At 60.7% G+C, this 55,917-nt stretch carries 53 protein-coding genes and 2 tRNA genes (1 of these 55 only partly in view); 28 read left to right on the top strand and 27 right to left on the bottom strand.

Annotated elements, in window-relative coordinates:
• A protein-coding gene (locus RGCCGE502_RS00875; protein WP_016552272.1) for a sigma-70 family RNA polymerase sigma factor crosses the window boundary here: on the top strand, positions 1-472 show its 3' portion. 95 nt of this gene lie to the left of the window's left edge; only the last 472 of its 567 coding nucleotides appear in the window; the start codon falls outside the window, past its left edge; it ends in the stop codon at positions 470-472.
• A complete protein-coding gene (locus RGCCGE502_RS00870; RefSeq protein WP_016552271.1) occupies positions 459-1,094 on the top strand; it encodes an NrsF family protein in 636 nt (211 codons plus the stop codon). Before RGCCGE502_RS00875 ends, RGCCGE502_RS00870 begins: the two co-directional genes overlap by 14 nt.
• A 64-nt stretch (positions 1,095-1,158) precedes the next feature.
• Here the strand turns inward: RGCCGE502_RS00870 and RGCCGE502_RS00865 are convergent.
• A tRNA-Leu gene (locus RGCCGE502_RS00865) sits at positions 1,159-1,245 on the bottom strand.
• Between the two features lie 175 nt (positions 1,246-1,420).
• Between RGCCGE502_RS00865 and RGCCGE502_RS00860 the strand changes: the two genes are divergently transcribed.
• Complete coding sequence (locus RGCCGE502_RS00860) at positions 1,421-1,852, top strand: BA14K family protein (RefSeq protein WP_040673859.1); 432 nt, start codon at positions 1,421-1,423, stop codon at positions 1,850-1,852.
• A 26-nt stretch (positions 1,853-1,878) separates the two neighbouring features.
• On the opposite strand, the gene RGCCGE502_RS00855 is transcribed toward RGCCGE502_RS00860, so the two are convergent.
• Entirely contained in the window at positions 1,879-2,175 is a 297-nt protein-coding gene (locus tag RGCCGE502_RS00855; protein WP_007529041.1) for an Rdx family protein, read from the bottom strand.
• A 119-nt stretch (positions 2,176-2,294) separates the two neighbouring features.
• Between RGCCGE502_RS00855 and RGCCGE502_RS00850 the strand changes: the two genes are divergently transcribed.
• Positions 2,295-3,035 (top strand): type 1 glutamine amidotransferase, encoded by a 741-nt coding sequence (locus RGCCGE502_RS00850; RefSeq protein ID WP_016552269.1) that lies wholly within the window; start codon positions 2,295-2,297, stop codon positions 3,033-3,035.
• 28 nt (positions 3,036-3,063) lie between these two features.
• On the opposite strand, the gene RGCCGE502_RS00845 is transcribed toward RGCCGE502_RS00850, so the two are convergent.
• The 6 genes from RGCCGE502_RS00845 to RGCCGE502_RS00820 all read right to left on the bottom strand — a co-directional run bounded on the left by RGCCGE502_RS00845 (position 3,064) and on the right by RGCCGE502_RS00820 (position 10,634).
• Positions 3,064-4,977, bottom strand: a complete 1,914-nt coding sequence (locus tag RGCCGE502_RS00845) for a glycoside hydrolase family 127 protein (RefSeq protein WP_016552268.1) — start codon at positions 4,975-4,977, stop codon at positions 3,064-3,066.
• 25 nt (positions 4,978-5,002) lie between these two features.
• Positions 5,003-5,866: a carbohydrate ABC transporter permease gene (locus tag RGCCGE502_RS00840; RefSeq protein ID WP_016552267.1), complete on the bottom strand. Its 864-nt coding sequence runs from the start codon at positions 5,864-5,866 to the stop codon at positions 5,003-5,005.
• Positions 5,866-6,780, bottom strand: coding sequence for a carbohydrate ABC transporter permease (locus tag RGCCGE502_RS00835; RefSeq protein WP_016552266.1), 915 nt, complete (start codon positions 6,778-6,780; stop codon positions 5,866-5,868). The genes RGCCGE502_RS00840 and RGCCGE502_RS00835 overlap by 1 nt, the downstream gene beginning before the upstream one ends.
• Positions 6,781-6,855: 75 nt before the next feature.
• Positions 6,856-8,094 (bottom strand): ABC transporter substrate-binding protein, encoded by a 1,239-nt coding sequence (locus RGCCGE502_RS00830; protein ID WP_016552265.1) that lies wholly within the window; start codon positions 8,092-8,094, stop codon positions 6,856-6,858.
• Positions 8,095-8,137: 43 nt separating this feature from the next.
• Positions 8,138-9,160 (bottom strand): LacI family DNA-binding transcriptional regulator, encoded by a 1,023-nt coding sequence (locus RGCCGE502_RS00825; RefSeq protein WP_016552264.1) that lies wholly within the window; start codon positions 9,158-9,160, stop codon positions 8,138-8,140.
• A gap of 184 nt (positions 9,161-9,344) precedes the next feature.
• Complete coding sequence (locus RGCCGE502_RS00820) at positions 9,345-10,634, bottom strand: ABC transporter substrate-binding protein (RefSeq protein WP_016552263.1); 1,290 nt, start codon at positions 10,632-10,634, stop codon at positions 9,345-9,347.
• Positions 10,635-10,774: 140 nt separating this feature from the next.
• On the opposite strand from RGCCGE502_RS00820, the gene RGCCGE502_RS00815 reads away from it, so the two are divergent.
• Genes RGCCGE502_RS00815 through RGCCGE502_RS00805 form a run of 3 tightly spaced genes read left to right on the top strand, consistent with a single transcriptional unit; the run spans position 10,775 to position 14,672 of the window.
• Positions 10,775-11,794: a LacI family DNA-binding transcriptional regulator gene (locus RGCCGE502_RS00815; protein ID WP_016552262.1), complete on the top strand. Its 1,020-nt coding sequence runs from the start codon at positions 10,775-10,777 to the stop codon at positions 11,792-11,794.
• A 14-nt stretch (positions 11,795-11,808) separates the two neighbouring features.
• Positions 11,809-13,665, top strand: coding sequence for a DUF2264 domain-containing protein (locus RGCCGE502_RS00810; RefSeq protein ID WP_016552261.1), 1,857 nt, complete (start codon positions 11,809-11,811; stop codon positions 13,663-13,665).
• A complete protein-coding gene (locus tag RGCCGE502_RS00805) occupies positions 13,662-14,672 on the top strand; it encodes a hydroxyacid dehydrogenase (RefSeq protein ID WP_016552260.1) in 1,011 nt (336 codons plus the stop codon). Before RGCCGE502_RS00810 ends, RGCCGE502_RS00805 begins: the two co-directional genes overlap by 4 nt.
• Here RGCCGE502_RS00805 and RGCCGE502_RS00800 read toward each other — a convergent pair.
• Positions 14,669-15,940 (bottom strand): Gfo/Idh/MocA family protein, encoded by a 1,272-nt coding sequence (locus RGCCGE502_RS00800; protein WP_016552259.1) that lies wholly within the window; start codon positions 15,938-15,940, stop codon positions 14,669-14,671. The two genes, RGCCGE502_RS00805 and RGCCGE502_RS00800, sit on opposite strands and share 4 nt — an antisense overlap.
• 158 nt (positions 15,941-16,098) lie before the next feature.
• Positions 16,099-16,776, bottom strand: coding sequence for a TetR/AcrR family transcriptional regulator (locus RGCCGE502_RS00795; RefSeq protein ID WP_016552258.1), 678 nt, complete (start codon positions 16,774-16,776; stop codon positions 16,099-16,101).
• 201 nt (positions 16,777-16,977) lie between these two features.
• Between RGCCGE502_RS00795 and RGCCGE502_RS00790 the strand changes: the two genes are divergently transcribed.
• The 7 genes from RGCCGE502_RS00790 to RGCCGE502_RS00760 all read left to right on the top strand — a co-directional run bounded on the left by RGCCGE502_RS00790 (position 16,978) and on the right by RGCCGE502_RS00760 (position 25,702).
• Positions 16,978-18,264 carry an ABC transporter substrate-binding protein gene (locus RGCCGE502_RS00790; RefSeq protein ID WP_016552257.1) on the top strand — a complete coding sequence of 429 codons (1,287 nt, stop codon included), beginning with the start codon at positions 16,978-16,980 and terminating at the stop codon, positions 18,262-18,264.
• 5 nt (positions 18,265-18,269) lie between these two features.
• Complete coding sequence (locus RGCCGE502_RS00785) at positions 18,270-19,232, top strand: carbohydrate ABC transporter permease (RefSeq protein WP_016552256.1); 963 nt, start codon at positions 18,270-18,272, stop codon at positions 19,230-19,232.
• Positions 19,225-20,109, top strand: a complete 885-nt coding sequence (locus RGCCGE502_RS00780) for a carbohydrate ABC transporter permease (RefSeq protein ID WP_016552255.1) — start codon at positions 19,225-19,227, stop codon at positions 20,107-20,109. Before RGCCGE502_RS00785 ends, RGCCGE502_RS00780 begins: the two co-directional genes overlap by 8 nt.
• A gap of 21 nt (positions 20,110-20,130) precedes the next feature.
• Positions 20,131-21,204, top strand: coding sequence for a Gfo/Idh/MocA family protein (locus RGCCGE502_RS00775; protein ID WP_016552254.1), 1,074 nt, complete (start codon positions 20,131-20,133; stop codon positions 21,202-21,204).
• Positions 21,205-21,228: 24 nt separating this feature from the next.
• Positions 21,229-22,308, top strand: a complete 1,080-nt coding sequence (locus RGCCGE502_RS00770; RefSeq protein WP_016552253.1) for an ABC transporter ATP-binding protein — start codon at positions 21,229-21,231, stop codon at positions 22,306-22,308.
• Positions 22,309-22,374: 66 nt separating this feature from the next.
• A complete protein-coding gene (locus RGCCGE502_RS00765) occupies positions 22,375-23,250 on the top strand; it encodes a choline/ethanolamine kinase family protein (protein ID WP_016552252.1) in 876 nt (291 codons plus the stop codon).
• 1 nt (position 23,251) lies between these two features.
• Positions 23,252-25,702, top strand: a complete 2,451-nt coding sequence (locus RGCCGE502_RS00760) for a GcvT family protein (protein ID WP_016552251.1) — start codon at positions 23,252-23,254, stop codon at positions 25,700-25,702.
• Between the two features lie 158 nt (positions 25,703-25,860).
• Here RGCCGE502_RS00760 and RGCCGE502_RS00755 read toward each other — a convergent pair whose 3' ends face one another.
• Both RGCCGE502_RS00755 and uxaC read right to left on the bottom strand, forming a co-directional pair.
• The gene (locus tag RGCCGE502_RS00755) at positions 25,861-27,318 is read right to left on the bottom strand and encodes a mannitol dehydrogenase family protein (protein ID WP_016552250.1); all 1,458 of its coding nucleotides are present in this window, start codon (positions 27,316-27,318) and stop codon (positions 25,861-25,863) included.
• Positions 27,315-28,730: a glucuronate isomerase gene (gene uxaC, locus RGCCGE502_RS00750; RefSeq protein ID WP_016552249.1), complete on the bottom strand. Its 1,416-nt coding sequence runs from the start codon at positions 28,728-28,730 to the stop codon at positions 27,315-27,317. The genes RGCCGE502_RS00755 and uxaC overlap by 4 nt, the downstream gene beginning before the upstream one ends.
• A 181-nt stretch (positions 28,731-28,911) precedes the next feature.
• Between uxaC and RGCCGE502_RS00745 the strand changes: the two genes are divergently transcribed.
• Positions 28,912-29,121: a SlyX family protein gene (locus RGCCGE502_RS00745; protein WP_016552248.1), complete on the top strand. Its 210-nt coding sequence runs from the start codon at positions 28,912-28,914 to the stop codon at positions 29,119-29,121.
• Between the two features lie 116 nt (positions 29,122-29,237).
• Positions 29,238-29,675, top strand: a complete 438-nt coding sequence (locus tag RGCCGE502_RS00740) for a PACE efflux transporter (RefSeq protein ID WP_016552247.1) — start codon at positions 29,238-29,240, stop codon at positions 29,673-29,675.
• A gap of 81 nt (positions 29,676-29,756) precedes the next feature.
• On the opposite strand, the gene RGCCGE502_RS00735 is transcribed toward RGCCGE502_RS00740, so the two are convergent.
• Together RGCCGE502_RS00735 and RGCCGE502_RS00730 are read right to left on the bottom strand one after the other, a co-directional pair.
• Positions 29,757-31,238: an NAD-dependent succinate-semialdehyde dehydrogenase gene (locus tag RGCCGE502_RS00735; RefSeq protein ID WP_016552246.1), complete on the bottom strand. Its 1,482-nt coding sequence runs from the start codon at positions 31,236-31,238 to the stop codon at positions 29,757-29,759.
• A gap of 32 nt (positions 31,239-31,270) precedes the next feature.
• Complete coding sequence (locus RGCCGE502_RS00730) at positions 31,271-32,548, bottom strand: 4-aminobutyrate--2-oxoglutarate transaminase (protein ID WP_016552245.1); 1,278 nt, start codon at positions 32,546-32,548, stop codon at positions 31,271-31,273.
• Between the two features lie 202 nt (positions 32,549-32,750).
• Here RGCCGE502_RS00730 and RGCCGE502_RS00725 point away from each other — a divergent pair, with 202 nt between their 5' ends.
• The 3 genes from RGCCGE502_RS00725 to RGCCGE502_RS00715 all read left to right on the top strand — a co-directional run bounded on the left by RGCCGE502_RS00725 (position 32,751) and on the right by RGCCGE502_RS00715 (position 36,040).
• A complete protein-coding gene (locus RGCCGE502_RS00725) occupies positions 32,751-33,557 on the top strand; it encodes a MerR family transcriptional regulator (RefSeq protein ID WP_016552244.1) in 807 nt (268 codons plus the stop codon).
• Positions 33,558-33,631: 74 nt separating this feature from the next.
• Positions 33,632-34,258 (top strand): ribonuclease D, encoded by a 627-nt coding sequence (locus tag RGCCGE502_RS00720; protein ID WP_016552243.1) that lies wholly within the window; start codon positions 33,632-33,634, stop codon positions 34,256-34,258.
• Between the two features lie 294 nt (positions 34,259-34,552).
• A complete protein-coding gene (locus tag RGCCGE502_RS00715) occupies positions 34,553-36,040 on the top strand; it encodes a hypothetical protein (protein WP_244441664.1) in 1,488 nt (495 codons plus the stop codon).
• 89 nt (positions 36,041-36,129) lie between these two features.
• Here RGCCGE502_RS00715 and rpsA read toward each other — a convergent pair whose 3' ends face one another.
• The 3 genes from rpsA to RGCCGE502_RS00700 form a co-directional block, all read right to left on the bottom strand.
• Entirely contained in the window at positions 36,130-37,833 is a 1,704-nt protein-coding gene (gene rpsA / locus RGCCGE502_RS00710; protein WP_016552241.1) for a 30S ribosomal protein S1, read from the bottom strand.
• 168 nt (positions 37,834-38,001) lie between these two features.
• Positions 38,002-38,649 carry a (d)CMP kinase gene (gene cmk / locus RGCCGE502_RS00705; RefSeq protein ID WP_040673857.1) on the bottom strand — a complete coding sequence of 216 codons (648 nt, stop codon included), beginning with the start codon at positions 38,647-38,649 and terminating at the stop codon, positions 38,002-38,004.
• Positions 38,650-38,657: 8 nt separating this feature from the next.
• Positions 38,658-39,299, bottom strand: a complete 642-nt coding sequence (locus RGCCGE502_RS00700) for an FMN-binding negative transcriptional regulator (protein ID WP_016552239.1) — start codon at positions 39,297-39,299, stop codon at positions 38,658-38,660.
• A 238-nt stretch (positions 39,300-39,537) separates the two neighbouring features.
• Between RGCCGE502_RS00700 and RGCCGE502_RS00695 the strand changes: the two genes are divergently transcribed.
• From RGCCGE502_RS00695 to RGCCGE502_RS00675, 5 genes are all read left to right on the top strand, one after another.
• On the top strand, positions 39,538-39,924 hold the full coding sequence (locus RGCCGE502_RS00695; RefSeq protein WP_007798949.1) for a TIGR02300 family protein: 387 nt from the start codon (positions 39,538-39,540) through the stop codon (positions 39,922-39,924).
• 149 nt (positions 39,925-40,073) lie between these two features.
• Positions 40,074-40,149: transfer RNA gene (locus RGCCGE502_RS00690), tRNA-Ala, on the top strand.
• Positions 40,150-40,408: 259 nt separating this feature from the next.
• Entirely contained in the window at positions 40,409-40,702 is a 294-nt protein-coding gene (locus tag RGCCGE502_RS00685) for a hypothetical protein (protein WP_016552238.1), read from the top strand.
• A 103-nt stretch (positions 40,703-40,805) separates the two neighbouring features.
• Positions 40,806-41,528 carry a YoaK family protein gene (locus tag RGCCGE502_RS00680; RefSeq protein ID WP_016552237.1) on the top strand — a complete coding sequence of 241 codons (723 nt, stop codon included), beginning with the start codon at positions 40,806-40,808 and terminating at the stop codon, positions 41,526-41,528.
• Positions 41,529-41,580: 52 nt separating this feature from the next.
• A complete protein-coding gene (locus RGCCGE502_RS00675) occupies positions 41,581-42,366 on the top strand; it encodes a YdcF family protein (RefSeq protein ID WP_016552236.1) in 786 nt (261 codons plus the stop codon).
• 1 nt (position 42,367) lies between these two features.
• On the opposite strand, the gene RGCCGE502_RS00670 is transcribed toward RGCCGE502_RS00675, so the two are convergent.
• Positions 42,368-42,850, bottom strand: coding sequence for a hypothetical protein (locus RGCCGE502_RS00670; RefSeq protein WP_016552235.1), 483 nt, complete (start codon positions 42,848-42,850; stop codon positions 42,368-42,370).
• Between the two features lie 123 nt (positions 42,851-42,973).
• On the opposite strand from RGCCGE502_RS00670, the gene RGCCGE502_RS00665 reads away from it, so the two are divergent.
• Entirely contained in the window at positions 42,974-43,609 is a 636-nt protein-coding gene (locus RGCCGE502_RS00665) for a trimeric intracellular cation channel family protein (RefSeq protein WP_016552234.1), read from the top strand.
• 2 nt (positions 43,610-43,611) lie between these two features.
• On the opposite strand, the gene irrA is transcribed toward RGCCGE502_RS00665, so the two are convergent.
• Positions 43,612-44,031 (bottom strand): iron response transcriptional regulator IrrA, encoded by a 420-nt coding sequence (gene irrA, locus RGCCGE502_RS00660; RefSeq protein WP_016552233.1) that lies wholly within the window; start codon positions 44,029-44,031, stop codon positions 43,612-43,614.
• 302 nt (positions 44,032-44,333) lie between these two features.
• Between irrA and fabA the strand changes: the two genes are divergently transcribed.
• The 3 genes from fabA to fabI are packed head-to-tail and all read left to right on the top strand — an operon-like array spanning position 44,334 to position 46,942.
• A complete protein-coding gene (gene fabA, locus RGCCGE502_RS00655) occupies positions 44,334-44,849 on the top strand; it encodes a 3-hydroxyacyl-[acyl-carrier-protein] dehydratase FabA (protein ID WP_016552232.1) in 516 nt (171 codons plus the stop codon).
• Positions 44,850-44,907: 58 nt separating this feature from the next.
• The gene (gene fabB / locus RGCCGE502_RS00650) at positions 44,908-46,131 is read left to right on the top strand and encodes a beta-ketoacyl-ACP synthase I (protein ID WP_016552231.1); all 1,224 of its coding nucleotides are present in this window, start codon (positions 44,908-44,910) and stop codon (positions 46,129-46,131) included.
• Between the two features lie 4 nt (positions 46,132-46,135).
• Positions 46,136-46,942 carry an enoyl-ACP reductase FabI gene (fabI, locus tag RGCCGE502_RS00645; RefSeq protein WP_016552230.1) on the top strand — a complete coding sequence of 269 codons (807 nt, stop codon included), beginning with the start codon at positions 46,136-46,138 and terminating at the stop codon, positions 46,940-46,942.
• A gap of 47 nt (positions 46,943-46,989) precedes the next feature.
• Here fabI and RGCCGE502_RS00640 read toward each other — a convergent pair whose 3' ends face one another.
• The 8 genes from RGCCGE502_RS00640 to infB form a co-directional block, all read right to left on the bottom strand.
• The gene (locus tag RGCCGE502_RS00640) at positions 46,990-47,397 is read right to left on the bottom strand and encodes an ester cyclase (protein WP_016552229.1); all 408 of its coding nucleotides are present in this window, start codon (positions 47,395-47,397) and stop codon (positions 46,990-46,992) included.
• A gap of 73 nt (positions 47,398-47,470) precedes the next feature.
• Complete coding sequence (locus RGCCGE502_RS00635) at positions 47,471-48,487, bottom strand: class I SAM-dependent methyltransferase (RefSeq protein ID WP_016552228.1); 1,017 nt, start codon at positions 48,485-48,487, stop codon at positions 47,471-47,473.
• Between the two features lie 72 nt (positions 48,488-48,559).
• Positions 48,560-50,710, bottom strand: coding sequence for a polyribonucleotide nucleotidyltransferase (gene pnp / locus RGCCGE502_RS00630; RefSeq protein ID WP_016552227.1), 2,151 nt, complete (start codon positions 50,708-50,710; stop codon positions 48,560-48,562).
• 316 nt (positions 50,711-51,026) lie between these two features.
• Positions 51,027-51,296 carry a 30S ribosomal protein S15 gene (gene rpsO / locus RGCCGE502_RS00625; RefSeq protein ID WP_016552226.1) on the bottom strand — a complete coding sequence of 90 codons (270 nt, stop codon included), beginning with the start codon at positions 51,294-51,296 and terminating at the stop codon, positions 51,027-51,029.
• A gap of 157 nt (positions 51,297-51,453) precedes the next feature.
• A complete protein-coding gene (locus tag RGCCGE502_RS00620; RefSeq protein ID WP_016552225.1) occupies positions 51,454-52,305 on the bottom strand; it encodes an alpha/beta fold hydrolase in 852 nt (283 codons plus the stop codon).
• Between the two features lie 130 nt (positions 52,306-52,435).
• Positions 52,436-53,368, bottom strand: coding sequence for a tRNA pseudouridine(55) synthase TruB (truB, locus tag RGCCGE502_RS00615; RefSeq protein WP_016552224.1), 933 nt, complete (start codon positions 53,366-53,368; stop codon positions 52,436-52,438).
• Between the two features lie 12 nt (positions 53,369-53,380).
• Positions 53,381-53,791 carry a 30S ribosome-binding factor RbfA gene (gene rbfA / locus RGCCGE502_RS00610; RefSeq protein ID WP_019279587.1) on the bottom strand — a complete coding sequence of 137 codons (411 nt, stop codon included), beginning with the start codon at positions 53,789-53,791 and terminating at the stop codon, positions 53,381-53,383.
• A gap of 75 nt (positions 53,792-53,866) precedes the next feature.
• The coding region (gene infB / locus RGCCGE502_RS00605; RefSeq protein ID WP_016552222.1) for a translation initiation factor IF-2 at positions 53,867-55,917 on the bottom strand (2,051 nt) is incomplete at its 5' end.

Genomic DNA, 55,917 nt, shown 5'->3' with positions numbered 1-55,917 from the left:
CACGCCGCATCTACGCGCCATGGCCCGCAGGCGGTGTGATCAGCTGGGCGCCCCGGCGAGTGAGGCCGAAGACGTGGTCCAGGAGGTGCTGCTTGCGGTCCACCTGAAGCGCAGCTCCTGGGATCCGTCGCGCCCGATCGGCCCCTGGCTGTCGGCCATCGTGCGCAACAAGCTGATCGACAGCCTCCGCCGGCGCGGACGACATGTGAATGTGCCGGTGGAAGACGTGATAGAGACGCTGGAGGCCGAAGAGCAGGCGGATGCGATGGATCGACTTGACGCCAGCCATCTGCTGGAACGGCTGCGCGATCCCCAGCGCGACATCGTCCGTTCGATTTCGCTGGAAGGTGCCGGTGTGCGTGAAACAGCCGAAAGGCTTAAAATGAGTGAAGGGGCCGTGCGCGTCGCACTTCATCGCGCGTTGAAGTCTTTGGCGGCCCTCTATCGGAGTGAAACACGTGAAGACGAATGACCTGATCAACCTGTTGGCCGAAGACGCAGCGGTCCGTGCCCGGCTAGGGCACATCCTCGCCCTGGCGCTTGTTGTCGGCGTCGTCGTCTCAGGTGCCATTCTGCTGACAACGATCGGTATCCGTCACGACATGTGGAGTATCTTCGAGACCGCGCGCGTGCTCTTCAAGATCGGTTTCACCGTCGTGCTTGCGGTGACAGCGTGCATGGTCGTGTTCCGCATCGGGCGTCCTGGGGTTTCCGTCAGGGCAAGCGTCGCAGCGCTGTTTCTGCCGCTTGCCCTGCTGATCGTCGCAGTGGTCACGGAGATGCGCGTGATCCCATCGGATGCATGGGAAGCAAACCTGATCGGCAACAATGCTCCCTTCTGCCTGATGTTCATTCCGCTGCTGTCGCTCGCGCCTTTGGTAGGTTTCATGCTGGCCTTGAGGAACGGCGCACCGCAGCGCCCATCATTGGCGGGAGGCGCTGCCGGTCTTGCGGCGGGCGGGATTGCAGCGGCGCTCTACGCCTGGCATTGCCCCGACGACAGTCCGCTTTTCGTGGCCACCTGGTACACGATCGCGATCGCAGCCGTGACTGCCATCGGCAGCCTGATCGGGCGTCGTTATCTGCGCTGGTAATGTGTTTTCGGAGAAGAAACGGGAAGCCGTGGATATCGGCTTTCCCATTGCATTTCTTAGGGAATGGTGCCCAGAAGAGGACTCGAACCTCCACACCCTTTCGGGTACCAGCACCTGAAGCTGGCGCGTCTACCAATTCCGCCATCTGGGCGACGGAGAGCCATGTACGGGGGTGGCCTCTTGCTGTCAACAGCGTTTTTGAAGTTTTCCTGACAGGCAGCAAAAAAGTCGTTGATGTCGGTGTATGATGGCAGCGGCCCAATCTGAGGCAGCGCGATAGCGATCGGCGCAAGACGCCCTATATGGAAGCAAGAAAGGATGATCCGATGCCTGGCCTCCACAATCTCTACCTGATCGCGCTCTTCTCCCTGCTGCCCTGCGCCGCGCTTGCGATGCCGCTCACCGGATTATCGCCGCATGCCGACGAATCGGACGTGATCCGCGTGGGGTCGACCATGTGCGACGCGCGCGGCTGCTTTACCTTCGGCCCGGTGCAATCGTTCCGACCGTCCTATGTGCAGCCAAACTTCCGACCGCCGACGGCGGCTGGCCCGACATACTATCGACCGGGCGCACAGGGACGCGGGCCACTGTACTACAATCCGCCGCCACCTGTTCGTACGGTCCAGCCGAAGACCCAAGACAGGCAATTCCATGTGGATTGGTGCAGGACACAGTACCGAACCTACAATCCGAAGACCGATCGCTTCGTAACCTATGAAGGCTTCTACAAGACCTGCAATTCACCCTATGACTAGCGGCGGAACCGGTTTTCGATCCTGCCTCAGCTTTCCAGCGAGGCCCGGTCGACGTGGCCGAGATCGCGGCCGGGTTCAATGATGTCACGCACGCGCTGTTTTAACTCCTTAGGACCGGGAAAGCCGCCGTCACGCTTGCGCTCCCAGATCAAGTCGCCGTCGACACGTATCTCAAAATTGCCACCGGTGCCGGGAATCAGCGCCACCTCGCCAAGACTGTCGGCAAAGGTCTGGAGAAGCTCCTGCGCCATCCAGCCGGCGCGCAGTAGCCAGTTGCACTGGGTGCAATAGAGGATCGTCACGCGGGCTTTCTTGTCGCTCATGTCGGGGCTTCCTTTTGTTCATCCCGATTTAAGAACTGCGTGGGCGTGGCGCAATCCATATTGCAATCGCGAAGCGGCTGGTGTTCCTCTCGGTCTCGAAGGTCGTAGAGGAGATGCTGATGCGGGTCGCCGTCGTCGAGAACATGAAAAGCACGCCGCTTGGCTCGCTGGGCCTAGCGCTGGCGGAAGCCAATGCCGAAATCCAGCATTTCTACCCCTGGATCGACGGTACGTTGCCTGCCGATTGTGCCCATTATGATGCGCTGGTGGTGCTCGGTGGCGAACAGAACGCGATCGACGACGCGAACTACCCCTACCTGCCGGCGCTTGCGCAATTGATGCGCGAGTTTGCCGAGGCCGATAAAGCGGTGCTCGGCATCTGCCTTGGCGCACAGATCCTGGCGCGCGCCTACGGTGCCGAAAATCTGCTGAATGCCAGGCTGGAATTCGGCTGGCACACGGTCAGCAAGTCCGAGGAGGGCCGGATCGACCCGCTGCTTTCCGGGCTTGCAGAGGACTTCACAACGTTTCAGTGGCACAGCGACACCTTCACGCTACCGGCTAGCGCGACCCGTCTTGCCGTCAGCAGACTAGCGGAGAATCAGGTGTTTCGCGTGGGACGGGCGGCCTATGGCACGCAGTTCCATTTCGAGGCCAGCGCATCCGTCATCGACAGCTGGAAAGTCGAATTTGCGACTTCAATCGAACAGATGGAGCCAAGCTGGCATGAACGCTATGCGGCGCTTGCCGCCGCCCACGCGAGCGAATCCGATGCAAGCGGCCTTGCCATCGGGCGCAACTGGGTCAGCATGATCAGAGCACAGGTGCGGTCACAGCCCGAAGCCGTCGCCGGCAGGTAAGCCGGCGACTTATAGTGAACCTGTGGCGCTACTTGGCAGAACGAATCCAAACGAGCATTTCGCCGGGCGCGCGGTTGTCCCACAGATGATAGGGCACAAAGCGTGCCGTCCCCTTCCCGGTTGCCGGCGGCTTGGTCCGATAAAGTGTCGCACCCCAATCCGACTCATTCTTGGTCACCGGGACATCGAGGGCGACCGCACCACCAAGCTCGGCGATCTCCGCCGTGTTTGCCGAGAGATCCTCGCCAAGCCGGATGCCATTCAGGCCTGCCCCGTTGTCCGTTGCCTCGACGCAATAGACGAGCGGACCGCGCATCAGGGCAGCGCGCCCGGCGTCCTGGCGAACCAGCGGGTTTGCCCAAAGAGCGCGCGCTTCCAGCGGGATGTTCAAGTCGATCTTGTCGCCATTGCGCCACTCGCGTTCGATGCGGGCGTAACCATCAACGTCGACTGAGCCGAGTTCGATCGGCTCACCGTTGACGGCGAGCGTTGCGCCATTCGCCCATTCAGGGATGCGCAGCGAAACCGCGAAGCGGGCCGGCGTGCTTGTCTTGATGTCGAAATGAACTGCACCGTGCCAGGGGTAGCGGGTCTTCTGCGTCAGTTCGACATCCGAGCCGGCAATCTTGAACCGCGCCTTGCCTTCTCCGTAGAGATGGATGGCAATCTCGTCGTCGGCGACCCCATACATATAGGAACCGATCGAGGCGAGCAGGCGGGCGATGTTCGGCGGGCAGCAGGGGCAATGGTGCCAAATCCAGCGGTGGTGCTTGCCGGCGCTTTCCAGCGGGTTTTCGTAGAAGAACGTCTTGCCGTCGAGCGAGAGGCCGGCCATCGCACCGTTGTAGAGCGCCTGCTCCATGATATCGGCATAGCGACGGTTCGGGCCGCGGCCGAGCATGCGATTTGCCCAGAAGACCAGGCCGACGGAAGCGCAGGTCTCGGCATAGGCGCTTTCGTTCGGCAGATCATAATAGTCGGTGAAGCCTTCGTTGGCCGCCGCCGGGCCGATGCCGCCGGTGACATACATCTGCTTGGTGGTCAGGTCGTCCCAGAGGGTTTCGAGAGCGCCGGTCAGACTGTCATCGTTATACTCGGTCGCGATGTCGGCCATTCCAGAATAGAGGTACATGGCGCGAACGGCGTGGCCGACGACCTTATTCTGCTCGCGAACCGGCTCGTGCGCCTGGCCGTACTCATAGGTCTTCTGGTGAAAGTCGGCTGCGCTGCGGCCATCGCGGATCGCCTCGTCGGTGAAGAAGTGCGGCTCCGTTCCGCGCTCGTCGACGAAGAACTTGGCAAGGTCCAGGTACTTCTTCTCACCGGTCACCCGGGCAAGCTTGACCAGCGCCAGCTCGATCTCCTCGTGGCCGCAATAACCCGGCATCTTGCCTGGGCCGTGGCCGAAGACGGTAATCATGTAGTCGGCAAAGCGGCACATGATATCGAGCAGCTTGCGCTTGCCGGTGGCCTGGTAGTAGGCAACCGCGCCTTCCATCAGATGCCCGGCGCAATAAAGTTCATGATGGTCGCGCAGGTTGGTCCAGCGGCGGTTCGGCTGAATCCGCTGGAACCAGGCATTCACATAGCCATCCTTATCCTGCAGCTTCTCGTACATATCGACGATGGCATCGACGCGAGCTTCCAACGCAGGATTGCCGCGGCGATAGAGCGAATAGGCAACCGTCTCGATCGACTTGCCGAGGTCACTGTCCCAGAACATCTGCGTTGAGCCGCCCCAGGGCCCGATCGGGATGACAACGCCGGGGCTCGGCTTGGTAACGTCGATCGCCTGCAGCATGCCGGCTTCGACGCAGCGATCGAGCAGCGTTTCGGCGGTGCTATCGCAGATCGCATCCTGGCGCTCTCCGAACAGGCCATGCACATCGACATCAGGTACGGGAAGCGGACGAAACTGGCGATCTCTTTTCAACTTGTTCATGGCTTGATCCATCTTTCTTCGGAGGTCATTTCACAGCGCCGGCCATCAGCCCGCGCATGTAGTAGCGTTGCAGAAGCAGGAAAACGATGAGGCAAGGGATGGTCATGACGGCGACACCCGCCTGCACCGCGCCCCAGTTGATCGCGCCCAGACGGCCGGCGCGCACCGCCATCATCAGGACGGGCAGCGTGTACTTCTCGTTGCTGGAAAGCAGCACGAGCGCGGCCAGGAATTCGTTCCAGGCATTGAGAAAGGCGAAGATCGCCACGGTCGCGACACCCGGCAGGACAAGCGGCAGCAGCACGAGCACGAGCAGCTTCAGGTCATGGGCGCCGTCGATACGCGCTGCTTCCTCGATCTCCTTCGGCACCGCGTCGAAGGCGTTGCGCATCATGAACACCGAGAACGGCAGCTGCAGCGTCACGTAGACGAGCGTCAGGCCGAACAGCGAATTGTTGAGTCCGAGCTTGGCGAGGATGATGAAGAGCGGCGTCAGGATCGACTGGAACGGGATCATCAGCGTCGCGATGATCAGGATGAAGAAGACGTTCTTCATCGGGAAACGATAGCGCGAGAAGCCGTAGCCGGCGAGCAGGCTGATGACCACGGTCAGCACCACTGTCGCAACCGATACGATGAGCGAATTGAGGGTGTGCTGCCAGATGCCGGCACCGAAACTGTTCAGCGAGCGATAGGAATCGAAGCTGATACCGTTTGTCGGCCATGGCGGCAGCGGCGGCAACCGCGCCTCCGTGCCATGCCGGAGCGAGGCGAGCAGGGTGATAACAAACGGAGCGAGAAAGAAGATGGCGATGGCGATACCGGTGCCGTGATAGGCAGCCTGCCCACGGATGATACGGCTTCGCTTGCGACCAGTGACGAGGCTCATCAGCGCTCCTCCCCGACACGCAGCAGCCAAAGCTGCACAACACTGATGACGACGAGGATGGCCAGAAGCGCAATCGACAGGGCCGCACCGTACCCGAGATTGAAGGACACGAACGACTGGTTGAAAATGTAGTAGACGACGGAGATCATTCGGTTTTGCGGTCCACCCGAGGTCATGATGTAGAACTGATCGAAGGCGAGGATCGAGCCGGTCACAGAAATGATCAGCGCAAGCGCGATCGTGCGGCGCATCAGGGGCAGCGTCAGAAAGCGGAAGCGCTGCCACCAGTTGGCGCCATCAACGACGGCCGCCTCGGTCAGATCGGCCGGAATCGCCTGCAGCCCCGTCAGCAGGATGATCATTGTAAAGCCGGCTATCTTCCACACGACCATGACGCAGATCGTCAGGAACGCGCTGTCGAAGGTGGCAAGCAGATTGGGGCTCTTCTCGACCAGTCCGAGTGCCTTCAGGGCGGGTCCGATGAAACCGCTGTCGACGTTGGCGAGCCACACCCACAGCAGCGATGCCGACGCCAGGCCGACGACGACCGGCAGAAAGATGACGGTGCGATAGGTGCTGACGAGGGCACGCTGCCGTTCGACGAACAGGGCAAGCGGAAAGGCCACCGCGAATATCAGGATGGTCACGATGACCGTGTAATAGGCGGTGAAGTTCAGCGCCGCGACGAAGCGGCCGTCATTGAACATGCGGAAGTAGTTGTTGAAGCCGATCCAGCGCTGGGCCCCCATCAGCGGCCAGTTGTGAAGGCTCATCCAGGCGGTGAAGCCCACCGGCAGCACGAAGAACACCATCACCAAAAGCATCGCCGGAGCGATATAAAGGAGGCCCGCCCATTCCGGTCGTTGGGCACGTTTGCGCACGCATGCTGTCTGCTTTCGACCCGTCACGGTCATCGAAACACTCCGCATCATTCCTAGTAAAATCGGCCGGAGGACTGCCACCACCCTCCGGCCACGGCCTTTGGGAGATTACTGGCCGCTGTCGATGATGGACTGCATCTCCGACTGCGCATTCTTGAAAGCGCCGTCGACATCGTCACCGAAGATGGCAGCGTTGGTGAAGGTCGCCCACGGGCCGTTGGCGCTGTTGATCAGATCGTTGAACTGCAGCGTGTAGGGGGTCTTGGCGACCGAGATGGCCTTCAGGCCGACCTGCATCCGGGGATCGAGGCCCTCGAGCACCTTGTCGGCGATGTCACCACGGGTCGGCAGGCTGCCGTATTTCGCCATGATCTTCTGGCCGTCCATGGAGTAGATGTATTCGAGGAATTCCTTCACGGCGTCGATCTTCTTGGTGCCCTTGGTGATGACGAAGTTGTCGCCGCCAGCAAAGGAGGACGGCTTGCCGTCAACGCCCGGGATGAGCGTCACGCCGAAATTGATGTCGGGATGCTCGGTGACGAGCGTGCCGATCGCGAAGGCACCGAGGCTCTGCTGGCCGATCTTGCCGTTGGTGAAGGTCAGGAAGTTGGCACCATTGTCGCTGGCAGCACTTGCCGGGACAAGGTCCTTCTTAACCATGTCGCGATAGTAGTCGACCGCCTTGCGCATCTGCGGGGTATCGAGCGTCGCCGTCTTGCCGTCGGCCGACAGGATGTCGGCACCCGCACCCCAGGTGAGCGGCGTGAACGTGAAGATCATGCAGCCGCCGCAGCCGCCGCCGGAGAAATAGAAGCCGTAGGTGTCATCACCGAGCTTGCGGATCTTCTCGGCGTTGGCAGTGATTTCCTCCCAGGTCGCTGGCGCCTTTTCAGGATCAAGACCTGCCTTCTTGTAGAGGTCCTTGTTCCAAGCGAAAACCGAGGTCTCGACCGACAACGGCAAACCGTAGACGCGATCCTGATAGGTGCCGAGGCGGACGTGCGACGGCGATAGCGAATTGAAATAGGGCAGCTTCTTTGCCCAGTCCGTCAGGTCTTCCAACTGTCCGGCAGCAGCGAAGGCCGGGTTGTAGATGAGATCCATCGACAAGGCATCCGGCGCCTGCCCACCGGCGATGGCGGTCGCGTATTTCTGGACGAGTTCCGAGAACGGTACCTCAGTCGCAACGACCTGGTTCTCGTGGCTGGAATTGTAGGCCTCGACAACCTTCTTGAAGGACTCGCCGATACCGGAACGGACCCACATTTCAACTTTCTCGGCGGCCGACGCTCCGGACACCAGGCATAGGGTGGCAACGCTTGTCGCAGCCAACAGACGCTTAATCATGGCACTTCCTCCCAATTTGGCGCATCTCCTCCGCGCCGGTTCCTCATCTCCTGGGGTTTTGGGCCCCGCATGACTGCCGCACCACAAGCCGGCACGGCAATTTCCTGACACCCGGATCCACCGGGCGTCCCTCCGCCAGCGCCAGGACCGTCAACCCGGCCTGACGCCCCAGTTCCTTCAACTCCATATCGACGGAGGTGAGCGGCGGCCGTGTCTGGCCGGCGACGATCTCCCAATTGTCGAAACCAACCACGGAAACATCGTCCGGCACGCGTAAACCACGCTCGCGCAGCGCATCCACCACGCCACGGGCGATCTGATCGTTGCCGCAGAAGATCGCATCCGGCCTTTCGCTTTCCTTGTTCCAAATATCAGCGACAGCCTCGTGACCCCAGAGCTCGGCCCAGTGACCAAACATGACGAGGCCCTCGCCGCCAATGACATCGCGATAGGCATCCGCGCGCTCGCGAACCGAGAAGAAACTCTCCGGCCCGGTCACGTGAGCGATTCGACGACGGCCCATCTTCACAAGCCATTCCACCGCCAGTCGCGCGCCCTGCGCGTCGTCCGAGCGGAAGGTAACGCTTGTGGATGTCCCCTCGGTGAATGCGTAGACAACGGGGACAGGCAGGTCCGACAGATCGATCGGAAGCTGCCGATCCAATCGTTTTCCAGTGGCGATGATCCCATCCACTTGCTTTTCCAGCATGGCGTCGACATGGATCTGACCGAGCGCTGGATCGTCTTCGATCGCGCAGAGAAAAACCGATACTCCGTGATCGAGCAACGCCTCCGAAATGCCGGCCATGACAGGCAGCGTGAAGCGCCCATAGGTGTCGTTGGTCAACAGGCCGATCGTGAAGCTGCGTTTGCTCAGCAGGCCGCGGGCAAGCGCATTCGGACGGAACCCGACCTCGCCGGCGATGCGCTTCACCCGCTCCCGGGTTTCGGCGCTCATGCGGCCAGTTTCATTCAGCGCTTTCGAGGCGGTGGAGATACTAACACCAGCCGCCGCTGCGACGTCGTGAATGGTGATCCGGCCTCTTTTTCCGCCAGTGACGTTCACCGCGCCCCTCCCTATTTGACGTGAGAAAAGCTTTTCCCAAGGGCATCGTCAAGTGAGAAAAGGTTTTCTCAATCAAAAATCATACAATTGTCATGCGGCCACGAAGATGGTGGGTGACTAAAGAAAAATCGCGGCGGGGTCGGTACCCGCCGCGATCCAAAGCTTCGTCTCGATAAGGGAATAATCAGCCCTTGATCGTCGCCTTCCCTTCTTCCAGAAGGCGTGCCGCCGCTTCGGCGGGAGTCGTCCGCTCGAACGCGAGTTCATCGGCGATCGGACGGAAGACGCGCTGGTCGAACTGTGTCGAGCCGAGCGGTGCCGGTGCCGGATATTCGCCGACCTGATCTTTCAGCAGGTTGATATACTTCACGGTCGCCTGCTCGGTCGGATTGAGGATGGGGAGAATCGCCTCGCGCACGACCGGCGACATGGGCACGCCGCGCTCGACGCCAAGGATCTTGCCAGCCTCCACGTCGTTGACGAAGAAGTCGATGAACTTGGCCGCGGCCTCGCCGTTCTTGGTGCTCCCGCCGACACTCCAGATCAATGCCGGGCGATAGTAATGGCCGGAGGGTCCACCCTTCTTTTCTCGCGGCAGCAGCGTGATCGCGAGCTTGTTCTTGGAAAGAAGCTGGTAGCCGACGAGCTGGTTGGAATAGGCCATCCCCATTGCCGATTTTCCGAGCGCGAGTGCGTTCGTGTCGATGGTGTTCTGGTCAAGCGTCTGGATATCGGCAGCGACGGTGCCGCCTTTCTTGCGCAGATCTTCCCAGAACGTGTACCACGCCGTCGCATCGTCCACATTGAAGCCGAGCTTGCCGTCGGCATAGAGGCTCTTGCCGCGCTGGCGCAGCCAGGCATCGAAGACGTAGGTGTAGCGCGCACCGTAGGGGCCGCCCCAGTAGTTGTCCTTGCCGCCAGCCTTCGTCAGTTCGACCGCAAGCTTGGCATACTCTTCCCACGTAAGGTCCGCAGTCGGCACTGGGATGCCCGCTTTCTCGAAGGCAGTCTGGTCAAAGAACAGCGCGAAGGAGTTGAGGCCAAGACCGACGCCGTAAAGCTTTCCGTCCACAGTCGTCAGCTTCAGCATGTCCTTGCCGAACGAATCGACCTTCAATGTCGAGGGTACGAATTCATCCAGTGCCAGGCAGGCACCGCGCTTGGAGTAGTCCGAGATCGTTCCCGGTTCGAGTTGGAACACGTCAGCAATGGCGCGACCGGCCATCTGTGTGGACAGCTTGGTCCAGTAGCCATCGCCACTCAGGGATTCACCGACGATCGACACGCCGGGATTCTTGCTCTCGTAGAGCTTCGTGACATCGAGCGTGCGTTTGGCACGATCGTTCGATCCCCACCACATCGCGCGAAGCTTCGAATCTTCCGCAAAAGCCGGGATCGAGCCTCCTGCGCCGCAGGCCAGACCGGCAGCAACACCGGCCGAACCCATCAGAAATGAACGGCGATTGACCTGCATCTTTCATCCTCCTCTTTCATCGCCCCGCCGTCCTCCAACGGCTTAGTGGGCTTATGCGGCGTAGATTACGCAAAAAAATACTCAATGCAACAAATTATCTTTTTCTTGCAAATTTGCATTATTTGCATAATCTCCTCAATATGAACGAGATGAAGACCAAAAGACTGAGACAAGCCGACATTGCCGCGATGGCGGGAGTATCCGTATCCACGGTGTCCCGCGTGCTCGCCAACGAGCCTGGGATCAGCGAAAGCGTGCGCCAGCATATTCTCAAGGTGGCGGCCGAGAACGGTTACTCGGCCCGCACGACGAGCGGTCCGCTGCGCGGCACTCTCGCCTTGATAGCCAGCGATGGGGTAACAGGCGGGCTGAGCGTCTTCTACGAAGGGATCGTTGAAGGGTTGCGCGCCGGCGCCCTCGATGCCGGTCTTCCCTTCGAGGTGCGGCTCATCCGCGAGAACAGGGCTGCGCCAGACGTGGTCCATGAGTATATGCAGACGGCCGGTGCCGGCGGGCTGTTCCTCGTCGGAATCGATCCAAGCGCCGAGTTGCGCGCCTGGTTCGAGGACGCTGCGATCCCGACGGTGCTGGTCAACGGCACCGATCCACGGCTCAAGATCGACGGCGTTTCGCCCTCGAACTTTTTCGGTGCCTATGAAGCGACGACCCGCCTGCTGAATGCCGGCCATCGCCGGATCCTACATTTGACGGGATCGCACCGAAACACGATTCGCGAGCGAGTGCGCGGCTTCAAAGCTGCGATTTCAGAGGTGGAGGGTGCGGAAGGACGCCTTGTGTCGATGACCTTCCATGGCAGCGCAACCCGCGAAGCGCACGAACTGACGTCCGCCGTGCTCGCGGAGAACGCCGGTTTCACTGCCGCCTTCTGCATGAACGATTTCATCGCCGTCGGCGTTCTCGAAGCCGCAACCGAGGCCGGAATGCGGGTGCCGGAGGATTTCGCCATCGTCGGCTTCGACGATCTTCCCTGCGCGCTGATGACCAACCCGCCGCTATCGACCATGCGCGTCGACCGCGTGGCGCTTGGCAGGGAGGCGGTCAGCCTCATTGTTGCGCGCTTCAAGGACCGCAATGCCCCTGCCCGCCAGATTTGCCATGCCGTCGTGCCGATTGGCGGCGGCACCGTTCCGAAACCCTGAAATGAGCAATGCCGATGACCTATGACCCCGCCAGTGCAAATCCGCTTGCCAACAATCCGCTGAAGACGCGCGAGGACATGTCGCTCGCGCTGCGTGACCTCTTCGATCCGCTGCTTCCCTATTTTTCGGCAGGCAATGCCCGCGTCCGGCTTGATGGCGCGGCTGCGCATTTCGATCGCGCGGCAGCGGATCTCGAAGGCTTTGCGCGGCCGCTCTGGGGATTGGCTCCGCTGGGAGCAGGGGGCGGCGACTTTAAGGAGTGGCACCGTTTTGCCGAAGGCATCGCCAATGGCACAGACCCGAGACACCCCGAGTATTGGGGGACCGTCAACGGTCGCGATCAGCGCATGGTGGAGCTTGCGGCGCTCGGCTTTGCCTTGGCGCTGGTGCCGGAGAAGATCTGGGAACCGCTCGGCGGTCGGGCGCGCGACAATGTCGTCGCCTACCTCAAGCACGCCAGGCAGTTCGACTATGCCGACAACAACTGGAAATTCTTCCGCATCTTCGTCGACATCGCGCTCGACCGCGTTGGCGCCAATTTCGACCGTAGCCTGACCAGGCAATATCTCGAGGAGCTTGAAGGCTTTTATATCGGTGACGGCTGGTACCTCGACGGCAATGTCCGCCGCATCGACCACTATATTCCGTTCGCCATGCACTTCTATGGCCTGATCTATTCCAAGCTCGTTGATGACGACTACGCGAAGCGTTACCGCGAACGCGCCCTCCTCTTTGCAAACGACTTCAAGCATTGGTTCGGCGCGGATGGCGCGACGATTCCCTTTGGCCGCAGCCTGACTTACCGCTTTGCCTGCGCCGGTTTCTGGTCGGCGCTTGCCTTCGCCGATCTTGAAGCGCTGCCCTGGGGCGAGATCAAGAGCCTTTGCCTGCAGCACCTGCGCTGGTGGAAGGACAAGCCGATGACCAACCGCGACGGCATTTTGTCGATCGGCTTCGGCTACCCCAACCTACTGATGTCTGAAAATTATAATTCGGCTGGTTCGCCCTATTGGGCCTTCAAGGCGTTCTTGCCGCTTGCACTTGCCGAGGATCATCCCTTCTGGACGGCTGCGGAAACGCCGCCAGTTGAAACAGCGAGCGTGCTCCCCCAACGCCATCCGGGCATGGTACTGATGCGCAGCGACGGGGACGTCGTTGCGCTTTCCTCCGGTCAGGAAAACCTGCAGATGCGGTTCGGCACGGAGAAATACGCAAAGTTCGCCTATTCCAGCCGCTACGGTTTCAGCGTCGAATCCGACGAGCGCAACTTCGCCGGTGCGGCCTTCGATTCCGCCCTTGCCTTCAGCGATGACGGCCTCCACTACCGCGTTCGCGAGACCAACCGGGAAGCCAAGCTTGCAGGTGAGGTTCTTTACTCCAAGTGGTCGCCATTCCCAGATGTGGATGTCGAAACCTGGCTGGTGCCGGCAGCGCCTTGGCACGTCCGCGTCCACCGGATCAACACGCCCCGGCCGTTGCAGACGGCGGAGGGCGGCTTTGCGATCGCCCGCCGGGACTTCGAACTGGATATGCTCGCAGCTGAAGCGTCGAGCGCCTGCGCCATCGGCGAAGCGGATTTCAGCGGGATTCTCGATATCGGTTCGCAGGCCACGCGCGTAGGCCTGGCGCAAAAGGCACCACCGAATACCAACATGATCGTCGCCAAGACGCTTGTTCCGCAGCTGCGCGGTGAGATCCCGGTGGGACAGACCATCCTCATGACCGCCGTCCTTGCGGCCAACGACACGACTGCGGTCACGGGCGCCTGGAAGAACCCGCCGAAAGCACCTGATATTGGCGAACTTGAAGAGCTCGTGGCAAGCCAGGGCGTGACCGTCAGCGCCTTCAAGGCGCCGGGGCAGATGCCATGAAGCACCCGTCCGTCGCGCTTGCGATGCAGCCATCCCGAACAGAGTACGTCCTGAACGCCGAGGCCATGCACCGGCTGGCGGCGATCGGCCATGTTCTCGATCCCCTGCCACTTCAAAGCTTTAGCGACGATCGTGCTCGACGCGTTCTCGCCGAGACCGACATCCTCATCACCGGTTGGGGGGCGCCCTATGTCGGTCGCGAGGTTCTTGCGGCCGCACCACGGCTGCGGCTCGTCGCCCATGCGGCCGGAACCGTGAAGGGAATCGTCGACGAGCAGATCTTCGATGCCGGCATTGCCGTCACGCACGCCGCCGAAGCGAACTCGGTGCCGGTTGCGGAGTTTACGCTTGCGGCAATCATCTTCGCCGGCAAGCAAGTATTCCGCTTTCGCGACCTTTACGTCGCGGATCGCGACCGCGACCGGACGCACGCGATGCAGCGGCTGGCGATCGGCAATTATCGCCGCACGGTCGGCATCGTCGGCGCATCGCGCATCGGTCGACGGGTCATCGAGCTGTTGCGGCCATTCGAATACAATGTGCTGCTCTTCGACCCCACCGTCGATGTGGTCGAGGCGAAAAGCCTCGGAACCGAGAAGGTCGACCTGCCGACGTTGATGACACGATCCGATATCGTCTCCCTGCATGCGCCATCTCTTCCGTCGACGCGTCATATGATCGGAGCGGAGGAGCTGTCGCTGATGAAGGACGGCGCAACGCTGATCAACACGGCGCGCGGCGTCCTGATCGACGAAGCTGCGCTGCTCAAGACGCTCGCCAACGGGAAAATCGACGCCATCATCGACGTTACGGACCCTGAAATACCCGAGAGGGGGTCGGCTTTCTACGATCTGCCGAATGTCTTCCTCACGCCGCACATCGCCGGCGCAGTGGGGCTCGAGCGCGGGCGCCTCGGGGACATGGCAATCGATGAAATAGAGCGGTTCACCAATGGCGAACCGCTCCGCTACCAGATCCTACGTCGCGACCTGGCACTTATTGCTTAGCCGGCTTTCAGATTCGCCGATGCACCGGCGACGATCTCCGGCATCAGATCGGAGATCTTCACGACCTTGCCGGTGCGCGAACTGGTGAGCGCCGCAATGCCACACAGTACCGACATGGCGCCAGCACGGGTGCCAGCGCGCTGGCCAAGCTTGTCTTCCATCCCCTGCTTAAAGATCATGTTGCGCATGCGGTTGTCGCCGCCGTAGTGGCCGCCCGCCGAATGTGGCACGACGATGCGTTCGACGGCCGGCTTGTCTTTCGGGAAATTGCGGACAAGCAGGATAGTGTCCTCGTCAGGCGTTTCCCAGGGCTGCTTTTCGTATTGCCTGAGCTCGATGCGCCCATGCGTGCCGTTGAAGGCGATGTGGTGACCTTCGATCGGCTGGAAGGTATTCAGCGAATAGGAAACATGGACGTTGTTCTTGTAGCGGACGCTGACGACCATCGTGTCGGGGATATCGATATCCTCGCGATAAACGCAGCCGTCGCGGAAGTAGCCGTCGATCTTCGACGGATCCTCGTAGAGTGAATCGAGGAAAGGATCGGCTTCCAGGTCTAGGTAATAGTCACACTCGCCCGAGTGCGGACAGAGCTTGCAGCGTGGGCCGCGGAACGGCCCCTTCCGGCCGTAGTTCTGCAGGTCGGCGAAGGACGTGACGGCATCAGGGTCGCTGTCCAAGTACCAGTTCAGAAGATCGAAGTGGTGTGTCGCCTTGTGCACAAAGAGGCTGCCGGAGTTTTCCGTGTAGGCGTGCCAGCGACGGAAATAGTCGGCCCCGTGCTTCGTATCGAGGTACCAGTGGAAGTCGACCGAGGTGACGCGACCAATCTCGCCGGCATTCAGCAGTTCCTTGATCTTGGCCGCCGTCGGCGCGTAGCGGTAGTTGAACGACACGTCCACGCGCTTGCCGGTTCGTTTTTCCGCATCGAGGATACGGCGGATCTTGTCGACCGCCGTCGTCATCGGCTTTTCCGTAATGACGTCGATGCCGGCTTCCAAAGCACGAACGACGATGTCGTCATGTGTATAATCCGGCGTGCAGACGATGACGAGATCGACCTGCTGCTCGGCGAGCATCGCGTCGATGTTGTCGTAGATCGGCGCATTGCTGCCGATCATCGTGCGGGCTCGCTCGGCACGCAGCGAGTTGGTGTCGACGATCGCCACGAGATCCACATGCTCGCGCCAGCCGGCAAGCAATTCCTTGCCCCACATGGTGGTGCCGCGGTTTCCCGTTCCAATCAAGGCAAAGCGACGTTTCTCCATCGAATGATCCTCCTCATGCGTATGAAACGAACAGCGTCCTAATGCCTGGCCGACAAAAACCGCGCCCCCAATTCGCGGCTCACGGCAAGGCTGTAACTAAATAGTTACCTGACGGCAGAGATGGTTTCCTGTCAATAGCCGATCGCGAATTTCACGGATCAGGCCGAAATCGATGCCAGGGTCACGTGAACGATGTGGCGCTCCCAGGCGTCGATGTTGCCGGGTTCAACCAAGTCGCGACCGAAAATCGTCGACAGCGTATACTGGTTGGACAGGTAGAAATATCCGAGCGAAGCAATCGTCAGGTAAACGTTCAGCGGGTCAGCATTGGCGATGAAGACGCCAGCCTTCTTGCCGCGCTCCAGCACGTCGGCGAGTTCTCCGATCAAATGCGAATGCAGTTCCTTCAGCCGAACCGATTGGCGCAGCCAGCGGGCGCGATGAAGGTTCTCGGTTCCGAGCAGACTGAGGAATTCGGGGTGCTTCAGGAAATAGCGCCAGGTGAACAGGGCCAACTCGCCAATGCCCTCCTCAGGCGTGCGGTCACCGATATGGAGCTCGCGCTCGGCGGTGCGAATCCCGACATAGGCCTCCTCCAGCACCCTGAGATAGAGTTGCTCCTTGTCGCCGAAGTAGTGGTAGAGCATGCGCTTGTTTGTGCCGGCGCGCTCGGCGATGGCGTCAACGCGCGCCCCGCCCATGCCGTTCTCGGCAAATTCCTTGGTCGCAGCCTCAAGGATTGCAGCACGGGTCCGTTCCGGATCGCGCTGCAAGACACGTTCGGGCGATTGCCGCCTTACTCTCTTCTTTTCCCCATTTCTGCCGGCGCCTTCCATCGGCTCACCTTTCTAATTTCCCCATTGCGCTCATAATACGTTGAGAACAGATTGTAAAAACGAGAAGCGTGAGGAGCACCATCAACATCGGCGCTTGACAGCCTCAACGCTTGTCCATAGCTTGTAACCAATTAGTTATTTGTTGCAAGAGAAACCAGCAAGGAACGTGTGGAGGCGTTCCCCAAGGGAGGAGGAGAACAGATGACGTTCAGCATAAATAGACGCGGCTTCATGGCGGGAGGAGCTTCGCTCCTATCGCTTTCGGCGCTCGGTGCCCCTGCATTCGCAGAGGATGCCCGGCTTCGCCTTATCTGGTGGGGCTCGCAACCGCGCGCAGACCGCACCAACAAGGTCTCGGATCTCTACAAGTCGAAAAATCCGGGCGTTTCGATCACCGGCGAATTTCTCGGCTGGGGCGACTACTGGCCGCGCCTGGCAACGCAGGTTGCCGGCAAGAACGCACCCGACGTGATCCAGATGGATTATCGCTACATCGTCGAGTATGCCGGGCGCGGTGCGCTTGCACCGCTTGAATCCTATATGCCGGCCAAGCTCAATCTCGATGACTTCGACAAGGCACAGATCGAAGGCGGCAGCGTGAACGGACATCTTTATGGTGTCAGCCTCGGTGCCAACTCGGCTGCAACCGTGCTCAATACCACTGCCTTCCAGGAAGCAGGCATAGAACTGCCGACCCAAGCGACGACGTGGGAAGAATTCGGTAAGATGGCCGCTGAACTGACCAAGGCGGGCAAGCGCAAGGGCATGTTCGGCATGGCCGACGGCAGCGGTGCCGAACCCCTGTTCGAAAACTACCTTCGCCAGCGCGGCAAGGCCCTCTATACGGCGGACGGCAAGATTGCCTTCGGCGTCGAGGAAGCCTCCGAATGGTTCGACATGTGGAACAAGTTCCGCGAAAGCGGCGCCTGCGTCCCCGCCGACATTCAGGCGTTGGACAAGAACGATATCGAAACCAACACCGTCTCGCTCGGCAAGTCGGCCGCCGGCTACGCGCATTCGAATCAGTTCGTTGCCTATCAGCAGATGAACAAGGACAAGCTTGCGCTTACCAACTACATGCGGGTCGCCAAGGACTCCAAGGGTGGGCATTACCGCAAGCCGTCGATGTTCTTCTCGGTTTCGTCGCAGTCGAAGGTGCTTGACCAGGCGGTCGACTACGTCAACTTCTTCGTGAAGAATCCGGACGCTGCGACCTTGCTCGGCGTCGAGCGCGGCATTCCGGAGTCGGCTGCCATGCGCGACGTCGTCGCTGGCAAGCTCGACGATGTCGGAAAAATTCCGCTGGAATACGTCGCTGGACTTGGAGACCTGGCGGGCAAGCTACCGCCGCCGCCGCCCTCGGGCGCGGGCGAAGGCGAACTGACCTTGCGCAACATTGCCGAGCAGGTTGCCTTTGGCCAGGTGACGCCAGCCGATGGCGGCAAGCAGCTCGTGGATGAGATCACGCGTATTCTCGCGCGAGGTTGAAACCTATGACCAATGCGATGCGCACGACGGCTAGCGGAGCCGTAGCAGTGGAACATTACCACGGAGCAGTGGCAGACAGTCGTTTTCGGCGGCTGTGGAATGCCAATGCGCCGGGTTACCTGTTCCTATTGCCCTGGCTTCTGGGCTTTTTCGGGCTGACCCTCGGACCTGCTCTGATTTCGCTCTACCTGTCCTTCACCGACTTCGACATGTTGCAGTCGCCGGGCTGGGTGGGTGCTGCTAACTACGTGCGCATCGCGACGGCCGACCCGAAGTTCGCGTCGGCGATGTCGGTGACCCTGACCTATGTTGTGCTCTCGGTTCCGTTCAAACTCGCCTTCGCACTGCTGGTCGCGATGGCGCTTAACAAGGGTGTGCGCGGTCTGCCAGTCTACCGCGCCATCTTCTATCTGCCGTCGCTGCTCGGCGGCAGCGTGGCGATCGCCGTCCTCTGGCGGCAGCTCTTCGCCCGCGACGGCCTGGTCAACGCGGCGCTAGCCAATTTTGGGATCGAAGGTCCGAGTTGGATCTCACACCCCAGCTATTCGATCTATACGCTGGTGGCGCTCAGCGTCTGGCAGTTCGGCTCGCCAATGATCATCTTCCTTGCCGGTCTGCGGCAAATTCCGACCGATATGTATGAGGCCGCCAGCCTCGACGGCGCATCCAAGTTCCGGCAGTTCTACAAGATCACTCTGCCGCTCCTGACGCCTGTCATCTTCTTTAATGCCGTCGTTCAGACGATCGATGCGTTCAAGGCCTTCACGCCGGCCTTCATCATCTCGGGCGGCACAGGCGGGCCGATCAACTCGACGCTGTTCTACACGCTCTATCTCTATCAGGAGGCTTTCGGAAACTTCCGCATGGGCTACGCCTCGGCGCTCGCCTGGGTCCTCGTGCTGATCATCGCGGTCTTCACTGCCTTCTCCTTCCTGACCTCGCGTTACTGGGTGCACTACGATGACTAACGGGATCACCTCAGCCATTGCGGCACCGCCTTCCGACATCACCAAGCGCAGCCTTCCGGCATCGATCACGGTCCATACGCTACTGATCCTCGGCTCGCTGCTGATGCTCTATCCGCTGCTGTGGATGGTCTCCGCGTCGGTCCGGCCGGAAAACGAAATCTTCTCGTCGACCTCGCTCATTCCGTCGTCGATCGACTTCTCATCCTATCTTCGCGGTTGGGTCGGCCTCGACATCAGCTTCGGCCGGTTTTTCTGGAACTCGCTGGTCATTTCGGTATTGACCGTCATCGGCAATGTCGTTGCCTGTTCGCTGGCAGCCTACGCCTTTGCCCGCTTGCGTTTTGCCGGCCGGAACTTCTGGTTCGCGATCATGCTCGGCACGCTGATGATCCCATACCACGTGACGCTCATTCCGCAGTATGTGCTGTTTCTCAACCTCGGCTGGGTGAACACCATCCTGCCGCTGGTCGTGCCGAAGTTCCTGGCAAGCGATGCCTTCTTCATCTTCCTGATGGTGCAGTTCTTCCGCGGCATCCCGCGCGAACTCGATGAAGCGGCGATGATGGACGGGTGCAGTGCCTGGCGCATCTACTGGAAGATCATGCTGCCGCTATCACTGCCGGTGCTGGCGACTGCTGCGATCTTCTCCTTCATCTGGACCTGGGACGACTTCTTTGGGCCGCTGATCTACCTCAACGACATGAACACCTACACGATCCAGCTCGGCCTGCGCACCTTCGTCGACTCGACGAGTGCATCGGACTGGGGCGGCCTGTTCGCCATGTCCACGCTGACGCTGGTGCCGGTGTTCTTCTTCTTCCTGTTCTTCCAGCGATTGCTGATCGAAGGCATCGCCACGACAGGCATGAAGCGCTGATGCAGTTACGGATATAGGTCAATGACTATCAAGAATGTTGCGATCGTTGGCTGCGGCATCGGCCGTTCCCACATCGTCGAAGGCTACCTGCCGCATCCCGAGAAGTTCAAGGTGGTGGCGATCTGCGACCTGAACGAAGAGCGGTTGCGCGAGATCGGCGACGAATTCGATATCGCCAAGCGCACGACCTCGTTTGCCGACGTGCTGGCCGATCAGAGCGTCGACATCGTCGACATCTGCACGCCGCCCGGCATCCACCTCGAGCAGGTGGTGGCGGCGCTGGCAGCGGGCAAGCACGTCATCTGCGAGAAGCCGCTGACCGGCTCCCTATCAGGCGTCGACACGATCATGGAGGCCGAGAAGGCGGCCAAGGGAACGCTGATGCCGATCTTCCAGTATCGCTACGGCGACGGCATCGAGAAGGCGAAGCGGATCATCGGGGCCGGCATCGCGGGCAAGCCCTACATGGGCTCGGTCGAGACCTTCTGGCTGCGGACGCCCGAATATTACGCCGTGCCGTGGCGCGGCAAGTGGGCGACCGAACTCGGCGGCGTGCTGGTAACACACGCGCTGCACCTGCACGACATGCTGTTGCACCTGATGGGCCCGGTTTCGAAGGTCTTCGGTCGTGTCGCCACCCGGGTCAACGACATCGAGGTCGAGGACTGCGCCTCGGCAAGCCTTTTGATGCAAAACGGCGCCTTCGTGTCGCTCTCCTGCACGCTCGGTTCGCAGGAGCAGATCAGCCGCCTGCGGCTGCATTTCGAAAACGTCACCTTCGAGAGCAACCACGAGCCCTATTCGCCGGGCAAGGATCCGTGGAAGATCATCGCCGCCAATGACGAGATTCAGGCGCGCATCGACGCCGCGATTGGCGACTGGCAGCCGGTGGCACCGCGCTTCACCACGCAGATGGAGCACTTTCACGCCTATCTCAGCGGCAACGGGCCGCTGCCGGTAACGACGAAAGACGCGCGCCGCGCGCTGGAACTCGTGACCGCGATCTATCAATCGTCCGATACCGGCAGCGAAGTGATCCTGCCGATCGGATCGGACAGCCCGAAGTACGCCGACTGGCGTGCTCGCACGAAGTAACGGACCAGGGAGGATCCTGAGATCATGGCAACAAGCGTCGTTCTCCAGAAGGTCGAAAAGCGCTACGGCGCCCTTGATGTTATCCACGGCATCGACCTGAAGATCGATCCCGGCGAGTTCGCCGTCTTCGTAGGCCCTTCGGGTTGCGGCAAGTCCACGCTCTTGCGCATGATCGCAGGCCTCGAAGAGATCACCGGCGGTGCACTGCTGCTCGACAATGAGCGGATGAACGAAGTAGCGCCGGCCAAGCGCGGCATCGCGATGGTGTTCCAGTCCTATGCGCTCTACCCGCATATGTCTGTCTATAAGAACCTTGCGTTCGGGCTTGAGACCGCCGGCTACAAGAAGACCGAGATCCAGCCGAAGGTGAAGCGTGCCGCCGAAATCCTGCAGATCGAGAAGCTGTTGGAACGCAAGCCGAAAGCTCTCTCCGGTGGCCAGCGGCAGCGCGTGGCAATCGGCCGCGCGATCGTGCGCGAACCGCGCATCTTCCTCTTCGACGAGCCGCTCTCCAACCTCGACGCGGAACTGCGCGTGCAGATGCGCGTCGAGATTTCGCGGCTGCATCGTAGCCTCGGCAACACGATGATCTACGTCACCCACGACCAGGTGGAAGCCATGACCATGGCCGACAAGATCGTGGTGCTGAACTCCGGCCGCATCGAGCAGGTCGGTGCGCCGCTCGACCTCTACAACAACCCGGCCAACCGCTTCGTTGCAGGCTTTATCGGCAGCCCGAAGATGAACTTCCTGCAGGCCCGCGTCGAGCAGGTCGGTGAGGCCGAGACGACCATCAACGTCTGCGGCAACGCCGTTCGCCTGCCACGGCGGCTGAAGGCCGAAGCCGGCCAGACCATCACCTTCGGCATCCGTCCGGAACATCTTTCCGTACTCGAAAATAACGGCATCACGCTTGCGACTGTCAACATCGACCTCGTCGAGAATCTTGGCGGCGCCACCATGCTCTACGCGAAGACGCCGGACGCACAGCAGTTGACGATAGCGCTCGACGGACAGCAGAAGGTCGAACGCGGAACGAACGTGAAAGCGTCCTTCGACCCGACACGGTGTCACGTCTTCGATGCATCAGGCACCGCCATCTAGCCGCGCTTGACAGCTGATCCCGCTCTGGCCATGATTTCAATAGGATAGGCCGCGAAGGGGAAAAGCGTGACGCCTGAAGATCGGATTCATGCGCTCGGCATATGGCAGGGTCCGATCGAAATCGTGCCGATTACCGGCGGCATCACCAACCGGAACTATCTGGTGCGGGATCACGCCGTTCGACGGGTTGTCCGGCTGGGAGAAGATATCCCGGTCCACCACATCAACCGGCAGAACGAGCTTGCCGCCAGCCAGGCTGCGCACGCCGCGGGGCTTTCGCCAGCAGTCATTCATCACGCGCCGGGCGTGCTCGTCCTCGACTACATCGAGTCGAAGGCGCTCACGCCCGAGGACATTCGGCATCCTGAGATGTTGGAGCGGGTCATCCCGCTGGTGCGGGCCTGCCACCATGACATCGCCCGCGAGTTTCGCGGTGCGGCGGCGATCTTCTGGGTGTTCCATGTCATTCGCGACTACATCGCCAATCTGGAGGCCGCCAACAGTCGGTATCGCCAGCTTTTCCCAAACCTGCTTGCCAAGGCCGAATGGCTGGAGGCGGCAGGCGGCCCGTTCGAGATCGCCTTCGGCCACAACGACATGCTGGCCGCCAACTTCCTCGATGACGGCAAGCGGCTGTGGCTGATCGACTGGGACTATGCCGGTTTCAACACACCGCTTTTCGATCTGGGCGGCCTTGCCTCCAACAACGAGTTTTCCGAAGCGGCCGAGCGATCCATGCTCGAGGCCTATTATAGGGTACCGCTGACTGAGGATCTCTGGCGGCGCTACCAAGCCATGAAGTGCGCATCGTTGCTGCGCGAGACGCTATGGAGCATGGTGTCCGAAATCCACTCCACCATCGACTTCGACTATGCCGGCTATACGGCCGAGAATTTAGCGCGCTTCGAGCGCGCCTATGACGCTTTTGAACAGGATCGGTAATATGACGAAGGAATTGCCAAAGACCGCCAAAGCGGTCGTTATCGGCGGCGGGATCATCGGCTGCTCGACAGCCTACCATCTCGGCAAGCTCGGCTGGACGGACACGGTGCTGCTCGAGCGCAAGAAGCTGACCTCGGGCACGACCTTCCATGCAGCCGGCCTCGTCGGCCAATTGCGCACCAGCGCAAACATCACCCAGCTGCTCGGTTATTCCGTCGATCTCTACAAGAAGCTCGAAGCCGAGACGGGGCTTGGCACGGGCTGGAAGATGAATGGTGGTCTACGCCTTGCCTGCAACGAGGAGCGCTGGACTGAGGTCAAGCGACAAGCAACGACCGCCCAATCCTTCGGGCTCGACATGCAGCTGCTGACGCCGCAGGAGGCCTTCGACCTCTGGCCGCTGATGACGATAGACGACCTCGTCGGAGCCGCTTACCTGCCGACCGATGGCCAGGCCAATCCATCCGACATCACGCAGGCGCTGGCTAGAGGCGCCCGCATGTCAGGTGTTTCGATCTTCGAGGACACCGAGGTTATCAACCTCGAGATCGACAGGGGCAAGATTCGCGCCGTCATCACCGAGCACGGACGGATCGAGTGCGAACGTGTCGTCGTCTGCGCCGGTCAGTGGACGCGCGCCTTTGCCGCCCGGTTCGGCGTGAACGTGCCGCTGGTTTCCGTCGAGCACCAGTACATCATCACCGAGTCCTTCGGCGTTCCCTCGAACCTGCCGACGCTGCGCGACCCCGACCGACTGACCTACTACAAGGAAGAGGTCGGCGGCATCGTCATGGGTGGCTACGAGCCGAACCCGATCGCATGGGCAAAAGATGGCATTCCCGAGGGGTTCCACTACACGCTGCTCGACAGCAACTATGATCATTTCGAACAGATCATGGAGCAGGCGCTCGGCCGCGTTCCGGCGCTGGAGAATGTCGGCGTCAAGCAGCTGCTGAACGGGCCGGAGAGCTTCACGCCCGATGGCAACTTCATTCTCGGCGAAGCGCCTGAGCTGAAGAACTTTTTCGTCGGCGCCGGCTTCAACGCCTTCGGCATAGCCTCTGGCGGCGGCGCCGGCATGGCGCTCGCCGAATGGGTTGCCAAGGGCGAGCCGCCCTATGATCTCTGGCCGGTCGATATCCGCCGCTTCGGCCGGCCGCATTTCGATACGGACTGGGTACGTACCCGGACGCTGGAAGCCTACGGCAAGCACTACACGCTGGCCTTCCCCTTCGAAGAGTATTCCAACGGGCGACCGTGCCGCAAATCGCCGCTCTACGACCGCCTGAAAGCACAGGGCGCCTGCTTCGGCGAAAAGCTCGGATGGGAGCGGCCGAACTGGTTTGCCGATCTCTTCGCCAACGAAGAGCCGAAGGATATCTACACCTACAACAGGCAGAATTGGTTCGAGGCCGTCGGCCGCGAGCATAAGGCGGTGCGTGAAGCCGCCGTGATCTTCGACCAGACGTCTTTCGCCAAGTTCGTCTTGAAGGGGCGCGATGCCGAGGCGGCGCTGTCGTGGATTGCGTCGAACGATGTGGAAAAGCCGGTTGGCTCGCTCGTCTACACGCAGATGCTGAACGACAAGGGCGGGATCGAATCCGATCTCACCTGTGCTCGCGTGGCAGATGACGAATATTACATCGTGACCGGCACCGGCTTCGCGACGCATGACTTCGATTGGATCGCACGCAATATTCCTGACGGGATGCACGCGGAGCTCGTCGACGTCACCTCCGCCTACTCCGTTCTGTCGCTGATGGGGCCGAATGCGCGTGCCGTGCTCGAGAAGGTGACGAACAGCGATGTTTCCAACGCCGCATTCCCGTTTGGTCGCATCAAGACGATCGGCATCGCCGGCTGCCCGGTTCGGGCGCTGCGCATCACCTATGTCGGGGAACTCGGCTACGAGCTGCATGTGCCTGTCGAATACGCAACGACTGTCTACGACGCATTGATGGCGGCGGGTGCTCCGCTCCAACTCAGCAATGCCGGCTATCGCGCCATAGAAAGCTGCCGCCTTGAGAAGGGTTATCGCGCCTGGGGTTCGGATATCGGCCCGGATCACACACCCATCGAAGCCGGGCTCGGCTGGGCGGTGAAGACGAGGAAGAACACGCCGTTCCGGGGCCGCGAGGCGATCGAGCGACAGCTTGCCTCCGGCGTCAAGAAGATGCTGGCCTGCTTCGTGCCAGATGATCCCGACGTCGTGCTGCTTGGCCGCGAAACGATCTACCGCGACGGCAAGCGCGTCGGCTGGCTCTCCAGCGGCGGCTTCGGCTACACGGTCGGTAAGCCTATTGGCTACGGCTATGTGCGCAATGCGGGAGGTGTGAGCGAGGACTTCGTTCTGTCAGGCAGCTACGAACTCGACGTGGCGCGCGAGCGCGTGCCCTGCCGGGTTTCGCTGAAACCGTTGTACGATCCGGAGATGGTACGCGTTAAGGGATAAGCCCCGAGGCCAATGGGGACCGTCATTCCTGTGTTTGTCACAGGAATGACGGTGGGGATGGGCACGGCGTCAAAAGCTAGCCACGATTGGAATGCGAGGCATCAATCGCGTGCCTGGAAAAATAGCCTGCGACGATCACATCTGTCGCAGGCCCTTCCTCAGATCAGCGGCAGCTTGTTGTCCTGGATCAGGATCTCCAGCTTGTTCGCTACATCCTCGGTCCAGCCGATATCGCCGGTCAGCGCCGCCGGGAAAAGGCCCGGCAACCCGAACAAAGCTTTCGACACGGCGCCGCCATTGCGCGGTACGTCGGCCAGCAGAGCGGCAATTTCCGCGGCGCGGGGATCGCGCAATTCGTAGCGTTCGCCCTTCCTGTCGACGCCAAGGGCGTAGCGCATCCAAGCGGCCACGGCGATCGCATAGGTTTCCGCCTTGCTCCCATTCTCCAAGGCCTCGGTCGCGGGCTCTAGGAGACGCTGCGGCAGTTTCTGCGTGCCGTCCATGGCGATCTGATAGGTGCGGTGGGCAATCGCCTTGTTTGCAAAGCGTGCGATCAACTCGTCGGCATAGGCCTCGAGATCGATGCCGGGAACGGGATCGAGCGTGGCGGCTGCCGCATTCATGTGACGACGCGCCAGAGCAGCCAGACCGCTATCATCCATGACGTCGCGGATAAATTCATAGCCACCTATATAGCCGAGATAAGCGAGCAGCGAATGCGCGCCGTTGAGCATCCGCAGCTTCATCTTTTCGTAAGCCGAGACTTCCTCGACCATCAGCGCGCCGGTAACCTTTTCCCATTCCGGGCGGCCATTGGCGAAGTGATCCTCGATGACCCATTGCGTGAAGGGTTCGGTCTCGATCGCCGCCAGATCCTGCCTCCCTGTCAGGCTTTCGGCATCGCGATAAGTGGCATCGGTGCTTGCCGGCGTGATGCGATCGACCATGGTCGATGGGAAGGGTACGTTCACCTCGATCCACTGGCGAAGCTCCGCATCGATGCGACCGGCAAACTCGAGCACGAGCCGTTTCAATACCGCGCCGTTGTTCGGCAGGTTATCGCAGCTAAGCGGTGTGAACGGCGCGATACCCTTGGCGCGGCGGCGCGCAAGACCTGCGACGAGATAGCCGATGACGCCGCGTGGTGCATGGCGGTTGGCAAGATCGGCCGCAATGTCGGGATGCTTCAGGTCGAGTCCACCCGTCGCGGAGTCAAAACCGTAAGCTTTCTCTGTGACGGTCAGGCTGACAATGCGGATGGCCGGATCTTCGAGTCTTGCAAGCAGATCGCCGGGATTGCGGGTCGCTACATGGGCGCGCAGGATCGGGCCGATGACATGCGCGGTCGTGCCCGAAGTATCACGCACGAGCATCGTATAGAGCCCGTTCTGTTCGTTCAGGTGATCAGCGACGTCGGCCGTGCGCAGGCTCGCGACCTCGATGCCCCAATCGCCGCCGGCGATGGCAATCGCGGCATCGGTGAACGGCGCGAAATGGGCGCGAAAGAACGCGCCCGGGCCGAGATGCAGGATGCCCGGCTTCAACGCCGTGCGATCATAGGCCGGAAGCTTGGCGGTCGGCGCCAGGCCGGAAAGGCTCGTCAGACGTTCGGTCACAGCTTGTATGCCTTCTTCGCGTTTCCGTAGGAGAGTTCACCGGCGACGATCTCGGCTTCCTTGCGAGTCATGCGGTGTTCCGTCACGAACTGCGCGAGGAAGCGGCAGACCTCGCGGCGCCAGACATCATGGCGGGCCGGGATCGACAGAAGCGCGCGCGTATCGTCGTTGAAGCCTGCCAGATTGGCGAAGCCTGCCGTCTCCACCACCTGATCGAGATAGCGACGAATGCCGTTCGGGCTGTCGTGGAACCACCAGGGTGGCCCGATCATCAGGCAAGGCCAATGGCCGGCCATCGGCGCCAGCTCGCGCGCATAGGTCGTCTCGTCGAGGGTGAACAGGAGCACGCGCAATCCCGGTGCATGGCCGTACTTTGATAGCATGGCCGAGAGGCCGCCGACCCAATCGGTCGGCGTCGGGATGTCCGCGCCCATATTCGGACCACGGGTCTGGAACAGTTCACGGTCGGTATTGCGGCGCGAGCCCGCGTGAATCTGCATCGTCATGCCGTCCTCGGCCGAAAGGCCGGCCATTTCGGTCAGCATCTGGCCCCGGAAGAGCTCCGGCTCATCGTCACTCAGCGTGCCCTTGTGCGCCTTGTCGAGCAGGCGCTGTTTGTCGGCAAGCGGCAGGTCCGCCGTAAATGCCGTCGGGACGCCGTGGTCGGTGGCGGTCGCTCCATACTGGCGGAAATAGGCACGGCGCTTGCGATGGGCATCGATCAGCCCATCCCACTTCGTCACGTCGCAATCGGTGAGTTCGCCGAGCCGGACGAGGTTTTCGCGGAAGCCGACGGCGTCCGGGTCGGTGACGCTATCCGGGCGATAGGTGGTGCGGACGCGGCCGATCCAGCCGTCTTTCGTCATCGTCTGGTGGTGCACCAGAGGATCGAGCGCGCCTTCGGTCGTGGCGATCGTCTCGATGCCGAAACGCTTGTGCAGGGCACGCGGGCGGAATTCCGGCAGCGCAAGCTGAGCATTGATATGATCATAGAGCGCATCCGCATTTCCAGGCGTCAGCGGCTCCTCGCAACCGAGCACGGCCGACATCGCATGGTCGACCCACAGGCTCGACGGCGTGCCGCGGAAGAGATGGTACTGCGCGGCAAACGCGCGCCAGATGTCGCGACCCTTGGCGACCGGCTTGCCGTCCAGGCGCGGAACGCCGAGATCATCGAGCTTGACGCCAACGCTGTGCAACATGCGGAACAGATAATGATCCGGAATGACCAGCAGCGACGACGCATCCTCGAACGGCTTGTCGTCGGCAAACCACGACGGCTCCGTATGCCCGTGGGGGCTTACGATCGGGAGTGCGCGAACTGTCTCGTAGAGATCGCGCGCGACCGTTCGGGTTGCCGGATCGGCTGGAAAGAGCCGGTCCGGATGAAGAAAGCCGTTTCCAACATCCATAAGAATTCCTCCCTGAGGGCTAACGGCCTATCCCACAAGTCGGAACGCGGCAAGGGCTTTTAGTAACCAAACGGTTCACTTTTGCAAATCGCCCTGCCCGCCCCTCGAAATGATTGACCGCACGAACTATTTCCGCTTTTCAGATGCGGACGAAATTGGCCGCTTGCGGCAAGGAGGTTCCATGTCCGACGAGACAAGCCGCGTGACGAAACTCGAGGAAATCGTTGCCCACCAGGCGAAGACGATCGAAGAGCTGTCCGACCAGCTGGCCGAGCAATGGAAGGTCGTGGAGCAGACGCGCGCCAAGCTCGACAGGCTGATGGAGCGGTTCCTGTCGCTCGAGGAGCAATCGCTGGAAGCCCCGGCCATTACCCGGCCGCCGCATTATTGATCCGCCCCCGGCCTTGTTTTCGGCGGACGGAATACCTATTAAAAGGGCGTGAGGACGACCTCCCCCTCCATGGGCATCAACTCGGGACGACCCGAACATTCCCAATGGGGGTAATCATGCGGAAAACCGCAGACCGTATCCGTCACGCCATCAGCTTCGAACTTATCGGACTGGCACTCGTCACGCCGCTCGGTGCACTTGCCTTCGGCATGCCGATGGCCGATATCGGCGTCATCGGTGTTGCCGGTGCGACACTGGCGACGCTTTGGAACTACATCTACAATCTCGGCTTTGACCACCTGATGCAGCGCCTGACCGGCGGCACGCGAAAGAGCGTCGCCATCCGCGTGCTGCATGCCGTCATGTTCGAGGTGGGACTGCTTCTGGCGCTACTGCCGATGATCGCCTGGTACCTCGGCATCAGCGTCGTTCAGGCGCTGATGATGGACGTGTCCTTCGCGCTTTTTTACATGGTCTACGCTTTCGTCTTCAATTGGGCTTACGACCGTGTCTTCCCGCTGCCGGATTGGCAGCCGGTCGCCCAGCAATCATAAAACCGCTCTATCGACGAAACGAAAACGGGACCGCCTTTGCCGGCGATCCCGTTGATTTTCAAGTCGTGACCGATCCGGTGATCAGACATTGCCCATGCAGAGATATTTCATCTCGAGATAGTCATCGGCACCATGACGCGAGCCTTCCCGACCGCGGCCGGATTGCTTGATGCCGCCGAAGGGCGCCGTTTCCGTCGACATCAGGCCGGTGTTGATACCAACCATGCCGTACTCAAGCGCCTCGGCAACGCGCCAGACCTTCTTGAGGTCGCCGGCGAAGAAATAGGCGGCGAGACCGAATTCGGTGTCGTTGGCCTGTGCGATCACATCCTCGACTGTATCGAAGCGGAAGAGCGGGGCGACAGGACCGAAGGTCTCTTCGCGCGCGACCTTCATTTCGCGGGTGACACCTGTCAGCACGGTCGGCGTGAAGAAGGTGCCGACACCTTCGACGCGCTTGCCGCCCGTGACGATCCTAGCGCCCTTCGACACCGCGTCCGCGACATGACTTTCGACCTTTGCCAGTCCCTGCTCATCGATCAGCGGGCCAATGGTCACGCCGGCCTTGAAGCCGTCGCCGACGGACATTTCTTCCACCTTTGCTGCGAGCTTGGCGGCAAAGGCATCGTAGACGCCCGACTGCACGTAGAGACGATTGGCGCAGACGCAGGTCTGGCCGGCATTGCGGTACTTCGAGGCCAGCGCGCCTTCGACTGCGGCATCGAGATCAGCGTCGTCGAAGACGATGAAGGGCGCATTGCCGCCAAGTTCGAGGCTGACCTTCTTGATCTGGTCGGCGCACTGGCGCATCAGGATACGACCAACCTCGGTCGAGCCGGTGAAGCTGATCTTGCGCACCTTGGCGTTGCCGCAGAGTTCCTTGCCGATCGCCGGGCCATCTTCACCGACAATGACATTGAAGACGCCGGCCGGAATGCCTGCCTGCTCGGCGAGGACAGCCAGCGCCAAGGCCGACAGTGGCGTCTGTTCGGCCGGCTTGGAAACGACGGTGCAGCCGACGGCGAGCGCCGGAGCGATCTTGCGGGTGATCATCGCGGCCGGGAAATTCCAGGGCGTGATGGTGCCGACGACGCCGACCGGCTGCTTGATGACGATCATCCGTTTGTCGTTCGACGGCGCGGGGATCGTCTCGCCGTAGATACGCTTGGCTTCTTCCGCATACCATTCGACATAGGCAGCGGCGTATAGAATTTCGCCGCGGGCCTCCGCAAAGGGCTTTCCCATTTCGGCCGTCAGGATCGCCGCCAGCTCATCGGCATGGGCGACCATCAGGTCGAACCACTTGCGCAGGATCCCGGCGCGCTCCTTGGCGGGACGCGCGGCCCAGGCCGGCTGCGCGGCATGGGCGGCATCGATCGCATCGCGTGTTTCGGCAGCGCCCATATCCGGCAGCGAGGCGAGAACCTCGCCGGTTGCCGGATTGAGGACGTCGAAGGTCTTCGTCGCGCCACCCGCCGTCCAGACGCCGTTGATGTAGCCGGCGTCGCGCAGGAAAGGCGAGGAGAAGGAGACGTGTTTTGTCAGTGCAGTCGTGAATGCCATGTCATGTAACTCCGGGCAAAGGGGCTATCGCCTCACTTGCCGCTTGCTTCGAGGATCGAGGCTTCCAGAATGTCGAGCGCTTCGCCGAAGACATTGTCCTGAATGGTGATCGGGGCGAGGAAACGGATGACGTTTCCGTGGACGCCGCAGGTCAGAAGGATCAGGCCCTTTTCGAGCGCGATCAGGCGCACCTTGTTGGCGAATTCGGCGCTCGGCAATTTTGTCGTCTTGTCGTTGAACTCGACGGCATTCATGAAGCCCGGGCCGCGGATGTCGACGATTTCGGGCGCCTTCTCGCGAAGCGATTCGAGGCGCTGCTTGAGCCGGCTGCCAAGCTGGTTGGCGCGGTCGCAGAGACCTTCATCCTTGATGACGTCAAGAACCGCATGAGCGGCGGCGATGCCAAGCGGGTTGCCGCCGTAAGTGCCGCCAAGACCGCCCGGTCCCGGCGCGTCCATGATCTCGGCGCGACCGGTGACCGCTGCGAGCGGGAAGCCGCCAGCTAGGCTCTTTGCCATGGTCATCAGATCAGGGGCGACCTCATGGTGATCCATTGCGAACAGCTTGCCTGTGCGCGCAAAACCGGTCTGGACTTCATCGGCGATCAGCAGGATGCCGTGCTGGTCGCACAGTTCGCGCAGAGCCTTCATGAAGGAGACCGGCACCGAGTAGAAACCACCCTCGCCCTGGACCGGCTCGATGATGATGGCGGCGACACGTTGCGGATCGACATCGGCGGCAAACAGCTTCTTCAGCGCGGCCAGCGACTGATCCGGGGTGACGCCATGAAGCTCGACCGGGAATGGAACGTGGAACACATCGCCCGGCATCGCACCGAAGCCGACCTTGTAGGGCACGACCTTGCCTGTCAGCGCCATGCCCATGAAGGTACGGCCATGGAAGCCGCCGCCGAAAGCGATGACGGCGGAGCGGCCGGTCGCAGCGCGAGCGATCTTCACGGCATTCTCAACGGCTTCGGCACCTGTCGTGACGAAGATCGTCTTCTTCTCGAAATTACCAGGCGTCAGCGCATTAAGGCGCTCGGCGAGGTGCACGTAGTTCTCGTAGGGAACGACCTGGTGGCAGGTATGGGTGAAGTGATCGAGCTGCTCCTTGACGGCAGCGATCACGCGCGGGTGACGATGACCGGTGTTGAGAACAGCGATACCAGCCGCGAAGTCGATATAGCGGCGACCTTCCTTGTCCCAGATCTCGGCATTCTCTGCACGGTCGGCATAGATCTGCGTGGTCATGCCAACGCCACGGGAAATGGCGGCATTCTTCCGGTCTGTGAGAGTGGTCGCGGTCATCGGTGTGTTCCTGCGCTCTGGAATGTTGGGAAACGATCTTGCATAACTTCTGCAAGACATGTAAAAAATTCCTACATTTTTCCTGCAAGAAATCAAGCGGCATTTTGCGCTTCAAACCGACGTCGTTTTCGGCGATGGTCGCGCAAGAAAAGAAGAGCCGGAGACGGCCTAAAGAACGAAACGAACCGGGAATAATTGGCTTATGAGCAACGGGACGTCGGTGCGCTACAAGGTAGCGGAGGCGGCAAAATCAGCGGGCGTTTCCGCATCCACCCTGCGCCTTTGGGAAAGCCAGGGACTTGTCGTTCCCGATCGGTCGGAGACCGGGCACAGGCAATACAGCACCGAAGACGTCGCGCGGATAAAAAAAATAGCCTGGTATCGAACTGAACGCGGGCTCAACCCGGCCGCCATCCGCGAAGCGCTGGAAAGCGAAGAGCCGTCGGAAAGCTCCGATTCGGCGGACACGTCTGATCTTGGGCGGCGGCTACGGAGCCTGCGGCATGGCGCGGGAAAGACATTGGATCAGGTCGCTGGCGACGTCGGCATTACTGCATCGACGCTGTCGACCCTCGAGCGCACATCGCAGGGCGTGAGCTTCAAAACGCTACACGACCTTGCCGAATACTACGGCACCACAGTTTCCCGTCTCTCCGGCGAGGAACGAGACGACGTGCCCGAGGTGGTGCGCGCGGGCGCCTGGCACACGTGGCCCGAAACGACACCTGGCGTCACGGTTCAGCTTCTCGCCGAGGGCCGTACGATGATGGATTGCCACCGTTTCGTGCTCGCGCCTGGCGCGGCAAGTGAAGGCGCCTATCGGCACGAAGGCGAGGAGTTTATGCACGTGCTCTCGGGGCGGCTGGAACTGGTGCTCGATTCCGATCAGTTCTTCGATCTCGGACCCGGCGACTCGCTCTATTTCGAGAGCCGCCGCTACCATTCCTGGCGGAACCGTCACGACGGCGAAACCATTCTTATATGGATCAACACGCCGCCGACATTCTAAGCCTTGGCGGTATCGTCCGCGATGGCTTTGCGCTATAGCGCCAGAAGTGACAGTTTGAGTGAGAGACGAGATCGATGGCAGCCACCATACGTTACCATGAGGGTGATATCTCTGCCGCGGATGCCGCGCGCTACACCGGAGCTATCGCGATCGATACCGAAACTCTCGGCCTCGTGCCACGCCGCGATAGGCTATGCCTTGTACAACTCTCGCCGGGCGACGGTTCGGCTGACGTAATCCGCATCGCTGCCGGCCAGAAGGACGCACCGAACCTGGTTGCGATGCTGGCGGATCCTTCCCGCCAAAAGATCTTCCACTACGGCCGCTTCGACATCGCCGTTCTGTTCCATACATTCGGCGTGACTACGCAGCCGGTGTTTTGCACGAAGATCGCCTCGCGCCTCAGCCGCACCTATACCGACCGGCATGGTCTGAAGGACAATCTCAAGGAAATGCTTGAGGTCGATATTTCCAAGGCACAGCAGTCTTCCGACTGGGCCGCCGCGACCCTGTCGCAGGCGCAGTTGGAATATGCCGCCTCCGACGTGCTCTACCTGCATGCCCTGCGTGACAAGCTGACCGAGCGACTTGTGCGTGATGGCCGCAGGGATCACGCCAAAGCCTGCTTCGAATTCCTCCCTACCCGCGCCAAGCTTGATCTGCTCGGCTGGGAAGAAGCCGACATCTTCGCGCATAGCTGAGATATTTCTGGCTTTTTTGACAGATAGGACCGGCGCTGCCCAGCAACGCACCGATCATTAGCGATTCGTTAACCGCCGCGTCGTTAAATTCTTTACCAATTTTTATGCATTCGACGGCGCGATGGAGCGCCACGTCGCGCAGGTAGGACTGCCGGGGAATGCGACGGGCCGGATGAGCGCGGCCTTCTTGTAACCTGCTTTCACCGCACTTTACGAAAGAAGGAGCATGACATGTTGACTCCGGTTCGTTCAGCGTCAAATACGAGTTTATCCTCCCAAGGCCAGACGGCCGCCGTGAGCAGCGACGTCCTGGTGCGCGCTTCGAGCCCTGTTGCGCCGGTCCACCAGATTCAGAGCGCGGATCTCAATTCTTCTGTTGCTGGCAAACTCAACATCCTCCTGCTGGCCGTGCGTGCCCGCATGGTCGATGCCCTCCTTGATGTGCTGAATGCGACCAGCGAGGCGGTTTCAATCCCGCGGGAGGAAGATGAAACCGATCTGGCCTTTGCCTCCCGCTTGGCGGCCGCGATTCAAAAGTTGCCACCCGCAAAAATCGAACAGGTAGAGCGTCAGCTTGCAATGCAAGGCCATGCAGTCCCGCTTCGGTTGCTCGCCGAGGCACTGCGGAACCCCGCCGGACCGGAAGCCGCCCGCATCGCCACCTATCTCGAAACCATTCGTTACAAGGATCGCGATCTGGCTGCCCGCGCCGTCGTTCGCTCCTATGGCCAGAACGATGCCTCGCCGCTGCGCCAGGAGCAGCGAGGCGAAATCAGCATCCATCGGGATAACCTCGCCGGAATGGCGCACGCTCCGGTTACAACAAAGCAGGAGCCAGAGGCTCCCCGACCGCAGACGGTGCTCGTTGCCGCCGCCTACCTCGATGCAGACAGCGAGCCGGTTCAACTCATTGAACGTTCCTCGGACGAGCCGATCACCAAACCGGCGGTCGAGGCGGTCGTCGAAGAAGCGCTCCCCGAGCTCGGTGAAGTCTCAGAAGAAAGCGTGGCATCAGGGAAGAAGGTCGGGCCGGCGCAGGAAGCCGCACAGGCAGGCATGCACGGTGCCGTATCCAAAGGCGATCCCATCATTCCGAAGAGTTGGGCGGCGATACCCGCTTCCCTCTCGGACGATACGACTAAGCTGATCGTGACAATCATTCAGGACCAGGAAGCCGAAGCTCTGCTCGATAACGCCGATCCTGATCCTGCAGTCGAAATCGACATCGTCCTCGATGAGGCGATCCTGACCGATCTGCCGGAAGAGTTGACTGCGCTGCCTGATCGCGCGCCGTCCCTGCCGACAGGCATGGCACGCCAATCGCCGCTTGTCGCCGAGCAGCCGGCAAGCGAAGCAGCTGCCGCGACCGCGAAAAAACATCCTGCTCCGGAAATCTCGCCCCCCTTGATCGTACAACAGGCCATCGACGAAACCTATGCGCCGGTGTTGATGAAAATCGTCGAAGGCGTGCCTTACGCGATGCAACCCTACGATTTCTCAAAGGACGAGGCCGACGACAGCGGCGCCCGCGAGATGCATCGCCAGGATCACAATGGCGGCGAGTCGTCGGAGGAGGAGGATGCGGAGAAGCAAGGCGAGCCGTCGAACGAGGAGCCGACGGGTGTTGTGATCGACGACGAAGCCACCGCAGCCTTGGCCGCACGAGAAAGCGCGATCAAAGCCGGGACACCGCCGCACCGGCCCGCACCACCGCTGCCGATGGCTGCTGCAAACGCTGACGACGCCTATATGCTTTACCGGCGCAAGGTCGACTGGGAATAGCGCGCACACTTGCGCGGGGAGCACAAATACAAAGAACCCGCCGGATCGCTCCGGCGGGTTCTTTTATTCTTCAAGCCTGAGGCTGACGATTATTCGCCGCCGCGGTTCTTCAAAGCCGCGCCGAGGATGTCGCCGAGCGAAGCGCCGCTGTCGGACGAACCGAACTGAGCAACAGCTTCCTTCTCTTCTGCGATTTCCAGAGCCTTGATGGACAGCATGATCTTGCGGTCCTTCTTGGAGAAGTTGGTGACGCGGGCGTCAACAACCTGGCCAACCGAGAAGCGTTCCGGACGCTGCTCATCGCGGTCGCGCGAGAGGTCTGCACGGCGGATGAACGAGGTGATGTCTTCGTGGTCGACGAGCTTCACTTCGATGCCGCCGTCGTTGACTGCGATCACCTCGCAGGAAACGACTGCATTCTTGCGCAGGCCGCCGGAAGCTGCTGCTTCACCGACAGCATCCTTGCCAAGCTGCTTGATGCCGAGCGAGATGCGCTCCTTTTCGACGTCAACATCGAGCACGACAGCCTTAACGACGTCACCCTTGTTGAACTCTTCGATGACCTGTTCGCCCGGACGGTTCCAGTCGAGGTCGGAGAGGTGCACCATGCCGTCAACATCGCCGTCGAGGCCGATGAACAGGCCGAATTCGGTCTTGTTCTTGACTTCGCCTTCGACTTCAGTGCCGGCCGGATGGTTGCGAGCGAATGCCGCCCACGGATTTTCCAGGGTCTGCTTGAGGCCGAGCGAAATACGACGCTTGGACGGATCGACTTCGAGAACGACGACTTCGACTTCCTGGCTCGTGGACAGGATCTTGCCGGGGTGTACGTTCTTCTTGGTCCAGGACATTTCCGAGATGTGGATCAGGCCTTCGATGCCCGGCTCCAGCTCGACGAACGCACCGTAGTCGGTGATGTTCGTGACGGTACCGGAGATCTTCTTGCCTTCCGGATACTTGGCCTGGATGCCATCCCACGGATCCGACTCGAGCTGCTTCATGCCGAGCGAGATGCGGTGGGTTTCCTGGTTGATGCGGATGATCTGAACCTTGACCTGCTGGCCAATGGACAGGATTTCCGACGGATGGTTCACACGGCGCCATGCCATGTCGGTGACGTGCAGCAGGCCGTCGATGCCGCCGAGGTCAACGAACGCACCGTAATCGGTGATGTTCTTGACGACGCCGTCAACAACCTGGCCTTCTTCGAGGTTCTGAACGATTTCAGAACGCTGCTCGGCACGGGATTCTTCCAGAACCGTACGACGCGATACGACGATGTTGCCGCGACGCTTGTCCATCTTGAGGATTTCGAAGGGCTGCGGGTTGTGCATCAGCGGGGTAACGTCGCGGATCGGACGGATGTCGACCTGTGAACGCGGCAGGAAGGCAATCGCGCCGTCGAGGTCAACCGTGAAGCCGCCCTTGACCTGGTTGAAGATAACGCCTTCAACGCGCTCACCAGCTTCGAACTTGGCTTCGAGCTTGACCCAGCTCTCTTCGCGGCGAGCCTTTTCGCGCGACAGAACAGCTTCGCCGAGAGCGTTTTCGATGCGCTCAACGTAAACTTCGACTTCGTCGCCGACCTTGAGCGTGCCGTCCTTGGCCTTGGCGCCGAATTCCTTGAGCAGAATGCGACCTTCGACCTTGAGGCCGACGTCGACAACGGCGGAGTCCTTCTCGATTGCCGTTACGATGCCCTTGGTGACGTAGCCTTCGGCCAGGTCGTGCTTGGCAAAGGACTCTTCCAGAAGGGCCGCGAAATCTTCGCGAGAGGGAGTAGCTACTGACATGAAATCTCCTGCATATCCGAATCCGGATATGTATGCGCCGGTTGGTTCGTGTTGAACGGGCCTGAACCCAGTCCGCTTCCTCATCGGGAAGCAATCCGGCGCTTGGACGGAATTTCAGGCTTAGTCTTCAAAAGCGACCCAGGCATGGCCCGGGTAAATCGCTCGAATTCAGGTATTTCGGCTCAAAGCTGCATCGATGATCGATTTCGCAGCTTGAAACGCGGCCTCTATACTCATTTCCGACGTATCAAGCAAGTGCGCGTCTTCGGCTGGTTTCAGAGGGCTATCAGCCCGTCCCATGTCGCGTTCGTCGCGGCGCTTGACGTCGTCGAAAATGGCATCGAAATCGGCAATTCCTCCCTTGCCCTTTATTTCGTCGTAGCGGCGCTTGGCCCGAACTTCGGGACTTGCCGTCACATAGAGCTTCACCGGCGCTGCCGGGCAGACGACGGTGCCGATATCACGACCGTCGAGCACCGTACCTGGCGTCTTTTCCGAAAACCGCCGCTGCGCCTCCACCAGGGCACGCCGCACCGAAGGCATGATCGCGATCTTCGAGGCGGCCTCGCCGACCTCATGTTTCGAGAGTATATCGCGATCGAGACCGGCCAGTTCAACCTCGCGGGCGATCTTTTCTGCCACCGCCTCGTCGTCGAGTGTGAGACCGGCATCGAGCAGGGCCTTTGCCGTCGCGCGGTAGGTCAGTCCCGTGTCGAGATGATGAAACCCGTAGGTCTCCGCGATTTTGCGCGAGAGTGTCCCCTTGCCGGCGGCGGCTGGTCCATCGATGGCGATCGTAAACTGTTTGATGGTCATCTGTCCGTTCATTTCTCTGTCAATCCGCCGTAGCGACGGACGAGATCGACCATGTCTTCCCGACCGGACTCTTCACCGAGACCGGCAGCAACACCTTCGCGATCGGCAACGGGCCGATTCTGGCTGACCTTCCACTTGCCTTCGATCGTGGCAATCTCGATTTCGACCCCGATGATGCCTTTCAGCTGCGCGCGGATGAAATCATCCGGCGCATCGCCCACTGCCCAAGGCCTGTCGCGCGGCCCTTCCTGTTGCGTGGTGATCGCGTTGATCTGCTGGAGCAGCCAGTCGACATCGTCGATCACGCGCGCCCTGCCCCTCGCTTGCACGATTGCGTAGTTCCAGGTCGGCACGACCTTGCCGGTCTCCTGCTTGGTCTGGTACCAGGATGGGGTGATGTAGGCATCAGCGCCCTGGAAGACGGCGAGCACATCGGCGCCTGCCTCGATATCGCGCCACTGCGGATTGGCCCTGGCGAGGTGGAGACGCAGCGTCCCCTTTTCGGAGGCTGCGGAATCGAGAAGGAAAGGCACCGAATTCGCCATCAAGCCCGAAGCACCCGCAGTGATCAGCATGCCGAGCGGATGCGCCCGGATCAAGCCGTGCTGGACGCTCAGGTCTTCCTCGCGAAAATGCGGTGGCTGGTACATTCCTTGGCACCCATTTAGCAGCCGGCGACAAGCCGATCTGCCCTGAAAATGAACAATCGCCGGCTCAGTACCACAACTAGCAGCACCGGTCATCCGGCTTGCATCAGCGATGCTTGAAGTTAGGCTTTGACATGCCGTGCTGCAACGATTATGGGGACCGGCTTATAAATTCCGAATAGAACGCCGGTTTTCACGGCATTTGCCGAATCTTGATTCGGCCATTCTCACGAGGCTAACAGTGGCGAAAGCTGAACTTGGAACGAAGCGTACCGATCCGGAAACCGGCAAGAAGTTCTACGACCTGAACCGGGATCCGATTGTTTCTCCGTATACGGGCAAGTCCTATCCCCTCTCCTTCTTCGAGGAAACCTCCGCTGCCGCGGCTGCCGAAGCCCAGGATGAAGAAGAGGTCGCGGAAGTCGATACCGAAAGCACGGAAGTCGAACTGGTTTCACTCGAGGATGCCGATGAAGGCGCATCCGGCGACGACATCCCGGATATGGGCGACGACGACGTCGAAATCGAAGGCGACGACGACGACACCTTCCTGGAAGCTGACGAAGATGACGACGATGACGACATGAGCGACATCATCGGCGTCACCGGCGACGAAGACGAAGTCTGATCTGATTAAGTGTCGGCCCGGACGAGAAAATTTCGCCGGGCCGATTTTTTTGGCTTGCTATCTCCAAAAACCGGAAGTAAGAAGCCGCCACTCCGCGAGGCAAGCGCTTCGCGAAGCATCCCAGGACCGGCTCGCCGGACTGCCTTGATGGGGCTATAGCTCAGCTGGGAGAGCGCTTGCATGGCATGCAAGAGGTCAGCGGTTCGATCCCGCTTAGCTCCACCAAATCTTCCTCACAGATCGTGCTGACCGTCTTATTGCATTGAATGCTTACGCTCCAACGTCTGCCTGCAGAGGGCCGCGGCAAATCCCTCTCGGTTGCCGGCACTCAGCATCCTACCTGAATGGATAGGCTGTCTATACGCACGTGGGATTCATTTCGCAGAGCGATCATGGTCTTCTAACCGGGTGTTCGAAGGTCCCTGCGCCACCACCGAATTTCGCGCAGAAGCCTGGCGATGTTGGCGAGCTGGAGGATTTTGCCATGGAAGCCCCGAGATACAGCCTGCATAAGAACCTCAACATCTACTGGACGGTGTTTGACGACATGACCGGGGAAAAGGCCGTGCTCGACGGGTTTGTCATGGATATGGTGACCGTCGACGAGGGCCGCGAATTGGTAGGGATGATGAACCGTCGGGGGAGCGAAGACGATTTCCTACCTGACGCCTACCTCCCAGCTCTCACCGGCTTGAGCTGGCCGACGCACCATCAGGATCTGATGGGCCAGCGTTACGCGGTAAGCACGCCAGACGTCGCCGCAGTCACCATCCACTAACAGTTTCCCGACTTGCTTTGCACGCCGATGCTTTGCCAAATTTTTAGCAACGGCGACTATGGTTTCCATGCCGACTTCCCCGGCGGACTGGAGCCTTGGTTCAATGACACTAGAAAGACGGCGGCGGCTGATCCATGCGCGTAGAACGGCAACGGGCCTGACGCTTGCCGGCGCGATCTCGTTTTTGGCAGGCATGACGGATGCCACCGGCCTCGCGCTGACGGGAGACTTCGTGTCGTTCATGACTGGGAACACGACGCGTGCTGCCTTGTCGCTTGGCGACGGCAATTTGCGACATGCAATTGTCCTTCTCTCTGCGATCATGGTCTTTGTGCTTGGAAACGCCGTCGGCATCGTGATCGCACACTTTGCAGACCGTCGTACGTTTGCGGTGTTGTCATGCGTCAGCATCGCGCTGGCAACGGCTTCGTTGATGGCAGGAGATAGCCTGGCGATGCCGCGCTTCTATTTCATCGTTGCGTCCATGGGGATGGTGAACGCGGCGGTCGAGCAGATCGAAGGGCTGCCGATCGGTCTCACCTATGTCACTGGAGCCCTCTCGCGCTTTGGACGTGGCCTTGGACGCTGGATCGTCGGCGACGACAGAATGGATTGGACCATCCAGATCGTGCCATGGGTCGGCATGCTGGGCGGGGCTGTTGTTGGTGCGCTGTTGACGCAAATCGCTGGGGCAGCGGCGTTGTGGTTGATAGCCGTTTTTGCGATGTTGGTTGCGCTTACTACCCTTTTGATTCCGAAAAGCACCCAACGCCGGTTCAACGCTGCGTCGCGCTCGCCAAAGCAGACGAAATCGCGGTCGCAATAAAGCTCCACCGAATCAGATAGAGAGCACCCCAAACCACTAGAGGAAGTCATCCTTGTTTCTCTTTTCGAAGCTCGTCTGGGTGTTCGGCCAACCTTTGTCGCTCGCTTTTCTCTTCGTCGCGCTTGCCTTGGTGGCGGGCGCTCTACGCTGGCGCGCGACAAGCCTCGGTTCAACAGCGATTGCGGGCCTCATTCTGTTCGTCACCCTCTACACGACCGTCGGCAACTACCTTCTACAGGGCCTCGAGGATCGGTTTCTGAAGCCGCAGGATCCGGCAAGCCTGGAGTGCATGATCGTACTCGGCGGCGCGTTCGAGAATGAGGTCAATACCGCCCGCCACGGCATCGAACTCAATGCCGGCGCCGATCGCTTCGTAGAGGCAGTGCGTCTGGCGCAGAAATACCCGCAGGCCCGCATCCTGATTTCAGGCGGCGATGGATCGATCTCCGGTATCTATGAAGGCGACGCGGCGATATCGGCGCGCTTCTTCCCAATGTTCGGCATCAGCAGAGACCGGCTGGTCGAAGAAACGACGTCACGCACGACCTTCGAAAACGCAGTGAACACCAAGGAGCTTCTGGCGAGCCAAGGTCTTTCGAACTGTCTGCTGATCACCTCCGGCTACCATATGCCGCGATCGGTCGGCATCTTCCGCAAGCTTGGGATCGACGTCGTGCCGTGGCCGACGGACTACCGCACCGACGGGCGGGAAAGCCTTGGCCTCGACTTCACGCAGCCGAGCCGGAATTCCCAGAACCTGGCAACAGCAATCCGGGAGTGGTTCGGGCTTGTCGGTTACTACCTTGCCGGTCGCACCTCGGAGCTCTACCCCGGCTGACCTATTTCTTGGAAATCGTCACGAACTTGGTGCCGCGCACACGGGCGGTGACGACACAGGGCTCCTTCGTCTTGTCAGCATCCGGGCGATCACAGAAGCGCGGGTGCATTTTCATCGCCAGCACCATGTTGCCGAAGCGCTTCACGAAGTCGTATCCGTAGACTTGCGCGGTCGCGATCATGAAATAACCGCCCTCTGCGACCTGCAGATAGAAATTGTAGGTGCAGCCGTCGTCGTTGCATTGCGGACCCTTCTCGCCGTCGCACGTCAACTCGCCCTCGTTGACCACAGCGTCGATCAGGCCGTCGTTGTTGATATCCTGGCGGATTACGAAGCCTTCCGAAAAGTCGGCTTTGGTACACTGTTCCTGGAAGTGCTTCTTCTCGTAAATCTCGGGGTCCGAGATAAGCGATTGCTGGGCAAAAGCCGCAACCGGGGTAACGAGCAGCACAGCAATGTTCAAAGCGATCAGGAGCGTTTTCACGAAGGGTTTCTCTTTTGGTCGGATAAGGGCGCTGTTGGCCGCGCAGTTTGCTTGATCCGCCTTGCGCCGCCCTTGCGGCCGTGATTCATTTCGGAGAGATACGCGTCGGCTCTGGAGGACTGCATGCCGCTGTTCGTCTACCTGGATTATGCCGGCGTTGCGCTGTTTGCGGCGACAGGCGGGCTTGCGGCATCGCGTAAACAGCTCGACCTGATCGGCTTCCTCTTCTTTGCGTTCGTCACCGGGACGGGCGGCGGCACGGTGCGTGACATCATCCTTGGCCGCGTGCCGGTGTTTTGGGTTCTAAACCCTATCTATGTCCTCGTCTGCTGCATTGTCGGCGTTGTGGTGTTTTTCACCGCGCACCTTGTCGAGTCGCGCTACCGCTGGCTGATCTGGCTGGATGCGGTCGGGCTTTCGGCCTACTGCGTGATGGGGGCTGCGAAAGGCCTCGCAGCCACCGGTTCGCCAATAGTCGCCATCGTTACCGGCACACTGACCGCCACATTCGGAGGTATCCTGCGCGATCTCCTGGCCAACGAGCCGTCGGTACTGTTGCGGCCGGAAATCTACATTACTGCTGCGCTTGTGGGCGGCGGCCTATTCACGGCCGCGAATGCACTCGATCTGCCGCTTTATGCGGCCTCCGCAGTCGGTGTCAGCGCTGCATTCCTGGTGCGTGGCGGTGCGCTTTATTTCGGCTGGACCTTTCCAACCTACAAGGCAAAGCCTGGTCGTCACCCTGATGATGTGATGTGAGATCAACGCTGTTTAGGGCGAAGGCGGATTACTACGTCGACATGGGAGATTTCGAGGCCTGGCGGCGGCTCCGGCAGATTGCCGATCGTCAGGTTGCTGACCGGAATATCGAGCACATCGTTTTCGCCTTCAATGAAGAAGTGGTGATGATCTGAGACGTTTGTGTCGAAATAGGTCTTGGCGCTCTCGACCGCAAGAACGCGGATCATGCCGGCCTCGGTGAACTGGTGCAGCGTGTTGTAGACGGTCGCCAATGACACCGGTACGCCTGCGTGCACGGCTTCCTCGTGGAGTTCTTCGACCGTCAGATGTCGATCGCCTTTGGCAAAGAGGAGGTCACCGAGCGCGACGCGCTGGCGCGTCGGACGAAGGCCGGCGTGTCTCAGCCGTGCCTCAATGGTAAGCGGGGCCTCTGCCACCATCCAACGAACTCCAGTTAATCTAGCGTCAAGCAATCAGGTTTCATTAGCCATATAACTTTTGCGCAAAAGCGTTTCAATAGTTTCAATGGGGACAAAGCGAGTGAAAGCGCCGCAAAATCGGGCTTTTGGCGCAATTAGTGCTGGCCGGGGGCTTGGCCTTCCTGTATGCGACCACCAAATAAGGCGCGCAGCCGGTCCTCCGAAGGTGGGTGAAGCTAGTCATGCTTATGCTTCATTTTCCGCTGAACTTGGACTAAACGTTCACATCCATCGGCAAAGTTGCGGGGGGAATTAGAGTTTTCATGGCGACGAAACAATCCAGCTTCAACTATGAGGAAATTCTGGCCTGCGGCCGCGGCGAACTGTTCGGCCCGGGTAACGCACAGCTTCCCCTCCCGCCGATGTTGATGGTTCATCGCATTACCGACATCTCCGAAACCGGCGGTGCCTTCGACAAGGGCTATATCCGCGCCGAATACGACGTGAAGCCTGACGACTGGTATTTCCCCTGCCACTTCCAGGGCAACCCGATCATGCCGGGCTGCCTCGGCCTCGACGGCATGTGGCAGCTGACCGGCTTCTTCCTCGGCTGGCTGGGCGAGCCCGGTCGCGGCATGGCGCTTTCAACCGGCGAAGTGAAGTTCAAGGGCATGATCCGCCCGACCACGAAGCTGCTCGAATACGGCATCGACTTCAAGCGTGTCATGCGCGGCCGCCTGGTGCTCGGCACTGCCGATGGCTGGCTGAAGGCCGATGGCGAAACCATCTACCAGGCCACCGACCTGCGCGTCGGCCTGTCCAAGGACAAAGAAGCCTGATTGCACCGGGCATCCATGCCCGGTTTCCAAGTTAGAAAAAACGAAAAGGTCGAAACACATGAGACGGGTAGTTGTTACGGGTCTGGGTGTTGTCTCCTCGATCGGCAATGATGCCGCCGAGGTCACTGCGTCGCTGCGCGATGCCAAGTCCGGCATTTCCTTCTCCAACGATTTTGCCGAACACGGCTTCAAGTGCCAGGTCTGGGGTCGCCCTTCGCTCGATCCGACGGATCTGGTCGATCGCCGTGCCATGCGCTTCCTCTCGCAGGGGGGTGCCTGGAACCACGTCGCGATGAAGCAAGCGCTCGCCGACAGTGGTCTTGAGGAAAAGGACTATAGCGAAAACGAGCGCACCGGCATCATCATGGGCTCGGGTGGTCCTTCGACGCGCACGCTGATCGAAGCCGCCGAGATCACGATGAAGAACAACAGCCCGAAGCGCATCGGCCCGTTCGCCGTGCCGAAGGCGATGTCGTCGACGGCCTCGGCCACGCTCGCCACCTGGTTCAAGATCCACGGCGTCAACTACTCGATCTCGTCTGCCTGCTCGACGTCCGCGCATTGCATCGGCAACGCCGCTGAGATGATCCAGTGGGGCAAGCAGGACGTGATGTTTGCCGGCGGTCACGAAGACCTCGACTGGACCATGTCGAACCTGTTCGACGCCATGGGCGCCATGTCCTCCAAGTACAACGACACACCCGAGACCGCCTCGCGTGCCTATGACGCGACCCGCGACGGCTTCGTCATCGCCGGCGGCGCCGGCGTTCTGGTTCTCGAAGAGCTGGAGCACGCCAAGGCCCGCGGCGCCAAGATCTACGCCGAAATCGTCGGCTACGGCGCCACCTCCGACGGCTACGACATGGTCGCTCCGTCGGGCGAAGGTGCTATCCGCTGCATGCGCCAGGCGCTTTCGACGGTGAAGGGCGATGTCGACTACGTCAACACGCACGGCACCTCGACGCCTGTCGGCGACAGCAAGGAAATCGGTGCGATCCGCGAAGTGTTCGGCGCCAAGATGCCGCACATCCAGTCCACCAAGTCGCTGACCGGCCACTCGCTGGGTGCAGCCGGCGTGCAGGAATCGATCTATTCGTTGTTGATGATGCAGGCCGGCTTCATCGGCGAAAGCGCGCACATCACCGAGCTCGACCCGGAATTCGACGGCGTGCCGATCGTTCGCAAGCGCATCGATGATGCCAAGATCGACATCGCGCTTTCCAACTCCTTCGGCTTCGGCGGCACCAACGCCACGCTCGTCTTCCAGCGCTACAACGGATAACAATATGACAGGAATCATGCAGGGTAAGCGCGGGCTTATCATGGGCGTTGCGAACAACCATTCCATCGCCTGGGGAATTTCGAAGGCGCTGGCAGCACAGGGTGCAGAGCTTGCCTTTACCTATCAGGGCGATGCACTCGGCAAGCGGGTGAAGCCGCTCGCAGCTGAAGCCGGATCCGAATTCGTTCTGCCGTGCGACGTCGAGGACATTGCTTCCGTCGACGCCACAGTTGAAGCTATCAAGGAACGCTGGGGCACGCTCGACTTCGTCGTGCATGCCATCGGTTTTTCCGACAAGAATGAGCTGAAGGGCCTTTACGCCGACACCACGCGCGACAATTTCAGCCGCACGATGGTCATCTCCTGTTTCTCCTTCACCGAGATCGCCAAGCGCTTGGCGCCTCTGATGAACGCAGGCGGATCGATGCTGACGCTGACCTATAACGGCTCGACGCGCGTCATCCCGAACTACAACGTCATGGGCGTTGCCAAGGCCGCTCTCGAGGCCTCCGTGCGCTATCTGGCCGCCGACTACGGCCCGCGTGGTATTCGCGTCAACGCGATCTCAGCCGGCCCGATCCGCACGCTGGCTGGCGCCGGTATCTCTGATGCCCGGGCCATCCTGTCGTGGAATCAGCAGAACTCGCCGCTGCGCAAGACCGTGACCATCGATCACGTCGGCAATTCGGCCCTCTACCTGCTCTCCGACATGGCAGCAGGCGTCACTGGTGAAATCCATTTCGTCGATGCCGGCTTCAACATTACGTCGATGCCGGCGCTGGAGGCGCTGCGCAAGGCAGACGTGGAATAAGACAAAAGGCCGGGCTCGAAGCCCGGCTTTTCCTTTAGGCGCATCCGCTAGTGATGCATGACCTGCCGCAGGATGGCGGCCGAGTCCCTGGCGCCCCAACGCGTCGTAATCTTTCCGTTTTCGATGACGAACCATTCCATCGCGGTAACGTCGTAGCTCTTACCGGTCGGATCGTGACCCACAAGGCCGCGGAAGAAGCCGGAATAGCGGCCGGTCTCCCTGTAGCGGACGACGACATTCTGCCCTTCGGCAGCGATTTCGAGGATCTCGAGGTTTATGTTCATGCCGTCGTGAAGCTCGTGCCAGATCGGCTCGACATCATCGAGGCCACCATATCCGAGAACGCCGTAGATCCGCGCGTCCGCGGTAAACAGGTCGCGCAACGCCACCATGTCGAAGCGATTGAACGCCTCGACATAGGCTCTGACGATGTCCTTGTTGGCTTCCGTTTCCATGGCTTGCCCCTCCCGCTCGTAAGCTCGTTGGGGCAAGTCTAACAGATCCGGGAAGGCCGGCTATGCGGGGTGACTACTTCTTTGCCCAAAGCACCTTGAAGCGGGCGTTGCGGCAGGTTTCGCCGCTCTCCTTGAAGTTCGCGGCCAGCACCGGCTCGTAAGGCAAGCCGCGATTGGCAACCAGCAGCAGACGACCGCCGCCGCGCAGCGCCGACGCTGCCGTCTTGATCATCGCCTGGCCGAGCGATGGCTCTGCCGCATGGCCTTCGTGGAAGGGCGGATTCATGATCACGAGATCGTACTTGTCCTTGACCGGTTCGCCGGCCAGATCGTGCCAGAAGAAGCGCGCAGGCACGTTCGGGCAGTTCTCCTCCAGATTGGCCTTTGCCGCTTCCAGAGCGGCGTAGTTGGCTTCGTAGAGGTCAAGACGGCTGACACCGGGAGACCGCTCTGCCAATTCGACGGAGAGATACCCCCAACCAGCGCCGAAATCGGCTACGTCACCGGTAAAATCGGCGGGCAGACGCGAGGCGAGCAATTCCGAGCCATCATCGACGCGATCGTGCGAGAACATGCCAGCTGCAGCCAGGAAACGGCCATCCACGCGGACGGACGGCTTGGAAAACTTGCTGACGACCTCGGTGACGTCGGCCGGCCGTGCGAACCACAGCGCCACGCCGTGATATTTCGGCATGTGTTCGATCTCAAGGCCGAAGCCCTCCATGCGCTTGCGCAGCGACTGGATGCCATCCTCCTTGCCGCCGGCGATGACGATCAAGCCGCCTTCCTTCACACGCTGAAGCGCGGCAGCGATGTTGGCCTCGTTCTCGCCCTTGTGCTTGTTGCAGAGAACCAGCGCGGCATCGTAGTCCTCGCCTTCGATCTCAGGCGTGGTTTCGATGCGCTGGGAGAGCAGCTGTCGGTACAGCGGCCGGAAGCCCTGTACGGCGCTCAGCGAGGCGGCAAAGCCCTCTGGCACAGCGAAGCCCGCCTCCGCGCCAAGGAAGAGTACGCGTTCGCCCTCGCCCGGCGCGCCGACGGTGCCGCTGGCAAAGGGATGGAACAGTGTCTTCAGGGTCTCGCGGCTCATGGTCTCTTCTCTTTGGATGCAAAAAGGGCGCGGGAAAACTCCCACGCCCTCAAATGGTTTGAAAGGCGCGGCTTACTCAGCCGCATCTTCCTTCTTCTTTTCAGACTTTTCAGCAGCCGGAAATTCCTGGCCGGTTGCCTGATCGACAACCTTCATCGACAGGCGGACCTTGCCGCGCTCGTCGAAGCCGAGGAGCTTGACCCAAACCTTCTGGCCTTCCTTGACGACGTCCTGGGTCTTGGCAACACGCTCGGAAGCGAGCTGCGAGATGTGGACGAGGCCGTCGCGGGCGCCGAAGAAGTTGACGAAGGCGCCGAAGTCGGCGGTCTTCACGACAGTACCTTCGTAGATCTGGCCGACTTCCGGCTCGGCAACGATCGAGTGGATCCACTTGCGGGCCGCTTCGATTTCCTTGCCCGAGGAAGATGCGATCTTCACGGTGCCGTCGTCTTCGATATTGATCTTGGCGCCGGTCTTTTCGACGATTTCGCGGATGACCTTGCCGCCGGAGCCGATGACTTCGCGGATCTTGTCGACCGGGATGTTCATGACTTCGATGCGCGGTGCGAATTCACCGAGCTGGCCGCGGCTCTCTGTGATGGCCTTGGCCATTTCGCCGAGGATGTGGGTGCGACCGCCCTGAGCCTGGCCGAGAGCGACCTTCATGATCTCTTCGGTGATGCCGGCGATCTTGATGTCCATCTGCAGCGAGGTGATGCCATCGGCCGTGCCTGCAACCTTGAAGTCCATGTCGCCGAGGTGGTCTTCGTCGCCAAGGATGTCGGAGAGAACGGCGAAGCGGTCACCCTCGAGGATCAGGCCCATGGCGATACCGGCAACCGGCTTAGCCAAAGGAACGCCGGCGTCCATCAGAGCGAGCGAGGTGCCGCAGACGGTTGCCATGGAGGATGAGCCATTCGACTCGGTGATTTCGGAAACAACGCGCAGCGTGTAGGGGAACTGCTCGGCAGACGGCAACATCGGGCGGATGGCGCGCCATGCGAGCTTGCCGTGACCGATTTCGCGGCGGCCCGGGGAGCCCATGCGGCCAGTTTCGCCAACCGAGTAGGGAGGGAAGTTGTAATGGAGCAGGAAGCGCTCCTTGTACATGCCCGTCAGGCTGTCGACATACTGCTCGTCTTCGCCGGTGCCGAGCGTGGCAACGACGATCGCCTGCGTTTCACCGCGGGTGAAGAGAGCAGAACCGTGCGTGCGCGGCAGGAGGCCGACTTCCGAAACGATCGGGCGAACGGTCTCTAGGTCGCGGCCGTCGATGCGGCTCTTGGTGTCGAGAATGTTCCAGCGAACGATCTTTGCCTGCAGGTGCTTGAAGATCGCGCCGACTTCTTCGGCCGTGTACTTGGCTTCGCCTTCTTCCGGCAGGAAGTGCGCCTTGACCTTCGCCTTGACGGCGTCGACGGCAGAGTAGCGCTCGGCCTTCTGCGTGTTCTTGTAGGCGGTGCGAAGCTCGGCTTCGAAATGCTTCAGCATCTCGCCTTCGAGTTCTGAATAGTCTTCCGGCTGGAAGTCACGCGGTTCCTTGGCGGCCACTTCAGCAAGCTTGATGATCGCGTCGAGCACCGGCTGAAAGCCCTTGTGACCGAACATGACCGCGCCGAGCATGACTTCTTCGTTGAGTTCCTTGGCTTCGGATTCAACCATCAGAACGGCATCGTGCGTACCGGCGACGACGAGGTCGAGAACCGACTCGTCCATCTCGTCGAGATGCGGGTTCAGAACGTATTCGCCGTTGATGTAGCCGACGCGGGCAGCGCCGACAGGCCCCATGAAGGGAACGCCCGAGAGCGTCAGGGCTGCAGAGGTCGCAACCATCGACAGGATGTCGGGGTTGTTTTCGAGGTCATGTTGGATGACGGTGACGACGACCTGGGTGTCGTTCTTGTAGCCTTCCGGGAAGAGCGGGCGGATCGGGCGGTCGATCAGGCGGGAAACGAGGGTTTCGTTTTCAGACGGACGGCCTTCGCGCTTGAAGTAGCCGCCGGGGATCTTGCCGGCTGCGTAGGTCTTTTCCTGGTAGTTGACGGTCAGCGGGAAGAAGTCCTGGCCCGGCTTCGGCGCCTTGGCGGAAACGACGGTGGCGAGAACCACGGTTTCGCCGTAGGTCGCGAGAACCGCACCGTCAGCCTGACGGGCGATCTTGCCGGTTTCCAGCTTCAGCGGGCGGCCTGCCCACTCGATTTCCACACTATGAGTATCGAACATATGTCTTGTCCTTCAATGCGGGAACGCGCGCCTGCCCTCCAAGGCACGGCACACGGTCAACCGCAATCGGTGTGACACATCATGGGCAAGACAACGGGAGGCTTTGCATCAACGGTCCCGGAAGAGACCGGGCCAAAGCTCATCGAGCCCTGGCCGAAAGCATCCGGCAATCCTGCCCCATGACAGGTCAACGGTTGGTTTGGCAGAACCGGCCCATCCGGGTCTGCCGGGCAATCCGCCACGGGTGGCGGGTGGGGAAAGGTTCCCCGAAAAAATCCGGCGGGCGTCCCAAGGGGGAGCGCCCGCCGAGAAATCACTAGCGGCGGATACCCAGGCTGCCGATCAGCTTGGTGTAGCGGCCTTCGTCCTTCTTCTTGAGGTAGTCAAGAAGCGAGCGGCGGCTGGAAACCATCGTCAGCAGACCACGGCGGGAATGGTTATCCTTCTTGTGGTCCTTGAAGTGGCCGGTCAGGTTGTTGATACGCTCGGTCAGGATGGCAACCTGAACTTCCGGAGAACCGGTGTCGCCTTCGAACGTTGCGTATTCCTTGATGAGAGCCGTCTTGCGCTCAGCAGTAATCGACATCGGATGTTCCTTTCTATGAGAGGAGATTAGGTCGCCAAAAGCCGGGATGTCGTCCAGCTTTGGCCGCGAATGCATCCGGACAGAGCCCGATTGCTGGCGCTGCCTATAAACCAAATGTGCTGCAATGGAAAGAGGCAGAGCTGAGATGGTCGATTCGTCACTTTCCAGCCATCGCATCCCGGATCATGGCATTGTAACCTTCTGGGTCTTGCAGCATGGCGAAATGGCTCGCGTCCTTGAGGATCACCAGCTTCGATCCCGGAATTTGCTTGGCCATCATCTCGGTGTGGTCGAGCTTGATCGCCTCGTCGTGATCGCCGATGGCCAGGGTCATGGGTACCTTGATCTTGCCAAGGTCATCGGCCGTCCAGACAGGCTGACTTTCCCACATCGCCGAAATCTCGGTAACGAAGGCATCATATTCATTCGGTGTCTGCGAGAGTTTTTTGTAAGTCTCGCCAGCTGCATTGATGTAATCGCTGAAAGTCTTGTTGGTCAAAGCGTCGGCTTTGACGCCGTCAGTCGTGACGTTCGCGGCCTGCGCGATCACGCGCGTCAGCTTCTCAGGGTTCTTCATCGCCATGTCGATGCCGATGATGCCACCATCCGACCAGCCGACCAGCGTAACCTTGTCGAGCTTCAGATAGTCCAGCAAAGCGACATAGTCGGAGGTCATCAGATCATAGCCGAACGGCTGCTGGCTGCGCGTCGAGCGGCCATGCCCCCGGCTGTCGGCTACGATCACCCGATGATCCTTGGCAAATTCAGCCACCTGGTAGCCCCAGACGTCGGCGCTACCGAGCCCGCCGTGGATGAACAGGATCGGCTCACCCTCACCGTATTCGGCGTAGTACATCTTGATGTCGTTGACGGGGGCCATGCCACTCGTCTTAGGGGCCGGCATCGGTGGGAAGGCTGGCAACGTCGCCCAGCGCTCTGCCGACGAAGCGCTCGCGGCCATCAAAACCGCCGAGAAGAACATGAGGATGCCGGCTGCAAGTCTGCGCATGACTATCTCCCTGATCCAAAGGGCTCCGCGGCCCGGATCAGGGAAACATATCTTAATGGCAAAGGCTGACAACTGCCATCTGTGGTTTGTCTAGCCCTGCATCGAGCCGAAACCAGAGGTTTATCGAAGATCAGCCAAAAACGCGCTTCGGGCGGAACTCACCCTGCCCGATCTCCCCGATCGCGACCAGTTTGCCGCGGGACGTGGCATAGGCTTCGCTTTCGGCAACCGGCGCATCGCGCCCGCGCACGAGGATCGGATTGCCCATCTTCAGCCTGTGCGCCTGGTCGTCGTTGACGACAAGATGCGGCAGCGAGGAGAGCGCTTCGCTGGTCTCGATCAGCAGGGCATCCAGAGCGGCAAGCCGTTCGTCCGCATCTTCGACTGTCTCAAGCGCAACGAGATCGGCAAGCGGTATCATCGTCTCTTCGGCAAACGGAGCGACAAAGCTGCGACGCAGGCCGGAGATATGGCCATAGCAGCCAAGCTCGCGGCCGAAATCGCGCGCGAGCGCCCGTACATAGGTGCCCTTGCCGCATTCGACTTCGAAATGCGCCGTATTGGCATCCTGGCAAGACAGGAGCGTCAAACGAAAAATCTCGACCTCGCGCGACGGAATCTCGACGGCTTCACCTTCACGCGCCAGATCATAGGCGCGCTCGCCCGATATCTTGATGGCAGAAAACTGCGGCGGCACCTGACTGATGACGCCGGTGTATTTCGGCAGGAGGTCGCGGATCTGCTGTTCGCTCGGGCGCTTGTCGGAGCTCTGCGTCACATCGCCCTCGAGATCGTCCGTTGCACGCTCCTCGCCCCAAGTCACGGTGAATTCGTAAATCTTGCGGCCGTCCATCACGTAGGGGACGGTCTTGGTCGCATCGCCAAGGGCGATCGGCAACATCCCCGACGCCAGCGGGTCGAGCGTGCCCGCGTGACCGCACTTCTGCGCCTTAAACAGCCACTTGATCTTGGAAACGGCTTCCGTTGAGCCGAAATCGACCGGCTTATCAAGGATCAGCCAACCCGAGATCGGGCGGCCCTTCGGTTTGCGTGGTTTGGACATCAGTCTCTTCTACTATTCTTCTTCGGTATCGCCGTGATCGAGATCGCGCTGGACCTCGGGCGAGCGCAGCAACTCGTCGATCTTCTTGTAATTGTCGAAGCTCGTATCGTCGCGGAAGCGGACCTCCGGCATGTACTTCATCTGCCGAAGCTGGGACCCGAGGCGGCCGCGAATGTATTTTGCATTGCGGTTTAGCGCGCCAATCACCGCATCATGGTCCGTCACGCCGAGCGGCGTCACAAAGGCGGTCGCGATCTTCAGATCGGGCGACATGCGGACTTCGGAAATCGAAATGACGGTCTTCTCGATCACGTCATCGCGCACTTCGCCGCGCTGCAGAACCTGCGTGATCGCGGCGCGAACCTGCTCGCCGACGCGCAGCATACGCTGCGAAGGTGCGGAGGTTGTTGGTCTTGTTGCCATTTTTCTTTGCCTCAAAAGGTTCGGGCGCCGGCCTCAGTTGATCCGGCGCCCGTCCAAATTTCCAGTATCACGCGATCAAAGCGTACGCGTGATGTGCTCGACGCGGAAGCATTCGATCGTGTCGCCGGCGCGGATGTCTTCGTAATTCTCGAAAGCCATACCGCATTCCTGGCCGGAATGCACTTCCGAGACTTCATCCTTGAAGCGCTTGAGCGTCTTGAGCTTGCCTTCGTGGATGACGACGTGGTCGCGGACGAGGCGAACGCCGACACCACGCTCGACCTTGCCTTCGGTGACGCGGCAACCCGCGACCTTGCCGACCTTCGTGATGTTGAACACCTCGAGGATCTCGGCATTGCCGAGGAAGGTTTCGCGACGCTCCGGCGAGAGCAGACCCGACATCGCCGCCTTAACGTCATCCACCAGGTCGTAGATGATGTTGTAGTAGCGGATTTCGATGCCCTGGCGTTCCGCCAGCGTACGAGCCTGCGCGTTTGCGCGGACATTGAAGCCGATGATCGCGGCACCCGATGCCTCGGCAAGCGAGATATCCGATTCCGTCACACCGCCGACAGCCGAGTGAACGATGCGGGCACGAACTTCGTCCGTGCCGAGCTTTTCGAGCGCGCCGGCGATCGCTTCGATCGAACCTTGCACGTCGCCCTTGATGACCAGCGGGAACTCCTTGACGCCAGCGGACTGCAGCTGCGTCATCATCTGTTCCAGCGAGCCGCGCTGACCCGAATGGCGGGCGGCGGCCTTGTCGCGAGCGAGGCGCTGGCGGTATTCGGAGATCTCGCGGGCGCGGCTTTCGTTTTCGACGACAGCGAACCTGTCACCGGCCTGCGGCGTGCCGGAAAGACCAAGCACCTCGACCGGCATGGCCGGCGGGGCTTCCTTGACATGATCGCCCTTGTCGGTGACGAGGGCGCGGACACGACCCCAGACATCACCGGCGACGATGATCTGGCCAGGCTTCAGCGTACCGTTCTGAACGAGAACCGTGGCAACTGAACCGCGGCCGCGGTCGAGCTGGGCTTCGATGACCGTGCCTTCCGCCGTGCGGTTCGGGTTGGCCTTGAGGTCCAGGATTTCAGCCTGAAGCAGGATGGCTTCCAGCAGCTTGTCGAGGTTCAAGCCGGTCTTGGCCGAAACTTCGACGTCGAGAACTTCACCGCCCATCGATTCCACGAAGACTTCGTGCTGCAGGAGCTGCGTGCGCACCTTCTGCGGATCGGCGGTCGGCTTATCGACCTTGTTGATCGCCACGATGATCGGAACACCAGCGGCCTTTGCATGGTTGATCGATTCAATCGTCTGCGGCATGACGCTGTCGTCAGCGGCAACGACCAGGATCGCAATGTCGGTTGCCTGCGCACCACGGGCACGCATTGCCGTGAAGGCGGCGTGGCCGGGCGTGTCGATGAAGGTGATCTTCTGACCGTTCTGCTCTACCTGATAGGCGCCGATATGCTGCGTGATGCCACCGGCTTCGCCGGCAACCACGTTGGCATGGCGGATGGCGTCGAGCAGCGAAGTCTTGCCGTGGTCGACGTGACCCATGATCGTCACAACGGGCGGACGCGAAACGCGATCGCCTTCGGCATCGGCAATGTTGAAGATGCCTTCTTCAACGTCCGATTCCGAAACGCGCTTGACGGTGTGGCCGAATTCGCCGGCGATAAGTTCAGCAAGGTCGGCGTCGATGACGTCGCCCGGCTTCATCATCTGGCCTTCCTTCATCAGGTATTTGATGACGTCGACTGCGCGTTCCGACATGCGCTGCGACAGTTCCTGAATGGTGATGGTCTCCGGCAGGATGACTTCGCGGACAACCTTTTCGCGGGTTTCCTGCATCTGGCTGCGGCGGAATTTTTCCTGGCGGCGGCGCATGGCGGCCATCGAGCGGCCACGGGCGTTGCCGTCGTCATCCGTGCTCGCAGCGGTGATTGTCAGCTTGCCCTGACGGCGGCCTTCGTCACCCTTCGGACGCGCGGCAACGGGCTTTGCCGGTTCCGGACGCACGATACGGCCGCGCGCCGGAGCGCCGCCACGCGGTGCACCGCGATCGTCTTCGTCATTTTCACGGCGACCGCGACCGGCAGGTCCAGGTGCAGCGGCACCCG

It is taken from the genome of Rhizobium grahamii CCGE 502, from assembly GCF_000298315.2.
GTDB classification, from domain to species: Bacteria; Pseudomonadota; Alphaproteobacteria; order Rhizobiales; family Rhizobiaceae; genus Rhizobium; species Rhizobium grahamii.
This window is presented reverse-complemented; position numbering and strand designations above follow the sequence as displayed.

What these genes read in the sequence shown, in the direction of transcription:
- RGCCGE502_RS00860 (WP_040673859.1), top strand. Translation starts at nt 1,421, where the DNA reads ATGCCTGGCCTCCACAATCTCTACCTGATCGCGCTCTTCTCCCTGCTG.
- RGCCGE502_RS00855 (WP_007529041.1), bottom strand. Translation starts at nt 2,175, where the DNA reads ATGAGCGACAAGAAAGCCCGCGTGACGATCCTCTATTGCACCCAGTGC.
- RGCCGE502_RS00850 (WP_016552269.1), top strand. Translation starts at nt 2,295, where the DNA reads ATGCGGGTCGCCGTCGTCGAGAACATGAAAAGCACGCCGCTTGGCTCG.
- RGCCGE502_RS00845 (WP_016552268.1), bottom strand. Translation starts at nt 4,977, where the DNA reads ATGAACAAGTTGAAAAGAGATCGCCAGTTTCGTCCGCTTCCCGTACCT.
- RGCCGE502_RS00840 (WP_016552267.1), bottom strand. Translation starts at nt 5,866, where the DNA reads ATGAGCCTCGTCACTGGTCGCAAGCGAAGCCGTATCATCCGTGGGCAG.
- RGCCGE502_RS00835 (WP_016552266.1), bottom strand. Translation starts at nt 6,780, where the DNA reads ATGACCGTGACGGGTCGAAAGCAGACAGCATGCGTGCGCAAACGTGCC.
- RGCCGE502_RS00830 (WP_016552265.1), bottom strand. Translation starts at nt 8,094, where the DNA reads ATGATTAAGCGTCTGTTGGCTGCGACAAGCGTTGCCACCCTATGCCTG.
- RGCCGE502_RS00820 (WP_016552263.1), bottom strand. Translation starts at nt 10,634, where the DNA reads ATGCAGGTCAATCGCCGTTCATTTCTGATGGGTTCGGCCGGTGTTGCT.
- RGCCGE502_RS00815 (WP_016552262.1), top strand. Translation starts at nt 10,775, where the DNA reads ATGAACGAGATGAAGACCAAAAGACTGAGACAAGCCGACATTGCCGCG.
- RGCCGE502_RS00810 (WP_016552261.1), top strand. Translation starts at nt 11,809, where the DNA reads ATGACCTATGACCCCGCCAGTGCAAATCCGCTTGCCAACAATCCGCTG.
- RGCCGE502_RS00805 (WP_016552260.1), top strand. Translation starts at nt 13,662, where the DNA reads ATGAAGCACCCGTCCGTCGCGCTTGCGATGCAGCCATCCCGAACAGAG.
- RGCCGE502_RS00800 (WP_016552259.1), bottom strand. Translation starts at nt 15,940, where the DNA reads ATGGAGAAACGTCGCTTTGCCTTGATTGGAACGGGAAACCGCGGCACC.
- RGCCGE502_RS00795 (WP_016552258.1), bottom strand. Translation starts at nt 16,776, where the DNA reads ATGGAAGGCGCCGGCAGAAATGGGGAAAAGAAGAGAGTAAGGCGGCAA.
- RGCCGE502_RS00790 (WP_016552257.1), top strand. Translation starts at nt 16,978, where the DNA reads ATGACGTTCAGCATAAATAGACGCGGCTTCATGGCGGGAGGAGCTTCG.
- RGCCGE502_RS00785 (WP_016552256.1), top strand. Translation starts at nt 18,270, where the DNA reads ATGACCAATGCGATGCGCACGACGGCTAGCGGAGCCGTAGCAGTGGAA.
- RGCCGE502_RS00780 (WP_016552255.1), top strand. Translation starts at nt 19,225, where the DNA reads ATGACTAACGGGATCACCTCAGCCATTGCGGCACCGCCTTCCGACATC.
- RGCCGE502_RS00775 (WP_016552254.1), top strand. Translation starts at nt 20,131, where the DNA reads ATGACTATCAAGAATGTTGCGATCGTTGGCTGCGGCATCGGCCGTTCC.
- RGCCGE502_RS00770 (WP_016552253.1), top strand. Translation starts at nt 21,229, where the DNA reads ATGGCAACAAGCGTCGTTCTCCAGAAGGTCGAAAAGCGCTACGGCGCC.
- RGCCGE502_RS00760 (WP_016552251.1), top strand. Translation starts at nt 23,252, where the DNA reads ATGACGAAGGAATTGCCAAAGACCGCCAAAGCGGTCGTTATCGGCGGC.
- uxaC (WP_016552249.1), bottom strand. Translation starts at nt 28,730, where the DNA reads ATGGATGTTGGAAACGGCTTTCTTCATCCGGACCGGCTCTTTCCAGCC.
- RGCCGE502_RS00745 (WP_016552248.1), top strand. Translation starts at nt 28,912, where the DNA reads ATGTCCGACGAGACAAGCCGCGTGACGAAACTCGAGGAAATCGTTGCC.
- RGCCGE502_RS00740 (WP_016552247.1), top strand. Translation starts at nt 29,238, where the DNA reads ATGCGGAAAACCGCAGACCGTATCCGTCACGCCATCAGCTTCGAACTT.
- RGCCGE502_RS00735 (WP_016552246.1), bottom strand. Translation starts at nt 31,238, where the DNA reads ATGGCATTCACGACTGCACTGACAAAACACGTCTCCTTCTCCTCGCCT.
- RGCCGE502_RS00730 (WP_016552245.1), bottom strand. Translation starts at nt 32,548, where the DNA reads ATGACCGCGACCACTCTCACAGACCGGAAGAATGCCGCCATTTCCCGT.
- RGCCGE502_RS00725 (WP_016552244.1), top strand. Translation starts at nt 32,751, where the DNA reads ATGAGCAACGGGACGTCGGTGCGCTACAAGGTAGCGGAGGCGGCAAAA.
- RGCCGE502_RS00720 (WP_016552243.1), top strand. Translation starts at nt 33,632, where the DNA reads ATGGCAGCCACCATACGTTACCATGAGGGTGATATCTCTGCCGCGGAT.
- rpsA (WP_016552241.1), bottom strand. Translation starts at nt 37,833, where the DNA reads ATGTCAGTAGCTACTCCCTCTCGCGAAGATTTCGCGGCCCTTCTGGAA.
- cmk (WP_040673857.1), bottom strand. Translation starts at nt 38,649, where the DNA reads ATGACCATCAAACAGTTTACGATCGCCATCGATGGACCAGCCGCCGCC.
- RGCCGE502_RS00700 (WP_016552239.1), bottom strand. Translation starts at nt 39,299, where the DNA reads ATGTACCAGCCACCGCATTTTCGCGAGGAAGACCTGAGCGTCCAGCAC.
- RGCCGE502_RS00685 (WP_016552238.1), top strand. Translation starts at nt 40,409, where the DNA reads ATGGAAGCCCCGAGATACAGCCTGCATAAGAACCTCAACATCTACTGG.
- RGCCGE502_RS00680 (WP_016552237.1), top strand. Translation starts at nt 40,806, where the DNA reads ATGACACTAGAAAGACGGCGGCGGCTGATCCATGCGCGTAGAACGGCA.
- RGCCGE502_RS00665 (WP_016552234.1), top strand. Translation starts at nt 42,974, where the DNA reads ATGCCGCTGTTCGTCTACCTGGATTATGCCGGCGTTGCGCTGTTTGCG.
- irrA (WP_016552233.1), bottom strand. Translation starts at nt 44,031, where the DNA reads ATGGTGGCAGAGGCCCCGCTTACCATTGAGGCACGGCTGAGACACGCC.
- fabA (WP_016552232.1), top strand. Translation starts at nt 44,334, where the DNA reads ATGGCGACGAAACAATCCAGCTTCAACTATGAGGAAATTCTGGCCTGC.
- fabB (WP_016552231.1), top strand. Translation starts at nt 44,908, where the DNA reads ATGAGACGGGTAGTTGTTACGGGTCTGGGTGTTGTCTCCTCGATCGGC.
- fabI (WP_016552230.1), top strand. Translation starts at nt 46,136, where the DNA reads ATGACAGGAATCATGCAGGGTAAGCGCGGGCTTATCATGGGCGTTGCG.
- RGCCGE502_RS00640 (WP_016552229.1), bottom strand. Translation starts at nt 47,397, where the DNA reads ATGGAAACGGAAGCCAACAAGGACATCGTCAGAGCCTATGTCGAGGCG.
- RGCCGE502_RS00635 (WP_016552228.1), bottom strand. Translation starts at nt 48,487, where the DNA reads ATGAGCCGCGAGACCCTGAAGACACTGTTCCATCCCTTTGCCAGCGGC.
- pnp (WP_016552227.1), bottom strand. Translation starts at nt 50,710, where the DNA reads ATGTTCGATACTCATAGTGTGGAAATCGAGTGGGCAGGCCGCCCGCTG.
- rpsO (WP_016552226.1), bottom strand. Translation starts at nt 51,296, where the DNA reads ATGTCGATTACTGCTGAGCGCAAGACGGCTCTCATCAAGGAATACGCA.
- RGCCGE502_RS00620 (WP_016552225.1), bottom strand. Translation starts at nt 52,305, where the DNA reads ATGCGCAGACTTGCAGCCGGCATCCTCATGTTCTTCTCGGCGGTTTTG.
- truB (WP_016552224.1), bottom strand. Translation starts at nt 53,368, where the DNA reads ATGTCCAAACCACGCAAACCGAAGGGCCGCCCGATCTCGGGTTGGCTG.
- rbfA (WP_019279587.1), bottom strand. Translation starts at nt 53,791, where the DNA reads ATGGCAACAAGACCAACAACCTCCGCACCTTCGCAGCGTATGCTGCGC.